This is a genomic window from Streptomyces sp. NPDC014894, assembly GCF_043080985.1.
Lineage (GTDB): Bacteria > Actinomycetota > Actinomycetes > Streptomycetales > Streptomycetaceae > Streptomyces.
In genome coordinates this window covers 115,344-173,014 of record NZ_JBIBWD010000007.1, presented here as the reverse complement: position 1 = coordinate 173,014, position 57,671 = coordinate 115,344, and the positions used below count along the sequence as shown (strand labels likewise).

Annotated in this window: 42 protein-coding genes and 3 tRNA genes (2 of these 45 cut by a window edge); 14 read left to right on the top strand and 31 right to left on the bottom strand. The window is 72.3% G+C overall.

Annotated elements, in window-relative coordinates; all coding sequences use genetic code 11:
* Both ACF089_RS18585 and ACF089_RS18580 read left to right on the top strand, forming a co-directional pair.
* Positions 1-939 carry the 3' portion of a 2Fe-2S iron-sulfur cluster-binding protein gene (locus ACF089_RS18585; RefSeq protein WP_392027608.1) on the top strand. It extends 117 nt beyond the left edge of the window, so 939 of the gene's 1,056 nt are visible here — the last part of the coding sequence; the start codon falls outside the window, past its left edge; the stop codon is at positions 937-939.
* Between the two features lie 232 nt (positions 940-1,171).
* Positions 1,172-2,329 (top strand): acyl-CoA dehydrogenase family protein, encoded by a 1,158-nt coding sequence (locus ACF089_RS18580; RefSeq protein WP_392027605.1) that lies wholly within the window; start codon positions 1,172-1,174, stop codon positions 2,327-2,329.
* A 237-nt stretch (positions 2,330-2,566) separates the two neighbouring features.
* On the opposite strand, the gene ACF089_RS18575 is transcribed toward ACF089_RS18580, so the two are convergent.
* The 6 genes from ACF089_RS18575 to ACF089_RS18550 all read right to left on the bottom strand — a co-directional run bounded on the left by ACF089_RS18575 (position 2,567) and on the right by ACF089_RS18550 (position 8,603).
* The gene (locus ACF089_RS18575; protein WP_392027602.1) at positions 2,567-2,911 is read right to left on the bottom strand and encodes a rhodanese-like domain-containing protein; all 345 of its coding nucleotides are present in this window, start codon (positions 2,909-2,911) and stop codon (positions 2,567-2,569) included.
* A gap of 136 nt (positions 2,912-3,047) precedes the next feature.
* A complete protein-coding gene (locus ACF089_RS18570; RefSeq protein WP_392027599.1) occupies positions 3,048-3,881 on the bottom strand; it encodes a J domain-containing protein in 834 nt (277 codons plus the stop codon).
* A gap of 34 nt (positions 3,882-3,915) precedes the next feature.
* On the bottom strand, positions 3,916-5,391 hold the full coding sequence (locus ACF089_RS18565) for a DUF2252 domain-containing protein (protein WP_392027597.1): 1,476 nt from the start codon (positions 5,389-5,391) through the stop codon (positions 3,916-3,918).
* Between the two features lie 292 nt (positions 5,392-5,683).
* On the bottom strand, positions 5,684-6,349 hold the full coding sequence (locus tag ACF089_RS18560) for a response regulator (protein ID WP_392027594.1): 666 nt from the start codon (positions 6,347-6,349) through the stop codon (positions 5,684-5,686).
* A gap of 163 nt (positions 6,350-6,512) precedes the next feature.
* Positions 6,513-8,276, bottom strand: coding sequence for a sensor histidine kinase (locus ACF089_RS18555; protein ID WP_392027591.1), 1,764 nt, complete (start codon positions 8,274-8,276; stop codon positions 6,513-6,515).
* Positions 8,277-8,519: 243 nt separating this feature from the next.
* Positions 8,520-8,603: transfer RNA gene (locus ACF089_RS18550), tRNA-Leu, on the bottom strand.
* A 353-nt stretch (positions 8,604-8,956) separates the two neighbouring features.
* Here ACF089_RS18550 and ACF089_RS18545 point away from each other — a divergent pair.
* The 6 genes from ACF089_RS18545 to pknB all read left to right on the top strand — a co-directional run bounded on the left by ACF089_RS18545 (position 8,957) and on the right by pknB (position 17,085).
* Positions 8,957-9,823, top strand: coding sequence for an FhaA domain-containing protein (locus ACF089_RS18545; RefSeq protein WP_392027588.1), 867 nt, complete (start codon positions 8,957-8,959; stop codon positions 9,821-9,823).
* A 10-nt stretch (positions 9,824-9,833) separates the two neighbouring features.
* Entirely contained in the window at positions 9,834-10,346 is a 513-nt protein-coding gene (locus tag ACF089_RS18540) for an FHA domain-containing protein (RefSeq protein WP_392027585.1), read from the top strand.
* A 136-nt stretch (positions 10,347-10,482) separates the two neighbouring features.
* The gene (locus ACF089_RS18535) at positions 10,483-11,976 is read left to right on the top strand and encodes a PP2C family protein-serine/threonine phosphatase (protein ID WP_392027582.1); all 1,494 of its coding nucleotides are present in this window, start codon (positions 10,483-10,485) and stop codon (positions 11,974-11,976) included.
* 25 nt (positions 11,977-12,001) lie between these two features.
* Complete coding sequence (locus tag ACF089_RS18530) at positions 12,002-13,411, top strand: FtsW/RodA/SpoVE family cell cycle protein (RefSeq protein ID WP_392027580.1); 1,410 nt, start codon at positions 12,002-12,004, stop codon at positions 13,409-13,411.
* Positions 13,408-14,874, top strand: coding sequence for a peptidoglycan D,D-transpeptidase FtsI family protein (locus ACF089_RS18525; protein ID WP_392027578.1), 1,467 nt, complete (start codon positions 13,408-13,410; stop codon positions 14,872-14,874). Before ACF089_RS18530 ends, ACF089_RS18525 begins: the two co-directional genes overlap by 4 nt.
* A gap of 168 nt (positions 14,875-15,042) precedes the next feature.
* Entirely contained in the window at positions 15,043-17,085 is a 2,043-nt protein-coding gene (gene pknB, locus ACF089_RS18520) for a Stk1 family PASTA domain-containing Ser/Thr kinase (protein ID WP_392027575.1), read from the top strand.
* A 311-nt stretch (positions 17,086-17,396) separates the two neighbouring features.
* Here the strand turns inward: pknB and ACF089_RS18515 are convergent, their stop codons facing one another.
* The 6 genes from ACF089_RS18515 to ACF089_RS18490 all read right to left on the bottom strand — a co-directional run bounded on the left by ACF089_RS18515 (position 17,397) and on the right by ACF089_RS18490 (position 21,925).
* The gene (locus tag ACF089_RS18515; protein WP_392027572.1) at positions 17,397-18,089 is read right to left on the bottom strand and encodes a class E sortase; all 693 of its coding nucleotides are present in this window, start codon (positions 18,087-18,089) and stop codon (positions 17,397-17,399) included.
* Positions 18,090-18,162: 73 nt separating this feature from the next.
* Positions 18,163-19,395: a class E sortase gene (locus ACF089_RS18510; protein ID WP_392027569.1), complete on the bottom strand. Its 1,233-nt coding sequence runs from the start codon at positions 19,393-19,395 to the stop codon at positions 18,163-18,165.
* Complete coding sequence (locus ACF089_RS18505) at positions 19,392-20,042, bottom strand: aminodeoxychorismate/anthranilate synthase component II (protein ID WP_392027566.1); 651 nt, start codon at positions 20,040-20,042, stop codon at positions 19,392-19,394. Before ACF089_RS18505 ends, ACF089_RS18510 begins: the two co-directional genes overlap by 4 nt.
* On the bottom strand, positions 20,039-20,242 hold the full coding sequence (locus tag ACF089_RS18500; RefSeq protein ID WP_392027563.1) for a hypothetical protein: 204 nt from the start codon (positions 20,240-20,242) through the stop codon (positions 20,039-20,041). The genes ACF089_RS18505 and ACF089_RS18500 overlap by 4 nt, the downstream gene beginning before the upstream one ends.
* An 81-nt stretch (positions 20,243-20,323) precedes the next feature.
* Positions 20,324-21,133 carry a class E sortase gene (locus ACF089_RS18495; RefSeq protein WP_392027561.1) on the bottom strand — a complete coding sequence of 270 codons (810 nt, stop codon included), beginning with the start codon at positions 21,131-21,133 and terminating at the stop codon, positions 20,324-20,326.
* 24 nt (positions 21,134-21,157) lie between these two features.
* Positions 21,158-21,925: a DUF881 domain-containing protein gene (locus ACF089_RS18490; protein WP_392027558.1), complete on the bottom strand. Its 768-nt coding sequence runs from the start codon at positions 21,923-21,925 to the stop codon at positions 21,158-21,160.
* Positions 21,926-22,067: 142 nt separating this feature from the next.
* Here ACF089_RS18490 and crgA point away from each other — a divergent pair, with 142 nt between their 5' ends.
* Complete coding sequence (gene crgA, locus ACF089_RS18485; protein WP_392027556.1) at positions 22,068-22,325, top strand: cell division protein CrgA; 258 nt, start codon at positions 22,068-22,070, stop codon at positions 22,323-22,325.
* 339 nt (positions 22,326-22,664) lie between these two features.
* On the opposite strand, the gene ACF089_RS18480 is transcribed toward crgA, so the two are convergent.
* Entirely contained in the window at positions 22,665-23,570 is a 906-nt protein-coding gene (locus ACF089_RS18480) for a rhomboid family intramembrane serine protease (RefSeq protein WP_392027554.1), read from the bottom strand.
* A 159-nt stretch (positions 23,571-23,729) separates the two neighbouring features.
* The gene (locus ACF089_RS18475) at positions 23,730-24,263 is read right to left on the bottom strand and encodes a peptidylprolyl isomerase (protein WP_392027552.1); all 534 of its coding nucleotides are present in this window, start codon (positions 24,261-24,263) and stop codon (positions 23,730-23,732) included.
* Between the two features lie 280 nt (positions 24,264-24,543).
* On the opposite strand from ACF089_RS18475, the gene ACF089_RS18470 reads away from it, so the two are divergent.
* Positions 24,544-25,236, top strand: a complete 693-nt coding sequence (locus ACF089_RS18470; protein ID WP_392027549.1) for a DUF5324 family protein — start codon at positions 24,544-24,546, stop codon at positions 25,234-25,236.
* A gap of 95 nt (positions 25,237-25,331) precedes the next feature.
* Here ACF089_RS18470 and ACF089_RS18465 read toward each other — a convergent pair whose 3' ends face one another.
* From ACF089_RS18465 to ACF089_RS18435, 7 genes are all read right to left on the bottom strand, one after another.
* The gene (locus ACF089_RS18465; protein ID WP_392027546.1) at positions 25,332-25,964 is read right to left on the bottom strand and encodes a DUF6344 domain-containing protein; all 633 of its coding nucleotides are present in this window, start codon (positions 25,962-25,964) and stop codon (positions 25,332-25,334) included.
* A gap of 780 nt (positions 25,965-26,744) precedes the next feature.
* Positions 26,745-30,098, bottom strand: coding sequence for a DUF499 domain-containing protein (locus tag ACF089_RS18460; protein WP_392027543.1), 3,354 nt, complete (start codon positions 30,096-30,098; stop codon positions 26,745-26,747).
* Positions 30,099-30,214: 116 nt separating this feature from the next.
* The gene (locus ACF089_RS18455; RefSeq protein WP_392027540.1) at positions 30,215-33,064 is read right to left on the bottom strand and encodes a DUF1156 domain-containing protein; all 2,850 of its coding nucleotides are present in this window, start codon (positions 33,062-33,064) and stop codon (positions 30,215-30,217) included.
* Positions 33,061-36,537: a helicase-related protein gene (locus tag ACF089_RS18450; RefSeq protein WP_392027538.1), complete on the bottom strand. Its 3,477-nt coding sequence runs from the start codon at positions 36,535-36,537 to the stop codon at positions 33,061-33,063. Before ACF089_RS18450 ends, ACF089_RS18455 begins: the two co-directional genes overlap by 4 nt.
* A gap of 360 nt (positions 36,538-36,897) precedes the next feature.
* Complete coding sequence (locus tag ACF089_RS18445; RefSeq protein ID WP_392027535.1) at positions 36,898-37,983, bottom strand: CU044_5270 family protein; 1,086 nt, start codon at positions 37,981-37,983, stop codon at positions 36,898-36,900.
* Positions 37,980-38,666, bottom strand: coding sequence for an RNA polymerase sigma factor (locus tag ACF089_RS18440; RefSeq protein WP_392027532.1), 687 nt, complete (start codon positions 38,664-38,666; stop codon positions 37,980-37,982). Before ACF089_RS18440 ends, ACF089_RS18445 begins: the two co-directional genes overlap by 4 nt.
* Before the next feature lie 53 nt (positions 38,667-38,719).
* Positions 38,720-39,586, bottom strand: coding sequence for an alpha/beta hydrolase (locus ACF089_RS18435; protein WP_392027529.1), 867 nt, complete (start codon positions 39,584-39,586; stop codon positions 38,720-38,722).
* Between the two features lie 396 nt (positions 39,587-39,982).
* Between ACF089_RS18435 and ACF089_RS18430 the strand changes: the two genes are divergently transcribed.
* On the top strand, positions 39,983-40,516 hold the full coding sequence (locus tag ACF089_RS18430) for a GNAT family N-acetyltransferase (RefSeq protein WP_392027526.1): 534 nt from the start codon (positions 39,983-39,985) through the stop codon (positions 40,514-40,516).
* A 78-nt stretch (positions 40,517-40,594) separates the two neighbouring features.
* On the opposite strand, the gene ACF089_RS18425 is transcribed toward ACF089_RS18430, so the two are convergent.
* Positions 40,595-42,193 (bottom strand): MFS transporter, encoded by a 1,599-nt coding sequence (locus tag ACF089_RS18425; protein ID WP_392027523.1) that lies wholly within the window; start codon positions 42,191-42,193, stop codon positions 40,595-40,597.
* Positions 42,194-42,656: 463 nt separating this feature from the next.
* Between ACF089_RS18425 and ACF089_RS18420 the strand changes: the two genes are divergently transcribed.
* Positions 42,657-45,962 (top strand): BTAD domain-containing putative transcriptional regulator, encoded by a 3,306-nt coding sequence (locus ACF089_RS18420; RefSeq protein ID WP_392027520.1) that lies wholly within the window; start codon positions 42,657-42,659, stop codon positions 45,960-45,962.
* Between the two features lie 122 nt (positions 45,963-46,084).
* Here the strand turns inward: ACF089_RS18420 and ACF089_RS18415 are convergent.
* Positions 46,085-46,157, bottom strand: a tRNA-Ala gene (locus tag ACF089_RS18415).
* Positions 46,158-46,336: 179 nt separating this feature from the next.
* Between ACF089_RS18415 and ACF089_RS18410 the strand changes: the two genes are divergently transcribed.
* Both ACF089_RS18410 and ACF089_RS18405 read left to right on the top strand, forming a co-directional pair.
* Entirely contained in the window at positions 46,337-46,885 is a 549-nt protein-coding gene (locus ACF089_RS18410; RefSeq protein WP_392027517.1) for a helix-turn-helix domain-containing protein, read from the top strand.
* Between the two features lie 63 nt (positions 46,886-46,948).
* Entirely contained in the window at positions 46,949-48,544 is a 1,596-nt protein-coding gene (locus ACF089_RS18405; RefSeq protein WP_392027514.1) for a serine/threonine-protein kinase, read from the top strand.
* Between the two features lie 152 nt (positions 48,545-48,696).
* Here ACF089_RS18405 and ACF089_RS18400 read toward each other — a convergent pair whose 3' ends face one another.
* From ACF089_RS18400 to gnd, 8 genes are all read right to left on the bottom strand, one after another.
* On the bottom strand, positions 48,697-48,831 hold the full coding sequence (locus ACF089_RS18400) for a DLW-39 family protein (protein ID WP_003958712.1): 135 nt from the start codon (positions 48,829-48,831) through the stop codon (positions 48,697-48,699).
* Positions 48,832-49,014: 183 nt separating this feature from the next.
* Positions 49,015-49,088: transfer RNA gene (locus ACF089_RS18395), tRNA-Ile, on the bottom strand.
* An 81-nt stretch (positions 49,089-49,169) separates the two neighbouring features.
* A complete protein-coding gene (locus tag ACF089_RS18390; RefSeq protein ID WP_392027510.1) occupies positions 49,170-49,817 on the bottom strand; it encodes a DUF3566 domain-containing protein in 648 nt (215 codons plus the stop codon).
* A 4-nt stretch (positions 49,818-49,821) separates the two neighbouring features.
* Positions 49,822-52,431 (bottom strand): DNA gyrase subunit A, encoded by a 2,610-nt coding sequence (gene gyrA, locus ACF089_RS18385; RefSeq protein ID WP_392027507.1) that lies wholly within the window; start codon positions 52,429-52,431, stop codon positions 49,822-49,824.
* A 41-nt stretch (positions 52,432-52,472) separates the two neighbouring features.
* Positions 52,473-54,536 carry a DNA topoisomerase (ATP-hydrolyzing) subunit B gene (gene gyrB, locus ACF089_RS18380; protein WP_392027504.1) on the bottom strand — a complete coding sequence of 688 codons (2,064 nt, stop codon included), beginning with the start codon at positions 54,534-54,536 and terminating at the stop codon, positions 52,473-52,475.
* A gap of 371 nt (positions 54,537-54,907) precedes the next feature.
* Positions 54,908-55,561, bottom strand: a complete 654-nt coding sequence (locus ACF089_RS18375) for a DUF721 domain-containing protein (protein ID WP_392027501.1) — start codon at positions 55,559-55,561, stop codon at positions 54,908-54,910.
* A gap of 22 nt (positions 55,562-55,583) precedes the next feature.
* Positions 55,584-56,831, bottom strand: a complete 1,248-nt coding sequence (recF, locus tag ACF089_RS18370) for a DNA replication/repair protein RecF (RefSeq protein ID WP_392027497.1) — start codon at positions 56,829-56,831, stop codon at positions 55,584-55,586.
* Between the two features lie 32 nt (positions 56,832-56,863).
* On the bottom strand, positions 56,864-57,671 hold the 3' portion of the coding sequence (gene gnd / locus ACF089_RS18365) for a phosphogluconate dehydrogenase (NAD(+)-dependent, decarboxylating) (RefSeq protein ID WP_392027494.1). It continues 71 nt past the right edge of the window; the window shows 808 of its 879 coding nt (coding positions 72-879); its start codon lies beyond the right edge, outside the window; its stop codon occupies positions 56,864-56,866.

Below are 57,671 nucleotides of genomic sequence, written 5' to 3'. Positions count from 1 at the left end.
CTGACCCTGCGCCGCACGGTGCTGGGCGAGGAGATCCGCCGCACCTACTCGATCTGCTCCCCGCCCGCGCCGCCCGGCGCGGATCCCGTGCTCCGGGTCGGCGTCCGGCTGGTCGACGGCGGCGCGTTCTCGACCTGGGCCCTCAAGGAGCTGGCGGTCGGCGACACCGTCGAGGCGATGGCCCCGATGGGCCGCTTCCGGCTGGATCCGCGCCCCGGGCTCTTCGCCGCGATCGTCGGCGGCAGCGGGATCACCCCGGTGCTGTCGATGGCGGCCACGGCGCTGGCGCGGGAGCCGAAGGCCCGGTTCTGTCTGGTCCGGAGCGACCGGACGGCCGCGTCCACCATGTTCCTGGACGAGGTCGCCGATCTGAAGGACCGCTTTCCGGACCGCTTCCAGCTGGTCACCGCGCTCTCCCGGGAGGAGCGGCAGTCGGGCCTGGTGTCCGGACGGCTGGACAGGGAGCGGCTGACCGCACTGCTGCCGAGACTGCTCCCGGTGACGGAGGTCGACGGCTGGTTCCTGTGTGGACCCTTCGGGCTGGTGACCGGCGCGGACCGGGCGCTGCGCGGGCTCGGCGTCGACCGGAGCCGGATCCACCAGGAGATCTTCCATGTGGACGACGGTTCCGCGCCCCCGCCCCCACCGGTGGCGGCCCCGGCCCATGCCGCGCTGACCGCGACCCTCGGCGGCCGCTCCGGCACCTGGCCCGTACGGGAGGGCGATTCCCTGCTGGAGACGGTGCTGCGCAGCCGCTCCGACGCTCCCTACGCCTGCAAGGGCGGGGTCTGCGGCACCTGCAGGGCGTTCCTTGTCTCGGGCGAGGTGCGGATGGACCGCAATTACGCGCTGGAGCCCGAGGAGACCGAGGCGGGCTATGTGCTGGCCTGTCAGTCGCACCCGGCCACCTCGGAGGTGGAGCTGGACTTCGACCGCTGAGCCGCCGGGCGGCCGGGCGGCCGTCGACGCCGTCCTGTCCCGTCCCGCTCCCGTCCCGCTCCCGTCCCGCTCCCGTCCCGCCCCGTCCGCACGGTGTTCTTTTTCCAGAACCTGTTCTATCTTGACGACCCGTCAGATACACGTCCGGGAGCGCAGTCCGGTCGCGGGGCGGACCGGGTCGGATCGTGGCGGACCGGGTCGGACACACCCGCGGGCCAGGGGAGGACAGGAAGTGGACTTCACCTTCACCGAGGAGCAGCGGGCGGCCGTCGACGCCGCCCGGTCGATCTTCGCGGGCGTCGCGCCCGACGGGGTGCCGAGCCCCGCGCTCACCCCGGGAGCGGTGGCCGAGGACTTCGACCGGCCGCTGTGGGCCCGGCTCGCCAAGGCCGATCTGCTGAGCCTGGTGCTGTCGCCGGAGCACGGCGGCGCGGGGCTGGACGCCGTCGCGCTCTGTCTGGTGCTGCGCGAGTCGGCCGCAGTGCTGGCCCGGGTGCCGCTGCTGGAGACCTGTGCCGTCGCCATGGCCGTGGAGCGCCACGGCGCAGAGGAGCTGTCGGCCGGGCTGCTCCCCCGGGTCGGCAGCGGCGAGCTGGTGATCACCGTGGGGGCCAATGGCCGCACCGGCCACGAGGCCGCCGAACTCGCCGTCACGGCGCGCCCGGACGCGCGGACGGACGGCTGGGTGCTGGACGGCGTGCAGACGGGGGTGGCCTGGGCCCGGTCGGCGGATCTGATCGCGGTGCCCGCGCACCGCGGGCCGGGCCGCGCGGTCCTCGCCCTGGTCCCCGGCGACCGCGCCGGCGTCTCCTTCGCCGACCAGGTCTCCACCAGCGGAGAGCGGTATGCGGAGGTCCGTCTCGACTCCGTGCGGATCGCCCGGCACGAACTCGTCGACGACGAGGGCGCCTGGGAGTGGCTGCGGCTGCTGCTCACCACCGGGACCTGCGCGCGGGCGCTGGGTCTGGGCGAGCGGGTCCTCGCGATGACGAGCGAGTACACCGGCGAACGGAAGCAGTTCGGCTTCCCGGTGGCGACGTTCCAGGCGGTCGCCGTGCAGACCGCCGACCGCTATATCGATCTCCGGGCCATGGCGGCGACCTTGTGGCAGGCGGCCTGGCGGCTGACCCCGGGCCGGGGGGAGGCCGGGGCGGACGGAGCGCTGCCGGCCGCCGCCGATGTGGCGGTGGCGAAGATCTGGGCCTCCGACGGGGTGCGCCGGGTGGTGCAGACCGCCCAGCATCTGCACGGCGGTCTCGGCGCGGACACCGACTATCCGCTCCACCGCTACCACGCCTGGGCCAAACAGCTGGAGCTGTCGCTCGGCCCGGCCGCCGCGCACGAGGAGGCCCTCGGCGATCTGCTGGCGGCCCACCCGCCCGGCGAGTAGCCCACGGAGCCGGTACGGACGGCGAGGGCCCGGGCCGCCCCGGATCCCCGGCCCACGGCCCCGGACGCCAGGCCCCGGGGCCACTCCTGAGGGCCGGCCCGGGCCCTGCGCCGCACCCTCGGACCTCCGGCCCAGGGCTCCCGGGTCCTGGCCTCCCGGGCTCCCGGGCTCCCGGACCTCAGAGCCTGAGGACCCGAGGACCTGAAGGCCACCGGCCCCCGGCCCCCGGCCGAAGTCTCAGGCGACGAAGGCCGGGCTGCCGTCGTCGGTGACCATGGGGCGCTGCGCGGCCTCCCAGGCCAGCATCCCGCCCTCGATGTTCACCGCGTCGATCCCCTGCTGCACCAGATACTGAGTGACCTGGGCGGACCGACCGCCCACCCGGCACATCACATGGGCCCGGCGGCCGTCCGCGACCGCCTCGGTCACCTCGCCGAAGCGGGCGACGAAGTCGCTCATGGGGACATGGAGCGCGCCCTCGACGTGCCCGGCCGCCCACTCGTCGTTCTCCCGCACGTCCAGCACCAGTCCGTCGGACGGCACCGCCGCGGCGTCCACCGAGGGCAGCGGGGCGAAGTTCATGGGTCATGCCTTCCTGTGGGGGAACGCGCCGCGCGGATCCGCGCGGCGGTCTCGTCGGGCGGGGCCACCGGTCCCGGCGGCCCCCGGCTCCGCCGCGGCCGGCCCGGCGGGATACGCCGGGACAGCCCCGGAAAACCTACTCCACCAGTCCGGCGAGTTCCTTCTCCCGTTCGGAGACCTGGGCGAGCAGCTGCTCGGCGATCTCCTCCAGCAGCCGGTCCGGATCGTCCGGGGCCAGCCGCATCATCGCGCCGATCGCGCTCTCCTCCAGCTCGCCGGCGACCGCGGTCAGCATCTCCTTGCGCCGGGAGAGCCACTCCAGCCGGGCGTACAGCTCCTCGGCCTCGCCGAACCGGGGCGCGGCGGGCGCGGGCCCCGCGGCCCACTCCTCGGCCAGCTCCCGCAGCGCGTCGGCCTCGCCGAGGGCGTAGGCGGCGTTCACCCGGGTGATGAACTCCTCCCGCCGCTCCCGCTCCACGTCGTCCTGCGCCAGATCCGGGTGCGCCTTACGGACCAGCTCGCGGTAGAGCTTGCGGGCCTCCTCGCTCGGCCGCACCCGCTGCGGCGCCCGCACCGGGCGGCCGCTCAGCATCGCGGCGGCCTCGGCGGGCAGCCCCTCGGAGTCCATCCAGCCGTGGAACAGCTCGTCGACGCCCGGCATCGGCATCACGGCCGCCCGCGCCTCCCGGGCCTTGCGCAGATCCTCCGGGTCGCCGCTGCGGGCGGCGCGGGCCTCGGCGATACGCGCGTCCAGCTCGTCCAGCCGCGCGTACATCGGGCCGAGCTTCTGGTGATGCAGCCGGGAGAAGTTCTCGACCTCCACCCGGAACGTCTCCAGCGCGATCTCGAACTCGATCAGCGCCTGCTCGGCCGCGCGCACCGCCCGCTCCAGCCGGGCCTCCGGCCGCTCCGCCGCGTCCTGCTCATCGTCGTTGGGGGGCGTCGCTCCGCCGGGCGCATCCTGGGTCACCCGCCCAGCCTACGGGCGCGGCCGGACCCCGCCGTCACACCCCCGGCTCGGCGGCCGTACGACCGGCCTTGACCGCCCGCACCAGATCCGCGTGGTCGGCCTCCGTACGGTCGGCGTAGACCGCCGCGAAACGGGCCAGCGCCTCGTCCAGCTCCTCGCTCTTGCCGCAGTAGCCCGCGATCACCCGCGGGTCGGCGCTGTGCGCGTGGGCGCGGGCCAGCAGGGCGCCCGTCATCCGGCCGTAGTCGTCCAGCTCGTCGGCGGTGAGCGCCGCCGGGTCCACGCTTCCCTTGCGGTTCCGGAACTGCCGCACCTGGAACGGCCGACCCTCGACCGTCGTCCAGCCCAGCAGAATGTCGCTGACCACCTGCATCCGCTTCTGGCCCAGCACCACCCGGCGACCCTCGTGGTCCACCTCGGGGGCGGGGAAGCCGGACGCCTCCAGATGCGGCAGCAGCGCCGAGGCCCGCGCCTCCTTCACCTGGAGCACCAGCGGATCGCCCCGGTGGTCGAGCAGCAGCACCACATAGGAGCGGGTGCCGACGCTGCCGGTGCCGACCACCCGGAACGCCACATCGTGGATCTCGTAGCGGGCCAGCAGCGGCAGCCGGTCCTCCGACACCGTGCCCAGATACTCCCCCAGCGCCGCGGCGACGGCCGCCGCCTCCCGGTCGGGCACCCGGCGCAGCACCGGGGGCGCGTCCACGAAGCGCCGGGACTCGCCCACGGCGTCGGAACAGATCTCGGTCGCCCTGGCGGCGAAGCGCGCGCTGGTGTTGTTGCGGGCCTTCTCCGAGACCCGTCCCAGGGTGCCGAGGAGATCCCGCGCGTCGGTGTGGGAGACCAGCTCCTCGTCCGCGATGGCGTTCCACGCGTCCAGGGCGGGCATTTTCGCCAGCAGCCGCATGGTGCGCCGGTACGCGCCCATCGCGTCGAAGGCGGCGGACCGGCAGACGTCCTCGTCCGCGCCCGACGCCCGGCCCGCCAGCACCAGGGAGACCGCGAGGCGCTTGACGTCCCACTCCCAGGGCCCGACGACGGTCTCGTCGAAGTCGTTCAGATCCATCACCAGCCGGCCCCGGGCGTCGCCGTAGAGACCGAAATTGGCGGCGTGGGCGTCTCCGCAGATCTGGGCGCGGACACCGGTGACGGGGGTGCCCACCAGGTCGTGGGCCATCAGCCCGGCCGAGCCGCGCAGAAACGCGAACGGCGAGGCGGTCATCCTGCCCACCCGGATCGGGGTCAGCTCGGGCACCCGGCCCCGGCTGGACTCCTCGACGGCCTCGACCGCGCCCGGCCGTCCCTCGGACAGCACCAGGCAGTCGTGCGAGGCCCTGGGTATCCGGTTCCGCAGCGCCTTGCCCTCCTGCTTCGGCGTCGCCCCGGCGTCGGCGCCGCGCCGGTGCGCGAAGCCCGGCACCACCGGAATACGGCCGCTCGCGCCGACCGTGCCACGACCGGTCTCCCCGGGCGCCGTCCACTCGATCCGCACCGTCTGGACCTCGCTCATGATGTGCGGCCCTCCCCGTTCTCGTACCCGTTCACCGTCAGTGGCTCCAGACCGTACCCGCGCGCGCCTTTCCCGGCAGCAGGGGCGGACGGCCTCCGGGGACGTTTCACGTGAAACAGCCGCCACGGCCCCAGGCCCGACAGACCGCGACACAGCCCGGACGCGACAGCCCGGACGCGGCCCGGGCCCGACGCCACAGCCCGACCCGACCCGACCCAGACCCCGACCCGAGCCCGACGCCACGGCCCAGGCCCCCACGGCCGGCCCAGGAGCGACGGCCGGCCGCCCGGCGTCAGCCCCCCAGTCCCGCGTCCCGGGCCAACAGCGCGGCCTGCACCCGGTTCTCGCACTCCAGCTTCGCCAGGATCCGGCTGACATAGGTCTTCACGGTGGCCTCGCTCATATGGAGCCGGCGGCCCGCCTCCGCGTTGGACAGCCCCTCGCCCAGCAGCGCGAGCACATCCCGCTCCCGGGCGCTGAGCTGGGAGACCAGGGTCCGCGCCCGCTCGTTGCGGGCCACGGACCGCCCGGAGGCCAGCTGGTCCACCACATGCCGGGTCGCGCCGGGCGAGAGATACGCGTCACCCGCCGCGGCGGCCCGGACGGCGCCGATCAGCTCGGCGGGCGCGGTGTCCTTCAGCAGGAACCCGGCCCCGCCGGACTCCAGCGCCCGCAGCACGTTCTCCCGCTCGCCGAAGGTCGTCAGGATGACGACCCGGGTCGAGGGAACCGTCCGGCGCAGCTCCGCCATCGCCGTGAGCCCGTCCATCACGGGCATCTGGATGTCCAGCAGCACCACATCGGCCCCGTGCGCCCGGACCAGCTCGATCGCCTCGCGCCCGTTCGACGCCTCGGCGACCACCTCGATCTGCCGGTCCGAGGTGAGGATCAGCCGGATCCCGGCCCTGATCAACGGCTCGTCGTCGGCGATGACGACGCGAATCGGCGCCCCGGTCATATCCACCCCACCCACCCGTGTCCGCCGCCCGGCTGTCCGGTCCGCGGTCTGTCCGGGCCGCCCCGAACCCGGCCGGCCGTGCCCCAAGACTGCACCACCGGCCCCCTGGTCACTCGGCCGCCCCTTCTCCCCCCGATCCGACCGGGGGCGGGCGGGCCCGGGGCTACCGCGTGACGTCGTACGCCTTCTTCTCGACCAGCAGTCCGTCCCGGAAGCAGAACCGGAACACGGGCTCGGATTCGTAGTCCTCCGACATCTCGGACGACATCAGCACCAGGCACTGGGAGCCGTGCGGCCTCTTCGGGCCCTTCCCGCTGAGGCCGGTCGTCGCGACCGTGTCCCCGGTCGGCAGCCGGTCGCGCACCGAGTCCTCACTCTCCCCCACCTCGACCTGGTCGTACTCGGCCCGGTCGATCATGCCCTCGTCCATGGAGTCGACCAGGAACACCAATCCGCCGATCGTCGCCGCCGCCATCACCGCCACCGCGACCGCCGCGATCACACAGCCCAGACCCGCGCTGCCGAACCTCCGCCGCACGGGCTCCGTGCCCGGCGCGCCCGGGGGCGGCCACCCCGTGGCCCCCCAGTTCATGACCGGCACACCGTCCGCGTAGACGCCGTCCGACCGAGGCTGCGGCGGATACGGCTGCGGCGGCGGGAAGTCCTCCTCGGCGGCGAGCGGGGCCGCCTCCACCACCCCGTACGGCAGGACGCCCGCCACCCGGAAGCCCCCGCCCTCGAAGGCTCCGGCGTGCACCATCCCGCCCACCAGCCGGGCCCGCTCCCGCAGCCCGGTCAGCCCCTGACCGCCGCTGACCACCTCGCCGCCCGGCGCGGCCGCGGGCCCGCTGACGATCTCGACGACGAGGGAGTCCGGCTCATAGCGCAGCTCCACCTCGATCGGAGCGCCGGGAGCGTGCTTGAAGGCGTTGGTCAACGCCTCCTGCACGATCCGGTACGCGGCGTGATCGGCGGCGGCGGCCAGTGGCCGCGTCTCGCCGCTGTGCCGCAGCTCCACCGTGCTGCCGGCGGCCCGGGCGGCCTCCACCAGCTCCCCGACTCCGGCGGCGCCGCGTGCCGCCCGACCCGTCTCGTCCACGGGGGCGGGCGTCTCCCGGACCCCGTCCCGCAGAATCCCGACGACCTCGCGCAGCTCGTGCATCGCGGTCACCGAGGCGTTCCGCAGCACCCCGACCGCCTCCCGCTGCCGGCCGGTCAGCTCGGGGTCGACCTCCAGGGCCCCGGTGTGCACGGCGATCAGCGCCAGCTGGTGACCGAGGCTGTCGTGCATGTCCTGGGCTATCCGCTGCCGTTCCACCAGCCGCGCCTGGTCCGCGATCATCTGGCGCTCCCAGAGCAGCTGGGCGTTGCGCTCGTGGAGGGCGTGCAGCAGGGTCTTGCGCTGGCCCCAGTGGCGGCTGGCCAGTCCGGGGACGACGGTCGTCGCCAGGAAGGCGAGCGTGAGCAGCAGCGCCAGCTCCACGGCCTTCTCCAGCTCGGGGCGCTCGGTCAGCGCCACCAGAGCCATGAAGGCGAGGTACGCGCCGGTGAACGCCGCCAGCGCCCGCAGGGCCCCCACGATCCGGCGGCCGGCGGACCAGCCGACCACGATCTGCACCAGGACGAGTCCGACGACCTCCACGGAGAGCGCGGCGGTGACGATCAGCACCGGCGCGGGAAGCCTGCGCCGCAGCAGCGAGAGCGCCCCGGCGCCGAGGGCGGCGGAGACGACCCAGGGGCCGCTCTTGCCCAGCAGCTGCTCGATCCCGGCCGCCAGCAGCGCCAGGACCAGCGCGAGCACCAGCTCCACGCCCGTTCCGCGCCGGGGCGTCACGGGCGCGCCCCGACGCGGCGACCGGTGCTCCGGCGCACCCAGCCAGGCCCAGCCCGCGCGCAGTCCGGCGAGGATCCTCGAAGAGACGTTCACATCGGCACCCTAGGCAGCCGTCCCGGCCGCCCACCGCCCTCTTTCGTCCCCCGCGCCCACGACGAAGGTCGCGACCCGCACCGGAGCGGGAAGGCCGGAGGCGGGAGCCGGAGCCCGGCGACCCGGAGCACCCCGGCCCTGGCCCCCTGGCCCCGGCGGCTCCCAGGAACGCCGGAGAAAAATCCGTACCCCGGGAACGCGCAAGCCCCGTAGGTCGTTGGACCTACGGGGCTTGCGATCTTGTGCGCGAGGGGGGAGTTGAACCCCCACGCCCTTTCGGGCACTGGAACCTGAATCCAGCGCGTCTGCCTATTCCGCCACCCGCGCATTGGGTGTTGTCGTTCGGTTTACCCGCCGGTCCGGCGTGTCTCCCTGGCGACATGCAGAAGATTAGCACGCTGCACAGGGTGGAATCACATCCGATTGTTTGCCGGACCCGGCGGGCGAACAGACGCAGGAGCAGGGAGGGCGCACCGGCGCGGACACGGGACACCGGACGGCCCGCCCCCGCTCCTGCTCGGCTCCCCCCGGGTGCGGGACACTGTCATGGGGCCGCCTCTACGATCCGTGTGAGAGGTGACACTCATCGACGGGGCAGACAAGGGGAACCAGCCGATTTCCCGACGCGTGGATACGATCAGTAAGCAGTATCAGGACGGCAGCAACGGAGGAGGTGCCCGATGGGAGTCCTGAAGCGTTTTGAGCAGCGTCTCGAAGGCCTGGTCAACGGCACCTTCGCCAAGGTGTTCAAGTCCGAGGTCCAGCCCGTCGAGATCGCCGGCGCCCTCCAGCGCGAGTGCGACAACAACGCGACGATCTGGAACCGCGAGCGGACCGTCGTCCCCAATGACTTCATCGTGGAGCTGAGCGCGCCCGACTTCGAGCGTCTGAGCCCCTACTCCGGCCAGCTCGGCGACGAGCTGGCCGGACTGGTGCGCGAATACGCCAAGCAGCAGCGCTACACCTTCATGGGGCCCATCAAGGTCCATCTGGAGAAGGCCGACGACCTCGACACCGGGCTGTACCGGGTGCGCAGCCGCACCCTCGCGTCGAGTACGTCACAGACGCCCGGTCCCGGCGCCCCGGGCCCCGAGGCGGGCGCGCGCACCGACTCCCCGGCCTCCGGAGCGCGCGGAGGGTACGGCTATCCGCCGCCCGCCGCCGCGCCCCCGATGCCGCCCGGCCCGCCGCCGGGCGGACGCCCCGGCCTCTCCGCCGTACCGGACCGCGGTCCGGCGACCGGCCCCGGCCCGCTGCCGGGCGCCCAGGTGCGGCGCTGGATCGAGATCAACGGCACCCGCCATCAGATCTCCCGCCCGACGCTGGTGCTGGGCCGCAGCACCGACGCCGACGTGCGGATCGACGACCCCGGCGTATCGCGCCGGCACTGTGAGATCCGGACCGGAACGCCCTCGACGATCCAGGATCTCGGGTCCACCAACGGCATCGTGGTGGACGGGCAGCACACCACCCGCGCTACGCTCCGCGACGGCTCGCGGATCGTCGTGGGCAGCACCACCATCGTTTACCGGCAAGCCGAAGGGTGAAGCGGGGGCAATGTCAGAGCTGACCCTGACGGTCATGCGGCTGGGTTTCCTAGCCGTTCTGTGGCTGTTCGTCATCGTGGCCGTCCAGGTCATTCGCAGCGATCTGTTCGGTACGCGGGTCACGCAGCGCGGTTCACGCCGCAATGCGGACCAGCGTCCCCAGCAGGCTCGCCAAACCGCCGCGCCGCCACCGCAGCGGCAGCAGTCCGGGAGCCGCCAGCGGCGCGGGGCGCCCACCAAGCTGGTGGTGTCCGAGGGCACCCTCACCGGCACCACCGTGGCGCTCCAGGGCCAGACCATCACCCTGGGCCGCGCGCACGACTCCACCATCGTGCTGGACGACGACTACGCGTCCAGCAGGCATGCCAGGATCTATCCCGACCGTGACGGCCAGTGGATCGTCGAGGATCTCGGGTCCACCAACGGCACCTATCTCGACCGGTCCCGGCTCACCACGCCGACGCCGATTCCGCTGGGCGCGCCGATCCGCATCGGCAAGACCGTCATCGAGCTGCGGAAGTAGTAAGACATATGACAGCGCGCGAGCGGAGCGAGCGAGCCGCAGCGGTCCCGACAGCGGACCGGGACCGGCTCCCGACCGGAGGGTGGGCAGTGTGGCTCGAGACCGGCTGTACCCCGAGCCGACGGGAGAGGTGCGCATGAGTCTTTCCCTGCGCTTCGCCGCCGGATCGCACAAGGGCATGATCCGCGAGGGCAACGAGGACTCCGGCTACGCCGGCCCCCGGCTGCTCGCCATCGCCGACGGCATGGGCGGTCAGGCGGCGGGCGAGGTCGCCTCCTCGGAGGTCATCTCCACGCTCGTCCAGCTCGACGACGACGTCCCCGGTTCGGACATCCTCACCTCGCTCGGCACCGCCGTGCAGCAGGCCAACGACCAGCTCCGGCTGATGGTCGAGGAGGACCCGCAGCTGGAGGGCATGGGCACCACGCTCACCGCCCTGCTCTGGACCGGCCGGCGCCTCGGCCTGGTCCATGTCGGCGACTCCCGCGCCTATCTGCTGCGGGACGGCGTCCTCACCCAGATCACCCAGGACCACACCTGGGTGCAGCGGCTGGTGGACGAGGGCCGGATCACCGAGGAAGAGGCCACCACCCATCCGCAGCGCTCGCTGCTGATGCGCGCGCTGGGCAGCGGCGACCATGTCGAACCGGATCTCTCCATCCGCGAGGTCCGGGCCGGCGACCGCTATCTGATCTGCTCCGACGGCCTCTCCGGAGTGGTCTCCCACCAGACGATGGAGGAGACCCTCGCCAGCTATCAGGGCCCGCAGGAGACGATCCAGGATCTGATCCAGCTCGCCCTGCGCGGCGGCGGCCCCGACAACATCACCTGCATCGTCGCCGACGTGTTCGACACCGACGCCGGCGACACCCTGGCCGAGCAGCTCAGCGACACCCCGGTCGTGGTGGGCGCGGTCGCCGAGAACCAGCTCCAGCTGAACGACGGCGGGGCCATGCAGACCCCGGCCGGCCGCGCGGCCGGCCTGGGCCGTCCCGTACCGCCGCAGCAGGGCGGCTTCGGCCCGCCCGGCAGCGGCGACGGCTACGAGGGCATGCCCGCCGAGGGCGGCTTCGACCAGTACGGCGACGACGACTTCACCAAGCCCCGCGCCGGACGCGCCTGGCTGAAGAGATCGTTCTACATCGTGCTCGCCCTCGCGGTCGTCGGCGGCGGTCTGTACGGCGGCTACCGCTGGACGCAGACCCAGTACTACGTCGGCACCAAGGACGGGCACGTCGCCCTCTACCAGGGCATCAGCCAGGACCTGGCCTGGATCTCGCTCTCAAAGGTCGAGAAGGACCACCCCGAGATCGAACTCAAGTACCTCCCGCCCTACCAGCGCAAGCAGGTGGAGGCGACGATCACCCAGAAGACGCTCGGCAAGGCGCGGACGAAGGTCGGCGAACTGGCCGCCCAGGCGTCCGCGTGCAAGAAGGAGGAGCAGCGCCGCGACGCCGCCGACCGCGCGAGCGCTCCGCCGCCCGGTGAGGGCGAGGCCGGGGGAACCGCCGGCGCGCCCGCCGCATCGAACGACAAGAAGAAGCCGACCGCTGCCTCTCCCTCTCCTACTCCGGGCCCCACTCTCTCGGAGGACGAGCAGAAGCTGGCCTCGAACTGCGGTAAGCAGTAATCAGCCGTAGGGGGCCTCTCCACACATGAGCGTTGTCACCAACACCACCACGATCGGCGCGATCGAAGCACCGAGCCGCCGCAACACCGAGCTGATGATGCTCGCCTTCGCGGTCGCCGTTCCGGTCTTCGCGTACATCAATGTGGGGCTCGCCCTCGACGGCAAGCTGCCCACCGGAGTCCTCGGGTACGGACTGGGGCTCGGGCTCCTGGCCGCGGTGGCGCATCTCGTGGTGCGGAAGTTCGCCAAGTACGCCGACCCGCTGCTGCTGCCGCTCGCGGTGCTGCTCAACGGGCTCGGGCTGGTCCTGATCTGGCGGCTGGACCAGTCGCAGCGGCTGATCAAGCGCGCCGAGTTCCGCTGGGGATCCTTCTCCCCCGACGCGCCCAAGCAGATGCTCTACTCGGCGATCGGCATCGCGCTCTTCGTCGCCGTGCTGCTGCTGCTCAAGGACCACCGGATCCTCCAGCGCTACACCTACATCTCGATGGCGGTGGCGCTGGTCCTGCTGGTCCTGCCGATGTTCTTCCCCGCCCGCAACGGCGCGAAGATCTGGATCAGCCTCGGCCCGATCAACCTGCAGCCGGGCGAGTTCGCGAAAATCATCATCGCGATCTTCTTCTCCGGCTATCTCATGGTGAAACGGGACGCGCTGGCGCTCGCCAGCCGCCGGGTGATGGGGCTGTATCTGCCGCGCGGACGCGACCTCGGCCCGATCCTGGTGGTCTGGGCGATGTCGATCCTGATCCTGGTCTTCGAGACCGACCTCGGCACCTCGCTGCTCTTCTTCGGCCTCTTCGTGATCATGCTGTACGTGGCCACCGAGCGCACCAGCTGGATCATCTTCGGTCTGCTGATGTCGGCCGCCGGCGCGGTCGGGGTCGCCACCTTCGAACCGCACGTCCAGCAGCGGGTGCAGTTCTGGCTGAACCCCTTCGACGACGAGACCTGGGCGCAGAGCGACCAGATCGGCCAGGCGCTGATGTCCTTCGGCGCGGGCGGCACCCTGGGCACCGGACTCGGCCAGGGCAACTCCGACCTGATCGGCTTCGCCGCCAACTCCGACTTCATCCTCTCCACCGTCGGCGAGGAGTTCGGGCTCGCCGGGACGATGGCGTTCCTGATGATCTACGGCCTGATCGTGGAGCGCGGCGTACGGACCGCGCTCGCGGCCCGCGACCCGTTCGGCAAGCTGCTCGCGGTCGGCCTCTCGGGCGCCTTCGCGATCCAGGTCTTCGTGGTCGCCGGCGGTGTGATGGGCCTCATCCCGCTGACCGGCATGACGATGCCGTTCGTCGCGGCCGGCGGTTCGTCGGTGATCGCCAACTGGGCGCTGATCGCCATTCTGATCCGTATCAGCGACACCGCGCGGCGGCCCGCGCCCGCCCCCGCCCCGTCCCCCGACGCCGAGATGACCCAGGTGGTCCGACCGTGAACAAGCCCCTGCGCCGGATCGCGATCTTCTGTGGACTGCTCGTCCTCGCCCTGCTGGTGCGCACCAACTGGCTCCAGTACGTCGAGGCGGACGAGCTGAACGAGAACGACCGGAATCGCCGGATCCAGATCGATCGCTACGCCAGCGAGCGCGGCAACATCATCGTGGACGGCAAGCGCATCACCGGCTCGGTCAAGACCGACGACACCGACTTCGTCTTCAAGCGGACCTATGTCGACGGGCCCATGTGGGCCCCGGTGACCGGGTACGCCTCCCAGGCGTTCGACGCCAATCAGCTGGAGAAGCTCCAGGACGGCATCCTCTCGGGCAACTCCGACCAGCTCTTCTTCGACCGCACGATGGCGATGTTCACCGGCGACAAGAAGAAGGGCGGCAATGTCGTCACCACGCTGAACGGCGCCGCCCAGAAGGCCGCCTGGAAGGGGCTGGGCGACAAGAAGGGCGCGGTCGCGGCCATCGAGCCGAAGACCGGCAAGATCCTGGCGCTCGCCTCGACCCCGTCGTACGACCCCGCCTCGTTCTCGGGGTACGCGGCCTCGGACGAGAAGGCGTGGAACGCGCTGGGCAAGGACAAGGACAAGCCGATGCTCAACCGGGCATTGCGCGAGATCTACCCGCCCGGCTCCACCTTCAAGGTGCTCACCGCCGCCGCCGCCCTGGAGCACGGCGCGGTGAAGAACATCGACGAGCCGACCGACACGCCCGAGCCGTACATCCTCCCGAACACCCGCACCCCGATGAAGAACCTGGTCACCGGGTGCAAGAACGTGAGCCTGAAGAAGGCGCTGGAGATCTCCTGCAACTCCGTCTTCGCCAAGCTCGCCGATGACGTCGGCCGGGAGAAGATGCTGGAGACGGCCGAGAAGTTCGGGTTCAACGACCCGGAGCTGTACACCCCGGTCCGGGTCTCCGAGTCGGTCTACGACAAGGAGATGGAGCGCTCGGAGAACTCGCTCTCCGCGATCGGCCAGTTCAACACCGCCACCACGCCGCTCCAGATGGCCATGGTCACCGCGGGCATCGCCAACGACGGCAAGCTGATGAAGCCGTACATGGTCGATCAGCTGGAGTCGCCGGACCTCGACGTGATCGAGAAGACCGAGCCCGAGGAGCTGAACCGTCCGATCTCCCCGGAGACCGCGCAGCTCGTCCAGCAGATGATGGAGAACGTGGTCGAGAGCGGCAGCGGCAAGCGCGCCCAGATCGGCGGCGGAGTCAAGGTCGGCGGCAAGACCGGTACCGCCCAGCACGGCGCGAACAACAGCAAGCGGCCGTACGCCTGGTTCATCTCGTACGCCAAGACGAGCGAGGGATCGCCGGTCGCGGTCGCGGTCATCGTCGAGGACTCCGGCGCCACCGCGCGGGACGACATCACCGGCGGCGGACTGGCCGCCCCGGTCGCCAAGGACGTGATGAAGGCGGTGCTGGACAGCAAGGAGTGACTCGGATCACCCCCGGCCTCCATACCCGCACATTGCGATACCGGTCGGGTATCAGCTGGCGGTCGCGGGCTGATCGGGCGGTGAGCGGCCGGTAGCGTAGTCGCGAACAGCGCACCGCCAAACCACGCTCAGGTGCGGTGGGGACTGACGGAGAGGGCTGGAACAGCTATGGAAGAGCCGCGTCGCCTCGGCGGCCGGTACGAACTGGGCTCGGTGCTCGGCCGTGGTGGCATGGCGGAGGTCTACCTCGCCCACGACACCCGGCTCGGCCGCACCGTCGCCGTGAAGACGCTGCGGGCCGATCTCGCCCGTGATCCGTCCTTCCAGGCCCGGTTCCGCCGTGAGGCCCAGTCGGCCGCCTCGCTCAACCATCCCGCGATCGTCGCGGTGTACGACACCGGCGAGGACTACGTCGACGGCGTCTCCATCCCGTACATCGTGATGGAGTACGTCGACGGCTCCACGCTGAGAGAGCTGCTGCACTCCGGCCGGAAGCTGCTCCCCGAGCGCACGCTGGAGATGACGATCGGCATCCTCCAGGCGCTGGAGTACTCGCACCGCAACAACATCGTCCACCGGGACATCAAGCCGGCCAACGTCATGCTGACGCGGACCGGTCAGGTCAAGGTGATGGACTTCGGCATCGCGCGCGCCATGGGCGACGCCGGGATGACGATGACCCAGACCTCCGCGGTCATCGGCACCGCCCAGTACCTCTCCCCCGAGCAGGCCAAGGGCGAGCAGGTCGACGCGCGCTCCGACCTGTACTCCACCGGCTGTCTGCTCTACGAACTCCTCACCGTGCGGCCGCCGTTCATCGGCGACTCGCCGGTGGCGGTGGCGTATCAGCATGTCCGCGAGGAGCCGCAGTCCCCGTCGAACTTCGACGCCGAGATCACCCCCGAGATGGACGCCATCGTCCTCAAGGCGCTGGTCAAGGACCCGGACTACCGCTATCAGTCGGCGGACGAGATGCGCGCCGACATCGAGGCCTGCCTCGACGGGCAGCCGGTCGCGGCGACGGCGGCGATGGGCTCCGTCGGCTACGGCTATCCGCCGGAGGAACAGCCCACCACCGCGCTCCGACAGTCGGACCCCGCGGCCGCCCAGACCTCGATGCTCCCGCCGATGAATCCGGACGACGGGAGCTTCGGCGGTTATGACGACGGGCGGGGCCGGCGGGGCCGGGGGCGGAAGTCCAGCACCTCCACGATCCTGCTGGTGGTCGCGGGCATCCTGGTCCTGATCGGCGCGGTCCTCATCGGCCGGTCCGTCTTCGGCGACAAGGCCGAGGCCGGCGGGATGGCGGTGCCGGAGATCGTCGGCCTGACCGTCGAGGAGGCCGAGGAGCACGCCACCAACGCGTCCATCAAGCTCCAGGAGTCGGGCACGGAGCGCTGCGACCAGCCCAAGGGGAAGATCTGCAGCCAGTCGCCCAGCGACGGGACGATCAATGAGGGCGAGACCCTCACCTATGTCCTCTCCGAGGGCGCCCCGCAGGTCGAGGTCCCGGACGTCACGGAGAAGTCCAAGGACAGCGCCCAGGAGGCGCTGAAGCTCAAGGGCTTCGAGGTGGGGATCAAGGAGGTCGAGTCCTCCGAGGCCGACCCCGGGACCGTGATGAGCCAGGATCCGGCGCAGAACAGCATGGCCGACAAGGGCACCAAGGTCACCATCACGGTGGCGACGCAGTCGCTCCGGCTCGTGCCCTCGGTGGTCGGGAACCAGCTGGCGATCGCGCAGAACCAGCTCCAGGCCAACGGCTTCCAGGTGAACACCGAGTACGTGGACTCCGAGAAGCCCAAGGACGAGGTCGTCAGCCAGACTCCCGAGGGGGAGACCAAGGCGGCCAAGAGCAGCACGGTGACGCTCAAGGTCTCCAAGGGTCCGGCGCAGACCATCCAGGTGCCGAATGTGACGGGCTCGACGCTCGGCGAGGCCAAGGCCCTGCTGACGCAGGCCGGTCTCCAGATCGGCAAGATCGACGGTACGGACGAGGACACCGCCCGGGTCATGAGCCAGACCCCGACGGCCGGCTCGCAGGCCACCGCGAATCAGCAGGTCAATGTGACGACCGTCGACTTCGGCGAGGGCAACGGGAGCAACGGCGAGAACCCCGGCGGAGGCAACGGCGGCGGCGACACCGGTGGAAACGAGGGTGAGGGCGACGGCGAGGAGAACGGCGGCTTCATCGGCGGCATAGGCGGCTGACGCCCCCGCCGAACCCGCTTCGGCCCTCTCGCCGCCCGGCGCCTCCGCACCGGAGACCGCGGACCGGCATCGAGCCCCGGCGCCCGACAGGGAGCCGGGGCTTCGGCGTGGAAGGAGGGCTCAGCCGCGGGCGGTACGACGGCGAGCGAAACGGCGGCGGGCGCTACGGGCACGAGCGGTACGGCGGTGAACGGTACGGGCGCGGGCGGTACGGCGGTGAACGGTACGGGCACGAGCGGTACGACGGCGAGCGGTACGGCGGTGAACGGTACGGGCGCGGGCGGTACGGCGATCGTGACCGCAGGAGAGGCTCAGCGCAGCTCGGCCGGCTCGGTGCGGTCCTTGTCGACCTTGACCTCGCGCACCAGCTCGCCCCAGACGATGTAGCGGTAGTTCGAGGTGAAGACGGGGGTGCAGGTCGTCAGCGTGATGTAGCGGCCCGCCTTGGTCCTCCCCGACTCCTTCGGGACCGCGTTGATCACATCCACGTTGTACTTGGAGGTCTCCGGCAGCGTCTTGTAGACCTTGTAGACGTACCAGGTGTCCCGGGTCTCGAAGACGATCGGATCGCCGTCCTCGATCTTGTGGATGTTGTGGAACTTGGCCCCGTGGCCGTCGCGGTGGGCGGCCAGGGTGAAGTTGCCCTTGTCGTCCCAGGGGAGCGCGGACTCGACCGGATCGGTGTAGTAGCCCGCGATGCCGTCGTTGAGCTTCTTGGGGTCGGTGCCCTTCTTCACCAGCACCTCGCCGTTCTTCATGGCGGGCACATGGAGGAAGCCGATGCCGTCCCGGGTGTCGAGCGCGCCGGGGCCGCCCGCGCCGCCGCGGCCGTCCTTCCAGCCGTCGCGCACCTGGTCGCTCTGGCGGGCGGACTCGCGGTCCGCGAGGACATTCGTCCACCAGAGCGAGTAGGCGACGAAGAGGCCCAGCACCACGCCGACGGTGATCAGCAGTTCACCGAAGACACTGATGACGCCGGCGACCCGGCTGCGCGTACGTGACACTGCTTCTCTTCCCGTCTGGACTCGGGGACCGCCGATGCCCGGCCCCCGCGTGACCCGCCGGACGCCTGCCGCCCTAGCCTACGAGCGCGTCCGGTTTGCCCTTGCTGCGCGGCCGTTCCTCGACCATCTTGCCCCAGACGATCATCCGGTACGTCCTGGTGAATTCGGGCGTACAGGTGGTGAGGGTGATGTACCGGCCGGGCGCGGTGAAACCGGAGCCGGCCGGGACGGCGCTGATCGTCTGGACGTTGGACGGCGGGGTCTGCTGGAGGATGCTCGCCATCGTGTACGTGTAGTACGTGTCCTGGGTCTCGACCACGATCGGGTCGCCCGGTTCGAGGCGGTTGATGTAGCGGAAGGGCTCGCCGTGCGTATTGCGGTGGCCCGCGACCGCGAAGTTGCCCGTCGGGTCGGAGGGGAGCGCGGTCTTGAGCCCTCCCTGGTTGTAGTGACCGACCATGCCCCGGTCGAGGACCTTCTCGTTGTCGACGCCGGCGGCGACGGGGACGACCACGTCCAGCTTGGGGATGTGCATGATGGCGAACCCCTGGCCCGGGGCGAACGCGTCCGGCTCGCGGCCCTTCGCCCAGGCTTCCTGGATCTTGCTCGTCTCCCTGTCGACCTCCTGCCCGGCGCGGATGTTGGTCCACCAGAGCTGGTAGGTGACGAAGAGGAGCATCAGCACGCCGAAGGTGATGAACAGCTCGCCCATGGCGCGGCTGGCGATCACGGCCGGGCTGTCCTTGGCCGCCCTGGCCGCGCGGCGGGCCTCGACCCGGGTCAGCGGCCTCCCGGGGCCGCCGGGGGGCGGTGGCCCGCCCACGCCCCCGCCGGGGCGCACCACGGGGCTCTGAGCGGCCTCGGGGGGCATGGGTCTTCTGCGCCCCCGGCCGCCCTTGGCCGCTCTTCGCCGCTCGGCCCGCCCGGGCCCGGCGGGCACCGGCGGCAGCTGAGCCGTCGGCATGGGCCCGGGGGGCGCCTGCGGAGGCTGTACGGGCGGCATCGGCCCGGGGGGCACCAGGGGCAGCACCTCGGTGGCGTCCGGCCCCGCGGGGATCCGGGGAAGCACCTCGGTCGCGTCCGGCCCCGCGGGCACCCTCGGCAGCACCTCCGTCGCGTCCGGGCCCGCGGGCGCCGGGGGGATCCGCCCGGCCGGCCGGGCGCCGTACGGCGAGCGGTACGGGCCGCGGGCGGGCGCGGGGGGCTCGCCGGCGGGCCGCTGGGGGCCCCGGGCGCGCGGCCCGGGCGGTGTGTCTCCGTGACCGGCCGTGGGGTCGTACGCGTCCCCGGCGCGACCGGTGGTCACACCAGAGCCTTGGCCACAGCCTTGCCCACCACTGGCGCGAGGCCCGCCGATCGCTGCACCGCGCCGCGGTCGCCGCACTGCTCCAGCCAGTTGGCCAGCATCAGATGTCCGTGTTCGGTGAGGACGGACTCGGGGTGGAACTGGACGCCCTCGACGGGCAGATCACGGTGGCGCAGCCCCATGATGATGCCGTCGGCCGTCCACGCGGTGACCTCCAGCTCGGCCGGGAGGTCGGCCGGCTCGGCGGCGAGCGAGTGATAGCGCGTCGCGGTGAAGGGGGAGGGCAGCCGGGAGAAGACGCCCTTGCCCTCGTGGCTGACCGCGGAGGTCTTTCCGTGCAGCAGCTCGGGGGCCCGGTCCACCACCCCGCCGTACGCCACCGCCATCGACTGCATCCCGAGACAGACGCCGAAGACGGGGACGCCGGTGGCGGCGCAGTGCCGCACCATGTCGACGCAGACGCCCGCCTGCTCCGGGGCCCCGGGTCCGGGGGAGAGCAGCACGCCGTCGAAGCCGTCCTGGGCGTGGGCGAGGGCGACCTCGTCGTTTCTCACCACCTCGCACTCGGCGCCGAGCTGGTAGAGGTACTGGACGAGGTTGAAGACAAAGCTGTCGTAGTTGTCGACGACCAGAATGCGTGCGCTCATCGGGCGGTTCCCTCTTCCCCACCGGCGCCGCTCCCGGCGCTCGCTCCGTCGACCGTCACATCACCGAACGGAAGAAGTGGCTCCGCCCAGGGAAAGACGTACTGGAACAGCACATAGACGACCGCGAGGACGAGGACGAGCGAGATGACCGCCCGCACCCACGCGTTGCCCGGCAGATGCCGCCAGATCCAGCCGTACATGTGCCGTCCCTTTCCGTTCGGTACGGCTCCAGACTAAAGGGCGGGGCGGTCGCGCGGGGCGGCTGTGGAAAGCTCGCGGGCTCAGTCGCCGGCCATGGGCCGGGCGGTCTCCAGCCGGGCCCAGACGATCAGACGGTGGCTGCTGCCCCACTCGGGCTCGCAGGTCGTGAGCGTGAGGTACCGCCCCGGGCCGCGGAAGCCGGACTTCTCCGGTACGGGATCGATGACGCCGACATCGGTCGGGACGGTCCGCAGCGGCCGTTTTTCCACTCGATAGATGAACCGGGTCGTGCCGTCGGTCAGCTCGATCGCGTCCCCCCGGCGGAGGGCGGGGAAGTCCTTGAAGGGATCGCCGTGGGTCCGGCGGTGCCCGGCGACCGCGAAATTGCCCGGCGCGCCGAGGGCCGCGGTGTCCCTGTAGTGGCCGAGGCCCCGGCCGAGGGTGTCCGCCCGGGTGCCTTCGAGGACCGGCCAGTCCCAGTCGCGGCCGAAGCGGGGGATCCGCATGACGGCGAAGGGCTCTCCGTCCCGGTACGTCCGTTTCGCGGCCGGGTCCGGGGCCTTCGCCGGGGGCCGGGAGGGACGCGCGGACGGTTGGGGCGAGGGCCGCGCGGAATCGGCCGGGACGTCCCGCTCCGCGGCGGGGGCGGGGGCCGCCGGAGGAGTCGGTTCCACCGGGCCGTGCGGAGCGGCGGGGGCCGGCGGCGCGGGGGCGGCGGACCCGGCCCGCTCCTGGGACCACTGGGCCCGGAGCCGGTCGATCTCGCCCTCGGCGGCGTTCGCCGCCGTCACCCCGGTCCAGAACACCGCGTACACGACGAAGAGCACGATCACCGTGCCGGCCGTGACGCACAGCTCGCTGAGGGCTCTGACGACCAGCCGCAGCGACAACCGAACCGCCCCCGTCCCCAGGCGCTACTCCGCGGGCTCCGCGTAATGGAGGTCCACTGTGCCGGAGTAGCCGGGAAGAGTCACCGCCTCGCGCTCGTCGACTTTCCAGCCGAGCCCGTACGCCTTCACATACAGCTGGTAGTTCTGGAGCGCCGCGGAGGAGTCCAGGGCCTTCTCCAGCCGTCCCCGGTCGCCGACCGCGGTGATCTTGTACGGGGGCGAGTAGACGCGGCCCTGGAGGATCAGGGTGTTGCCGACGCAGCGCACGGCGCTGGTGGAGATCAGCCGCTGGTCCATGACCTGGATGCCCTCGGCTCCGCCCTTCCACAGCGCGTTGACGACCGCCTGCAGATCCTGCTGGTGGATGACCAGGTCATTGGCCTGGGGCTCGGGGTATCCGGGGGCGGCCTGCGCGTTCGGCGGGGCGTCGTCGAGGGTGACGGTCAGCGCGCGGCCCGACACCTCGCGGGTCCCGGCGGCGGACTCCAGCGCGCCGAACCGCTCGTCCTCCGCCCGGGTGGATCCGTCGTCGCGGTGGGCGAGGGTGTCGACCTCCTCCCGGAGCGCGGCCGTGGACTCGTCGAGATGGCCGTTCCTGGCGCTGCGCTGCTGAATGAGGTCGGAGAGCTTCAGCAGGGAGTCGTCGCTGCGGAGATCGGTGCCCCGGGCGGTGTTGAAACTGGTGACGAAGATCAGCCCGGCGAGGGCGAAGACGGCGGCCGTCAGCAGCCGGCCCGTCCGCCTTCTGAGGATCCGAACCGGGCCTGGCCTGGAGTTGGCGGAATTACTCAACGTACCCTTATCTCCTCAGGCGCCTCGGAAGCACTACGCTAACGGACGCCCGGGGGAGGCGGTGGTCCCCGTCGCTTCCCGCCCCGGACGCCAGCCACAGTTCCCTGCGCGGTCACGCAGCGCATCGACAGGAGAGTCCCTCGTGCCGAAGTCACGTATCCGCAAGAAGGCCGATTTCACGCCGCCGCCCGCCGCCAGGCAGCCGACCGCCATCAAGCTGACGAACCGCAGCTGGGTCGCCCCGGTGATGCTCGCGCTGTTCCTGATCGGGCTGGCCTGGATCGTCCTCTTCTATGTGACCGAGGGCAAGATGCCGCTCGAGTCCATCGGTGACTGGAACATCGTCGTCGGCTTCGGCTTCATCGCCGCCGGCTTCGGCGTCTCCACCCAGTGGAAGTAGCTTCACACCGAAGCTCGGCGCGTCAAGCCTTGCCCTGAGTTATCCACAGCGTTGTCCACAGTGGGGAAAAGGTCAGACGATCTGTGGATAACCTTCAAGATGTTGACGCCGGTGTGACTGCGTCGGCCATCCCGGTGATGGCCCTGTGCCCCTTGCCGCCGCTGGGAAAAACCCAGTTCAGCGACAAGGGGCACACATGTTCCGCACAGCATGCGCAGGATTCGCCACCCACTGTGGACAACCATGGGGAAAGTCCCCGCAAAGTCCCTGCTCACGGGCTTCCGACGGCCGGGCACGGGCCTCTGGGCACAGGCGGGCCTCCGGGCGCACGGCCTCGGATCAGCCGAGGGCCGCGGTCCTCGCCACCACCGTGATCACGATCGCCAGCAGTACGGCTCCGGAGACCCCGAGCTGGACCAGCGTGCGGCGCTCGCGCGGGGCGTACACCATGCCGAGGGTGATGAGCGTGCCCGCCACCAGCCCGCCGATGTGGCCCTCCCAGGAGATGTCCGGCCGGGTGAAGGTCAGCAGCAGGCTGATCGCGAGAATCAGCGCGACCGGCCGCATGTCCAGATTCGAGCGCCGGGCCAGCACGGCGAAGGCGCCCATCAGACCGAAGATCGCGCCCGACGCGCCGAGCGACGGCTGATTCGGCGCGGCGATCAGATAGGCGAGCGCGCTGCCGCCGAGCCCCGAGATCAGATAGAGCGCGAGATAGCGGCCGCGGCCGAGCGCCGGCTCCACCATCCGGCCCAGGAACCAGAGGCCGAGGAGGTTGAAGAGGATGTGCGGCACCTCCTGATGGAGGAAGACCGCGGTGAGCAGCCGGTACCACTGGCCGTCGGCGACGCCGACGATCTCGCCGAGCTGGGGGCTGATGGCCAGCCCGATCAGCTCCGTCTCTGCCACGAACCGGCCGCCGAGCACGAGCACCAGGGCGAACACCGCCGCGTTGAGCCCGATGAGGATCTTGGTGACCAGGAAGGGATCCTCGGCGACGGAACCGCCCGCTATGGTGCGCGGCCGGTTGGCGGCCGGGCTGTGGCCGGTGCCGGACCCGTCCTTCACACACTCCGGGCACTGGAAGCCCACCGAGGCGCTGACCATGCACTCCGGGCAGATCGGACGCTCGCAGCGGGTGCAGCTGATGCCCGTCTCGCGGCCCGGATGCCGATAGCAGCTGGGCAGCCCGGCGGCGCCCTGCGGCCCTTGCGGCTCCTGTGGACTGCCTGGCGCCTGATCCATGAGATCCCTCAATCCTCGTGAAGCAACACACCGCCCCGTCCATCAGACGGATGGACGGGGCGAAATCGTTCCCTGAGCGTTCCCCGGGAGGCCGGGGCCGAAGCCGGAGGGCCGGTCCGCGCGTCGGCCGGTCCGTACCGCCGGGGCCCGGGCCCCGGGTCAGCTCTCGCGGGACTCGATCACCACGGACTCGATCACGACGTCCTCGACCGGGCGGTCGGTGCGCGGATTGGTCCGCGTCCCCACGATCTCGTCCACGACCTTGGTGCTCGACGGGGCGAGCACCTCGCCGAAGATGGTGTGCTTGCCGGTCAGCCAGGCGGTCGGCGAGACGGTGATGAAGAACTGGGAGCCGTTGGTCCCCGGGCCGGCGTTGGCCATGGCCAGCAGATACGGCTTGGTGAAGGCCAGCTCGGGGTGGAACTCGTCCGCGAACTGATAGCCCGGGCCGCCGGTGCCGTTGCCCAGCGGGTCACCGCCCTGGATCATGAAGCCGCTGATCACCCGGTGGAAGACCGTGCCGTCGTACAGCTTCTCCGTGGAGGACTCGCCCGTCGCGGGGTTGACCCACTCCCGCTCGCCCTGGGCCAGCTCGACGAAGTTCCTGACCGTCTTGGGGGCGTGGTTCGGCAGCAGCCGGATCTCGATGTCGCCGCGGTTGGTCTTCAGGGTGGCGTAAAGCTGCTCGGCCACGGTACTGCCTTCCGTAAACACTTCTCGGGCTCTGCGAACCGTCCGATCCTCGCACGGAGGCCCGGGCACACGGAAAAGCCTCCGCGGTCGTGCCCGCGAAGGCGCGCGAAAGGCCGAACAGTGGCATCGTCGTGCACAGCCTCCGGTATGACCCGGATGCCCGTCCCGCATGCCGGAGCAGCGGTCGGCAGGCATGATGTGCCAGCAGACGGAAAGGCGAAAAGTACCGCACTGGGGATTTCCCCAGACCAGAAGAACGCCACCGAGGAGGAGGATCCCCGTGACCCGCATGGACAGCGTGCGCGCCGCGACCGATTCGGCGAAGGAAAGCGTGCTGCACGCCGCGGAAGTGGTGGCGCCTTACGCCGGTACGGCCCGGAACCAGGCCGCTCATTACGCGCACGAGGCGCGTGTGCACATCGCTCCGAAAGTCTCCCGAGCCGCTCATCGGGCCAGTGGTCAGGCCCGTGTTCAGTACGCCGCCCATGTGGCGCCGCATGTGCCGCCCCAAGTGGACGACGCCGCGCACCGGGCCGCGATCCAGGCCCGTAAAGCCGCTCGTCAGGCGGCCGACTACACCAAGCCGCGCGTCGAGCACGTGGTCGCGGCAGCTCAGCCCGTACGGGAGGAGGCCGCGTCTCGGTCCGCCGCCGCGCTGGCCGCGCTACGCGGACAGGTGACGCCGAAGGAGATCGCCAAGCTGGTGCGCAAGCACGAGCGGCGTTCGAAGGCCGCCCGGTTCGGCAAGGGGCTGGTGATCGTCGGCGTGGTGGCCGGCGGAGCCTTCGCCGTCTGGAAGTGGTGGGACAAGCAGGCCAACCCCGACTGGCTGGTGGAGCCGCCCGCCGCGACCGAGCTGTCCGACCGCGATCGGCTGTCGTCCGTCGACGGCAGTCCGGAGGCGCTGGACCCCGAGGTGCGGGCGAAGCAGGCCGAGGCGGAGGCCGCTGACGACCGGGACGAGCGCCGCTGACCTCGGCGTACGAGGACGAGTACGGGTACGAGTGCGCGTACGGGTACTCGTACGGGCCGTGGAGGGCCGGGAGAGGTGAAACCGATCCCGGCGCTTCATGCCGCGGTGGTCAGCAGTGAGCGGTCGGCGGCCGCGCCGAAGTCCTTCGCCCCGCGCGCCCCGATCGACACGACCCCGGAGTCCAGCGACACCGGGTCGAGGACCGGGAGCTTGCGCACGGACGGCGACGCGTTGTGGGCCTCCGCCCGGATGCGCTGCTTGATGGTGGGCGGCAGTGAGCGGGTACGGGAGCCGGGGCTCCATCGGGTGCTCTGGGCGGGGACCGCCGGGGCCGCGGTGCGGGCGCGGGCGCGGGACGCGCGCCGTTCGGCCCTCTCCGTACGTTCGGAGCGGGCCCGCCGGTGCTTGCGGTCCGGGCCGGCCGCTGTACGTCGCCGGCGGTCCCGCTGATCCGGAAGGCCCGGGAGACCCGGCCGCGCCGATCGTTCCGTACGCACCGGTCCGTCCCGGTGCTCCACTCCTCCGTCCGGCAGATCCGGACGCGCCGTCACGCCCTCCTGCCGGGCGATCGCCTCCGCGGCCGGCGCGGCGGCGGTGGCGGCGGTGGTGGTCCGCCGGGCGACGGCGGTGGCGGCGCGGGTCAGTCCCATCGAGGTGAGCAGGGCGACAAGGGCGGTGATGAAGGCGGTCCAGATGCTGGTGGTCGCGTGGGCTTCGGGTGTGGTCATGGCTCCTCGCTTTCGGTTGTTTCGAGTGGGGCGATCTACATACCTTTCTCATGATGTGTATGCATCTCGAGTTGCGAAGGACCGACGCAGGGGGTAGCCAGTTCTTCTGATGAACACCACCCGTTTGGGGGTCTTGGGGGTGCGGGGGGAGGGGGTTCTGTGCGGGGGCCCTCAATCGCCGGGCGGGCTGGATTTGACCGCGTGGTCCGGTGCGGGTGCCCCGGGGCGCGGGGGCGTCCTCAAACGCCGGACGGGCTGGGATTGACCGCCTGGTCCCGTGGGGTGCCCCGGGGCGCGGGGCCGTCCTCAAACGCCGGACGGGCTGAGATGGGCCGGGCGTCCTCAAGCGGCGGGCGGGCTGGGATTGACCGCGCGGTCCCGTGCAGGTGCCCCGGGGCGCGGGGGTGCCCTCAAACGCCGGGCGGGCTGGATTTGACCGCCTGGTCCCGTGGGGTGCCCCGGGGCGCGGGGGCGTCCTCAAACGCCGGACGGGCTGGAAATGACCGCGCGGTCCCGTGCAGGTGCCCCAGGTCGGGGCCGTCCTCAAACGCCGGACGGGCTGGGATGGGCCGGGCGTCCTCAAGCGGCGGGCGGGATGGGATTGACCGCGCGGTCCCGTGCAGGTGCCCCGGGGCGCGGGGGCGTCCTCAAGCGGCGGGCGGGCTGGGATGGGCCGGGCGTCCTCAAGCGGCGGGCGGGCTGGGATGGGCCGGGCGTTCTCGAACGCGGGATGGGCTGGTGTCCTCTGGTGGTGGGCGGGTGGGGGGGGTGGGGCTGGGGCTAGTCGGCTTCGAATTCGGCGGTGAGGTGGAGGGTGTTGGCGTTCTCGGTGAGGGTGCGGATTTTGTCGGGGGGGAAGCCGGTGGGGTGGGTGGCGTGGATTTCGACGGTGACTTCGATGTCGGCGTCGGCGGCGTCGAGGGGCTGGAGGATCTCGAAGACGTACTTGGCGGCGTTCTTGCTGTACTGCTCGGGGGTGAGCCGGGCGGTCGCGTAGAAGCGGGTCGGGGGACGGGCGGCGGGGGGCTGCGGGGCCGGGGCCGCGGGGGGCAGCGGGGACGGGGCCGAGAGGCTCGGTTCCGCGGGCGGGGCGGCGGTCGCGGCGGTCGCGGCGGCCTCTTCGGCGGATCGGCGGCGCTGGGCGAGCGCCAGATCGAGCCGGACCAGCAGCGTCCCGTCGGTGAGCTGACCGAAGCGCGCGTCGGCGCCGGGCAGGACGAGCCCCTGATAGCGGCCGCTCGCCGCGTCGTGGCCGACGGCCAGGGCGAAGCCCTCGTTCTCCCAGGTCAGCATGGAGAGCACATCCTCGACCCCCTGGTCGAGCACCGTCCGGTTCACCAGCCGGTTCATGTACGGATAGGCCGTGTGCAGCTCCCAGAGCCGCCCCAGCGAGATATGGCCGTCCTCCTCGAAGACCCGGGACAGCGGCCCGGTCAGCTTCTGGTGGAGGACCGCGGGCGCCTGCTGAAGATAGAGCATGCCCTCCCGCTTCAGCCGTTCGGCGGTGCGCACGGCGATGTCCTCGGCCCGGCCGCCGTCCACCCGCAGGCTCTCCCAGACGATCGGGTCGCCGGGGTGCTGCTCGGGGACGAGCGCCCAGCGATAGGCGTCGCCGACGCGCAGCTCGACCTTCTCGTTCGCCTGGTCGCGGCGGGTCTGCGCCTGGCGGCGCCGGCTCTCGGTGAGATCCAGCTCCAGATGGCGGTCGAGCACCTTCTTCCAGCCGAGGTACTCGCGGACCGCCTCCATGAGGTCGCCCATGTCCTTCTTGTCCGCCGCCAGGAAGACCAGCGTGTTCTGGTGCCGGCGCTTCCCGTGCCCGTGCGAGGAGAGCGTCTCGGCGGCGAAGTCCAGCGCCGGGGTGTCCCAGACGTCCTTGCCCGCCCGATGGGTGTGCCGGGGGTGCAGCAGCACCAGCCGGGCCTGGTCGGTGTCGGGCACGTCCTTGGTCTGCCGCGGGCCCACATGGACGGCCCCGAAGTCGCCGCGCCGCTTCGGCACGGCCTCCAGCCTCCGTACGATCTCCGCCCAGACGTCCTCGTCCCGGCCGATCAGCCGGTCGGCCTCGTCCTTGGCGGTACGGGTGATGTTGGCGTGGGTGTCGAACCAGTGCCGTTCGGCGTCGCCGTACAGATAGGTGGAGCGGTCGGCGAGCGTGTTCAGCGCGGTGCGGAAGTTGCCGAGGGCGTCGCCCGGTACGGCCATGCCGAGCCGGATGTACGGCTCGGCCAGGCCCTTCTTCGCCGCTCTGACGGTCGGCGCGGAGCCCATGAAGACGGTTCGGGCGATCCGGCGGCTCATCGCCCGCTGGCCGAGGACGGTCTTCTCGTTGTCGACGGCGACCGGGGTGGAGTCGGGGCCGTCGACATCGGCGTCGATGATCGGCTTCCAGCGGTCCTCCAGATAGTGGGTCAGCTCCCCCGCCACCCGCTGATCGTCCAGCGGAATGTCCCCCGGCATGATCATCGGGCTCTGGTTGCCGTCCCGCCACAGCGCGTGGATCACCGCGCTCATCAGCCGCAGCACACCCCGGGTGCGCTGGAAGCGGTCGAGCGTCGACCAGTCCTCGTAGAGCCGGCTGAACAGCTCCGGATGGATCGGATAGGTCGACTTGATCCGCCGCTCGTACTCGGTGCCGTCCGCGCCGGCCGGGAAGTCCCGCTTGTAGGTGGCGTAGAACTGGCTGAAGAGCCGGGCCGCCTTGTTCACCTCGGCCTGGACCTCGCCGGTCGGGGCCTCGAACAGCCGCCGCCGGACGATCTCGAACGACTCGTCCGAGCTGGCCGGACGCCAGGAGTCCGCCTTGCGGTGGATGACGCTCTGGAGCCGCGCGAGGGCCAGCTGCCCCGCCTCGCCGCCGATCTCGTCGGCGTCCGCCCGGTCCTCGCGGCCGTCCTCCGAGGCGGGGATGGAGAGCACCAGCTGCGCGCCGGAGACCGCCTCCACCGCCTCGGTGAGGGACTGCGCGAAGGAGAAGTGCGTCTCGAAGGTGCCCGCCGGCAGACTGTCGTCGCTGACCAGCTGGCGGGCGTAGACCACCCATTCGTCGATGAGGATCAGACAGGGCGCGTAAGCGGCGAGCAGATCCTGGAGCAGCTCGGACCCCGGGCTGGTGCGGCTGCGGTCGGCGGCCGCGATGACGTCGTACCCGCGCCGGCCGCCGAGCTGCCAGGCCAGCTCCCCCCACAGGGTGTTGACGGTGGTGCCGTCGGCCTTCGTCTCCGGCTGGCCGGGCGCGAGCGCCGTCCCCACCAGCACCGCGCGGCGCACGCCTTCGTCGGGCAGCCCGGCCGGGGCCGCCTCGATCAGCTCCTGCATCTCCTGCGGCAGCCGCTGACGCTGGAGCCCCGGCGCGTAGAGGTGGTAGAGCGCCAGCATGGAGTGGGTCTTGCCGCCGCCGAAGTTGGTCTGGAGATTGACCGTGGGGGCCGCGTTGCCGTCGCCCGCGACCCGCCGGAGCGAGGTGGCGAGGAGATCGCGCAGCCCCTCGGTGAGATAGGTGCGCTGGAAGAACTCCTCGGGCTCGGTGTACTCGGGCGCGCCCTCGCCCTTGGCCACCTGGGCGAGGTTGGCGGCGAACTCGGAGGCGTTGAAGTCGCCCCGGGCGACGTCCTGGTGGGGGACGAGAACCTCGCGCCAGGGGCGCAGCCCGTCGGCGGCGACGCTCGGCATGGCGGCGGCCCGCCGGGTCCGCCGCCGGGTCTCGGCCTCGATCACGGACCGCTGGAGGTCGAGCCGGGAGGTGCGGACCTGCTCGGCCAGCTCGGCGGCGGCCCCGACGGCGGTGAACAGGCGTTCGGCGGTGTCCAGGGCGCGTACGGTGTCGTCGGCGCTGAAGGCGGCGTTGTGCGCCCAGCGGTTGCGGACGTCGGCGACCTCTCCCGCGTAACCGCGGGTCGCGCCCGGGAGGGCGTGGCGGAAGTACGAGCCCCAGTAGCGCTGGAGGATGTTCAGCAGGAACTGCGGATCGCGGCGGGAGACGAGGCCGCGGCCCTTGTCGCGCTCCTCGGCGACGGCGTCGTCGAACCAGCCGGCTCCCTGGCGGCGGGTCAGCTCCCGGTCCACGAGCGGGAGCAGCCCGTCGGGCAGCAGTTCGATCATGCGGCCGACGCGGTCGCGGTTGCTCTGTGCCATGTCTGAACGGTCCTGCCTTCTGTCTTCCGTGGGTGTCGGGGTGTCCGGGGTGCCGGGGACGCCGCCCGGCCGGGCCGCCCGGCCGAGCGGTTCCGGCCGGCCGGTCGCTCAGCCGGTCAGAAGAGCTGTTCCGAGGTGACGCGCGCGCTCCCCCGCCGGTCCGCGTCCCGGGCCGCCGTCCGCAGGTCGGGCCAGGTGCTGACGAGATTGTTGAACCAGCGCTGGCTCTCCGTCCAGCCCCGGCCCTCACAGATGTTGTGCAGCAGATAGGCGAGGCCCTTCACGGTGTCCTCGTCGATCTCCGGCCGGACGCGCATCCGGGCGAGCAGCTCGCCCGCCGCGTCGATGCCCGCGCCCGGCCCCTTGCCCTCGATCAGCCGGGACAGCCGCATGGCCGCTTCCCACACGGTGAGCCGGTCGTCCCCGTCCGGGTCGTACGCCTCCGCCAGTCCGTCGGGCCTGATCAGGGCGGCCAGCCCGGCCGCCGAGGCGACCACGCCCGCGTGCACCAGCCCGGGTACGGAGGTGTTGTAGCGGTGGGCGACCCGCTCGGCCTTGCCGAAGTCGGCGGTCTCCCACTGGTGGTCCTCGAACCACTTGATGCACCAGCGGGTGTCCGCGTCGAAGTCCTCCTCGTACTCGGAGAGGATCTCGTCCAGCGCCTTGGTGATCAGCGAGAGCGCGGTGCGCACCCGCATGGGGGAGCCGTCGGGCTCGGTGACCCGGGTGTAGCGGGAGAAGATCTCCATACCGGGGCCGATGGCGGCCTGTCCCAGGTCGACGGCGGGGATGGAGCTCTGCTGGAGCGGTCTGACCCGGTCGGGAAGCTCCCGGCGCAGGGCCTGGAGGAAGCCCCGGCGGTCCAGGACGCCCGCGCCCTCGGGGCGGGGCCGGCAGACCATCGCCACATAGGACGCGAGCGCGTTGGCCCCCTGGCCGACCTGCCGGGTGCTGTTGGTGGCGTGCAGCGGCCAGGTGCCGACGACGCTCACCCCGGCGGCGAGCATCGCCTCGAGCAGGGCGTCCCAGGCGGACGAGGTCAGCTCGCCGTCCTTGGTCTCCTCCTGGCGGTGGGCGTAGATGACGACGATCGGCAGATCCGGGCGGGAGGCCGTCTTGAGGGAGGAGAAGACCTCGGTGAAACCCTCGATGAAGTAGGCGCGCGCCTTCTCCGCACCGCCGTGGCGGTACGGGTTGGCGATCAGCTCCTCCGTCTTGGGGGTGGCCATGGTGGCGAAGAGGTCGGGGTGGACGGCGCGGGCCGCCCGGCGCAGCCAGACGTAGAAGTAGTCGCTGAGGTCGGCGTAGTTGATCTGCGCGAAGTAGGGCGGGTCGGTGGCGATCAGCGCGCTGGCCGGCGGTACGAGCGAGCCGGCGTCGCGCGCGTCGGCCTGGACCGCGACGCCGGGGACGCCGGTCGCGGGCAGCGCGGACATTCCGCTGAGCACGCTGCTGATCTGGGAGCGCCAGCCGCCGACGGACTCGCCGAACGGATTGGCCTCGGCGAAGTCCCAGAGCATGGGCAGCGCCTGGCGTCCGAAGGCGGGCTCGGCCTTCGAGGGGCCGGTGCGGATCCGCCATCTGACCTGGGAGGAGTTGGACATGGCCAGTTTGCCGATGCAGACCGCGAGGACGGTGGCGATCGCGGCCGCCTGATCGGCGTCGCCGCCGTCGGCCTCGACCCACCCCGGCACCCGGGCGACGGTGTCGGCGAAGGCCCCGAGGGTGTGGAGCTGGCGGGGGGTGTAGATGTCGGCCTGGCGGCGGAGCCCGTAGAGCGGGGTCTTGAAGTCCCGGGTGTTGCCGGGGAAGTCGAGTTCGGGGATCTCGTCGGGGAGGTCGAGCGCAGCGGCGGCCGAGTGCGCCGGTTCGGGGACGAAGCGCCGTCCGGTCGCGTCGTCCACGGCGATCGCGAGCATCTTCAGGCCCATCCGGCCGTCGACGCCCGCCTTGCGGATGTACTTCTCGTCGACCTCGGTGGCGCAGGCCGGGCAGGAGAACTTGCCGCCGCGGCCGGCGCGCTTGGTGGCGTCCGCGATCGTCCCCGTCGTACCGGTGCGGATCTCGAAGCGGACCTCGCCGTCCTCGACGTGGGGTTTCAGCCAGGCTTCCCGCCCGGTCTGCTTGCTGAGCCAGGGGGAGCCGTAGAGCGGGACGGAGAGCCGACAGGCCGGGTTGGCGCAGGGGACGGTGCGCGCCCAGAGCCAGGCGACGACCGCGCCCTCGGCCACCGGCTCGTAGAGGTCGCCGACCTGCTCGCGGACGGCGGCCTCGACGCGTTCGGCGTAGTGGCGGACATCGGTCGTCAGCCCGGCGAGGGGATCGACGGAGGTGCCGGCGAGGGTGCCGTGTTCGCCGCTGACCGGGGGCTTTCCGTGTACGGCGGGGACGAGCGCGGTCTCCAGCCGGGTGACCAGGGCGGGTACGGGGTTGAGGTCGGCGGCGACGGTGGGCAGGCCGAGCCGCTGGGCCTCGACCAGGGTGGAGCCGCCGCCGCAGAACGGGTCGAGGACGGTGGGCAGCGGCCGGCCCTGTGCCCGCTCCTGCTCGGCGAGGACCTCGCGGGCCCGCCTGAGGGCCTCGGGCGCGGGGGCGGTGCCGTTCTCGGGGACCAGTTCCTCGATGATCCTCAGCAGCCGGGCGCGGCCGGGCTCGTCGCCGGGGTCGTCGACGACGGAGGCGAAGAGGAGGGCGCGCCAGGCCGGGGTGGGCATCGGCGCGAACCATTTGTGGATGTTCTTGATGGTGCCGACCTTGCGGTCCTTGTCGGCCTTGCCGGCCCGGCTGATGGCCTCGGTCGGCAGGGCGACCTCGATCAGCTTCCTCCTGCGCTCCGGACCGTCCGCCGCGGCGGCGCCCGCCGTGCCCGCGCCCGCGCTCGTGGCCGTACTCGTAGCCGTGCCCGCGCCCGCGCTCGTGCCCGTGGCCGTACTCGTAGCCGTGCCCGTGTTCGTATCCGTGCTCACAGGGGAGCCCCTCCCTTGGTCCAGGCGTCCGGCCACGACAGCAGGAGCCCCTCGGCTTTCAGATCCCCGAACTCGGTGTCGGCGAAGGCGTCGCTGAGATAGCGGACCTCGTCGTGCTCCGGCCCCTCGGGGTGGACGGACACCAGCGCGAGACGGTGGCGGTCGCCGCGGTTCTTGGCGACCAGGATCTCGTTGCGGCTGACGTAGAACTGCTCCGCGCCCGCCCGGCGGCCCTTCACCTCGATATGGACGAGTCCGCCGTCCGGGGTCAGGGAGCGCAGGTCGTACCCCGGGTTGTTGTGGGCCGTTTCCTCGGGGATCCGGCCCAGCGACCGTTCGGCGCGCAGCACGGCGGCGACGGCCCGGCGGTCGGTCTCGTACCCGTCGGCGGCGTGGACGTCCGGGGTGCGGCCGGGGCCCGCGGTGAGCAGGCCGATGGGCACGATCAGGGCGTGGCCCGCGACGACGGGCGGCCGCGGCCGCAGGGCGGCGTCCTTGTCCAGCCGCGCCAGGCGCTGTTCGCGGCGCAGCTCCAGCTCCTCGGCCCAGGCGCGGGCGCGCTCGGGGCGGTGGCGGACCCGTCTGCCCTCGGCGAGGTCCTGTTCGAGCCGGCCGGCCTGGGCGTGCCAGTAGCCGATCTCCTGGCGGAGCCGCTGTTCGACCTGGGTACGGGTGCGGTTCACCAGCGGCAGGACGCGTTCGCGGGCCGCCGCCAGCCGAACGGGCACGGCCTCCCGGACGGCCCAGTCCAGGGCTCGCGCGGCCGGTCCCCCGCTCAGCCACTCCGCGTCGAGCAGGGGCCGCGCGGCCTCGGCCTCGCGCGGGGTCGGCGGGCGGTGGTCGAGATAGGGGGCGGGCCCGGCGTCGCGGGCGGCGCCGTCGGGCAGCAGCTCGATGAAGGCGAAGCCCCGGTCGACGGCGTGTCCGTGGCCGTCGACGATGTCCTGTTCCAGGGCGACCAGCAGCCGGGGGGTGTCGCCGGTGTCGGCGGCGTCCACCAGGATCGCGCCCTCGGCGAGCGCGCCGCCGTGCAGCCGTACGGTCTCGTCGAGCACGGCGTCGAAGAGGGGGTGGCCGGGGGCGACGAGCGCGGCCGGGGGACGGCCGGGGACGGTGAGCCGGTCGCGGTCGAAGCAGACCCGTTCGTACGCGCGCTGCGGGAGGCGCTCGGGGAGGTCGCCGGGGGCGCGCAGGGCGGCCGGCACATGGGTGATCTCGAAGCGGCCGGCCTCCCGGGGCCGGAGGCGGCCGCCGAGCCGGGCGAAGGCGTCGCGGAAGAAGGCCTGGACGTAGTGCGGGTGCAGGCGGCGGGCCTGTGCCTCTTCCATACGCAGCCGCACCTTGTGGACGTCCTCGATCTCCATGACCTGGGCGTCGAGGGCGAGTCCCTTGATCAGTTCGACGGCGCGCTCGCCGACCCTGGCGTCGATGACCTGGTCGAGCTGGGATCGGACGGCGGGCTGATCGCCGTAGCGAATCGCCTTGACCAGCAGTTCTCGCAGCGGCTCGCCCTCGAAAATCTCGCCGAGGACATTGTAGACCTTGCCCTGATATGCCGTGCTCTGTTGTTCGATTTTGCTCAGCAGCCGCTGGAAGACCTGGCCCTCGCGGGTGTTGTCCGCGACCAGGTTCCACAGATGGCAGACCTCGGTCTGGCCGATCCGGTGGATCCGGCCGAACCGCTGCTCGATCCGGTTGGGGTTCCACGGCAGGTCGTAGTTGACCATGAGGTGGGCGCGCTGGAGGTTGAGGCCCTCGCCGGCCGCGTCGGTGGCGATGAGGACGAGGACCTCGGGGTCCTCGGTGAAGGCGTCCCGGATGTCGCGGCGCTTGCGGCGCGGGGTGCCGCCGTGGATGGCGACGACGGCCTCGGGCCGTCCGATCAGCGCGCGGACCCGGCGGGAGAGGTACTCCAGGGTGTCGCGGTGCTCGGTGAAGACGATCAGCTTGCGGGGCCGCCCCTCGGCGTCCCGCAGCCGCTCGCGGTCCTGGAGCAGGGCGGACAGCTCCAGCCATTTGCGGTCCTCGCCGAGCGCGAGCACCCGTCGCGCGAGACTCTCCAGCGCCCGCAGGGCGGCGATCTCCTGGTCCAGCTCCGCGGCGGTCAGCGCGGCGGAGGCGGAGTCGACGACCTGATCCTCCAGGGTCTCCAGCTCCTCCCCGGAGAGTTCGTCGGGATCCGTGTCCAGGAGGTCGGCCACGGCGGCGGGCTCGGGCCGGGGGGCGAACCGCGCGGCGGACGACTCCGTACGGCGGGTCTCCAGCCGGGTCCGGCGGCGCTCCAGGGAGCGGGCGATCGCCTCGGGGCTGGAGGCGAGCCGGCGCTGGAGCACGGTGAGGGCGAAGCCGACCTGATTGCCCCGGCGGCCGTCGAGCCGCTCGGCGCGGTTCATCTCGTCGCGTACGTAGTCGGTGACCCGCTCGTACAGCTCCCGCTCGGCCGGGGAGAGCAGGTAGGGCACGGTGGAGGCGCGGCGTTCGGGGAAGAGCCGCTTTCCGTCGAAGGTGAGCAGATCCTCCTTGACCATGCGGCGCATCAGCCCGGAGGCGTCGTGCCGGTGGACTCCGGCCCGGTACTTCCCGGCGAAGCGGTCGCCGTCGAGCAGCGCCAGGAAGAGCTGGAAGTCCTCCTCCTTGCCGGCGTGCGGGGTGGCGGTCAGCAGCAGGAAGTGGCGCGCGGTACGGCCGAGCAGCCGGCCCAGCTCGTAGCGGCGGGTGGTCTTCAGCTCGGCGCCGAAGTACCCGGCGCTCATCCGGTGGGCCTCGTCCACGATCACCAGGTCCCAGGAGACGGCCGCCAGCCGCTCCTGGATCTCGTCGGACCGGGCGAGGGCGTCCATCCGGGCGATCAGCCTGGGGTGCCGGGCGAAGACCGAGCCGTCGGGGGCGGAGTCGGTCAGCTCCTTGGTGAGCAGGGTGAAGTCCAGGCCGAACTTCTCCCGCAGCTCCTCCTGCCACTGGTCGACGAGGCCGCCCGGGGCGACGATCAGACAGCGCTCCAGATCGCCGCGGAGGGCGAGTTCCTTGATGTACAGACCGGCCATGATCGTCTTGCCCGCGCCGGGGTCGTCGGCGAGCAGGAAGCGCAGCGGGGTGCGCGGCAGCAGCTCGTTGTAGACGGCCTGGATCTGGTGCGGCAGCGGGTCCAGGGCGCTGGTGGAGACCGCGAGCATGGCGTCGCCCCGGGCCGCCGTCCGGATCCGCAGGGCCTCGGCGGCCAGCCGGAAGAGCGCGGGGTCGGCGCCGAACGCGCTCCGCGCGGAGGTCTGCGCGCCGGGCGCGAGCGCGCTCTCCTGGTCCCGGTAGAGCAGCGTCTCCTCGACGGATCCGCCGGGGCGGCGATAGGTGACCCGCGCGGCGTCGGGCCCGAACATCCGCAGCGCGACGATCTCGACGTCGTCGGCGGGGACGATGCCGGATATCGCCCGGCCGGGGGTGAGGTCCTCAAGACGCAGCGGGCCGGGCCCGGACATGGTGAGCCTCCTGGCGGCGGGTCCGTGATCGGCTGATCAGCTGATCGAAGAGGCTCCATGATGCCGCGCGGCGCGGGGGCGGGGGGAGGGGGATCGCGTACGCGGTTCTCCTGGGCGTGCGCGTGCGCGGGGCCCTGCGCGTACGCGTGCGCGTCGGCCTGCGCGGCGGCCCTCCGCGTACTCCTGCGCGTCGGGTGCCCTGCGCGTACGCGTCGCGGAGGGGCGGGGCGGGGGTACGCGGAGGGCCCCGGCCGGCCGGGCCGCGGTGGGGCGGCTCGGCCGGGCGGGGCCGGGGTGCCCCGGCCCGGGCGGGGGGCCGGGGCCGGGGTGTCATGGCCAGGGCCGGGCCCCGGCCGGCGGTCAGTGCTTCGCGGCGCCCGGGCGGTCCCCCTTGCCGTCCACGACGGAGCGCTCCAGCGCGGCGGTGCTCGCGGTGACGGTGCCCGCCTTGACCCCGTACGCGTCCTTCAGCTGAACGGTGCGCTCGCCGAGGTGGGCGTAGGTCTTCCGGTCGAAGATCCACTCGGTGCGGCTGACGCCCTCGCGGTCGGTCAGGGCGACCGCGACGCCCTCACGCCCGGCCGCGTCCTCGGCGCTCTCCACCAGGACGACCCCCGGGATCTTGGCCGCGGTCCGGTACAGCGCGGCCGAGACCTTCGGCGACGCGAGCTGTCCGCGCAGCAGGTCGCCGATGGTGACGAACGCCTGCTGGTGCGGCCCGTTTCCCGCGCCCTTCGTCTCCTCGTAGATCTTCTTCAGCAGCACGTCCGGGTCGGTGGGGAGGGCCTTGAGGTAGTCGTACGAAGGGGCGTTCAGCGACGGCCGGTACGGGGCGTTCAGCTCCTCGGAGCCGCCCCCGCCTTCGTTCTCGTCGTAGTCGAGGGAGGCCCCCTCGGTGACGCCCTCCTCCACGTACCACCCCTTCTGGCCGTCGGGGGACTTCCAGTCCTCCCGGGTGTGCGGCGGCGACACCCAGGACTTGGAGCCCTTCGGGCCGACCTCGGTACGGAGGAACGAGACCGTGCTCTTGACGTAGACGTACTGGTCCTCGTCCGGCTCCTGGACCGGCTGCCGCTCGGCGGCGGCGGAGATCCGGGACAGGGTGGAGGCCACGTTCTGGGTGCTGCCGAGGTCGACGGCGCCGTGGTCGACGGCCCCGCCGCCCCTGACCTCGCCCGCGCCGGGGCCGCTCCCGGCGCCCAGCACGCCGGTCAGCAGCACCCCGGCCAGGGCCATCGCGGTCAGCGGGACGCCGACGTAGAGCGCGCGCCGCACCGGCCGCGCCTTCGGGGCGCCGGCCTTCGGCTGGATCTCGTTCATCAGATGCTCCTCGAGCAGTCGTCGGCGGTCGTGCGGCAGATCCGGGTCGCCGGGCGCGGGCAGCAGCCGGGACAGTTCCGCACGGTCGAGCGGTTCCTGCGTCCGCCGCCAGGGGGTGCGGTTCATCGGTTCTTCTCCTGATTCGACCGGGCCGCATCCGTGCGGCCACCCTGTACTTGTCCGCGGGGCGCTCCGAGTTCCACCGGTTCCTCCAGATATTTCCCGGCGGGCGGGACCCGGGCCGGGGGCTCCTCCCCGGGAGAGCGGCGAAGCTCCTCCGCGGCGAGGGCGCGCAGCCGGGTGCGGGCCCTGGAGAGCCGGGAGCGGATCGTGCCGACGGGCACGCCGAGCGCCTCGGCGGCCTCCGCGTAGCCGAGGCCGGACCAGACGCAGAGGGTGAAGACCTCCCGGTCGCCTCGGCGCAGCCGCTTCAGCGCCCGCTGGGCGGCGGCGAGCTGGGCGGCGTCGGTGAGGCGTCCGACGAGTTCGTCGGCGAAGTCCGGCACGGTGTGGCGGGCCGGCAGCCGGGTGAGGGCCGTGCGGTGCCGGCGGGCCGCGCGGGTGGTGTTGCGGAGTACGTTGACGGCGATCCCCATCAGCCAGGGCCGCGGGCTGTCCCCCTCGTCCCGCAGCTTGCGGCGCAGCCGCCAGGCCTCCAGGAAGGTCAGCGACACGATGTCCTCGGCGACCGCCCAGTCGCCGGTGGTCCGCACCGCGTGCCGGTAGACCAAGGGGGAGTGGGCGGCGAACAGCTCCCTGAACGCGGCCGGGTCGCCCTCACGTATCCGGGCATGCATCGAATAGTCCACGTGAGCAGTTGTCCGCACGGCGGGGGAGGTTCCCGTGACTCAGGTCATACGGCTCAAACGGCCCCCACGGCCGGGGCCTCGGACCCCGGCACCGCGGCGGCGCGGGGCTGGAGGCACTCCTCCAGGAAGCCGAGGGCCCGCAGATGGTAGGCCCGGGCCGCCCACCCCAGGCTGATGTTGTGGCCCGCCCCCGGCTGACGGTCCACCAGGACCCGGGGCGCGGCGAGCAGCCCGGTGAGTTCGGCGACCGCCTCCGGATCGTGCCGCCACCAGGCCTCGTGCTCGGCGAAGGTGATCCGGACCGGGACCCGGACCCCGGCGGCCACCGCCGGGAAGCTCTCCTCCCAGCCCGCCGCCTCCGCCGGCTCCCGCACCGGCGTCTCGGCCACCAGGGAGGCGGCCAGGGTGAAGGTGTCCGGCGGATACAGGCCCAGCGGGCCCCAGTTCTGCCGGATGCCGCCCGGGCCGCCCGGGCGGCCCGGGCCGCCGGACGCGGGGCGGCCGGTGGGCGGCGGGACGGCGTAGCGGTGGCCGCAGCCGGAGACGTCCAGCCCGATGAGCGCGTCGTGGAGTCCGTGCGCGGCGGCGGTGAGCGCCACCTTGCCGCCGTAGGAGTGCGCCAGGACGAACAGGCCGGCGCCGAGCGGGCGTACGGCGCCGAAGTCCCGCAGCGCCGCCCGCAGCGTGGCGGCCTGCTCGGCGAGGGTCTGGCCCTCGGGCAGCTGCGGCGCGGACGCTCCGTAGCCGGGGCGGTCCACGGCGAGCACCGTGTAGCCCAGCTGCGCGCCGAGGGCGAGCAGCGAGAGCGTGGGGTGCGCCTGCCCGTCGAAGTAACCGGAGTTCATGCCCCCGCCGTGCACGGCGAGAACGGTGGCGCGCGGGGGCCCGGCCGGCTCGGCGAGCAGCGCGGAGAGCGTCACCCCGTCCGCGTCCAGCGAGACGCGGGAGACGCCTGGGGAGTGCGGTGGACGGGACAGGACTCCTCCTCGGTGGAGCTCGCCATCTGCTGCCGTCGTTCACCCTACGGCGGCCCGCCCGCCCGACGGCGCGCTTGAGCCCCGCGTGGCCCTCTCGTCGGGGGCCGCGGGGGAGCACGACAGCGGCGTACGCCGTCCGGTCGGGGGCCCGGGCGAGCGCCGCGCCCGGCAGGGGCGTACGCCGCCCGGTCCGGGGCCCCCGGCGAGCGCCGCGCCCGGCAGGGGCGGGCCTATGCGGCCCGCCCGCGGAGGGCGTCCTCCCCCGCCCCCGGCGCGTTCGCCGCCCCGCCCTCCGGGCCGATTACCGCTCGGCCCGCGCCCTTCGGCAGGATGGGGCGTATGACCGAGATCCGCACGCCCCGCCTCCTCCTTCGCCGCTGGCACGACGACGACCTCGTACCCATGGCGGAGATCAACGCGGACCCGGAGGTCATGCGGTGGATCGACGACGGGTCGGTGCTCGATCTGGAGGCCACCGCCGAGGCGATCGAGCGCTGGGAGGAGGAGTGGGATGAAGAGGGCTTCGGCCTCTTCGCCGTCGAGCTGCTGGCCTCGGGCGAGCTGATCGGCCTCACCGGGCTGTCCGTCCCCGAGTTCCTCCCCGAGGTCCTGCCCGCCGTGGAGATCTCCTGGCGGCTCGGCCGCTCGTACTGGGGCCAGGGCTACGCCTCCGAAGCCGCCCACGCGACTCTGGAGTTCGCCCTCCAGGACCGAGGTCTCGACCGGGTCATCGCCATCAGCCGTCCGGCCGACGACGCCTCCGAGAACGTCCTGCGCAAACTCGGCATGACCCAGGAGCGCGAGACCGAGGACCCGCGCCACGGCTTCACCCTCACCGTGCACGCGATCGACCTCACCGAGTTCGAGGCGTGACCGAGCCGGGGCCCGACCGAGCCGGGGCCCGGCAGGCGGGCCCGACCGGGGCCCCCGGGCCCCCGGCCCGCCGCCCGTCTAGCGGTCCCCGGCCGGCTGGAGCGAGCCCTCGGCATCCGTCCGGCCGGGCTCGCCGGGCTCGCCGTCGGCCGCGCCGCCCCCGCCGCCCCTGCGCAGCGCGGTCGTCGCGAGGACGGCGGTGACGGCGGCGAGCGCGGCGCAGACGGCGGCGACGGTGTTCAGCCCGGCGGTGTACGCCTCCCCGGCGGCCCCCAGCACCTGTTCGCCGAGGGCGGCGGGGAGCCCGCCGGCCTCCGCGACGGCGCCCTCGACCCCGCCGCGCACGGTGTCCGCGACATCCTCCGGCACCCCGGCCGGCACCGAGACAGCGCTCTGGTAGACCGCGCCGCCGAGGCTGCCGAGCGCCGCGACCCCGAAGGCGACGCCGAACTCCCCGCTGGTCTCCGAGAGCGAGGCGGCCGAGCCGCCCTTCTCCGGCGGGGCGGAGCCGACCACGAGATGGGTGCCGAGCGCCCCGATCGGACCGGTGCCGAGGAAGGCGATCACAAAGCCGGTGACGAGCAGCGGCAGCCCGCCGGCCGGTTCGACGAAGACGAGCAGCAGATAGCCGGCGGTGGTGACGCCGAGCCCGCAGCCGATGACCACGCTCATGGGCAGCCGCTTGGTCAGCGTCGGGGCCAGCGTCGCGGCGACGATGGAGACGATCGCCGACGGCACCATCCACAGACCGGCCTCGGCCGGCGAGAGGCCCTCCACCATCTGGAGGTAGCCGGAGATGAAGAGATAGCTGCCGCCCATGGTGACCATGGCGAACATCAGCACGAGCAGCGAGGCGGTGAAGGCGCCGCGCCGGAAGAGGCCGAGGTCCATCAGCGGGTGCTCCAGCCTGCCCTGGCGGCGGACGAACAGCGTGCCGAAGCCCAGACCGGCCACGATCGCGATCACCGGGACCGGCGCCCAGCCCTCGCGGGTGATCTCCTTGAGTCCGTAGATGACCGGCAGGATCGCGGCGAGCGAGAGCGCCGCACTGACCAGGTCGATCCGGCCGGCGTCCCGGTCGCGGTACTCGGGCAGCACGAAGGGCGCCGAGACCAGCAGGATCAGCATGACCGGCACGCCGAGCAGAAAGACCGAGCCCCACCACCAGTACTCCAGCATCACCCCGCCGATCACCGGCCCGAGCGCGGTGCCGCCCATGAAACAACTGGCCCAGACGGCGATGGCCCGGCCGCGCTGATGCCCGTCCTGGAACATATTGCTGATCAGGGCCAGCGTGGACGGCATCAGAGTGGCCGCGGCGATGCCGAGCAGGGCGCGGGTGACGATCAGCGCCTCGGCGCTGGTGGAGAAGGCGGCCGCCAGCGAGGTGACTCCGACGGCGAACGCGCCGGTCATCAGCAGTCTGCGCCGGCCGATCCGGTCGCCGAGGGTGCCCATCGTCACCAGGAACCCGGCCATCATGAACCCGTAGACGTCCATGATCCACAGGGTCTGGGCGCCGGTCGGGTTCAGCGACTCCGCGAGATGCGGCAGGGCCAGGAACAGCACGCTCTGGTCGAGCGCGAGCAGCAGGGTGGGCAGCGCCAGCACGGCGAGCCCGGCCCATTCCCGGGCTCCGGCCTTGGGGGGCGCGCTCTCGGGGACGGTCGATGACATGGTCTTCCTTCCATGGTCCGGCGGTCGTGTGGGGGAGCGCGCCGGGCGGGCTGTCCCACGGGCGGGGCCGGAGGCGTGCGGACGAAGGGGTACGAGGAGGTACGAGGGGGGCGGGCCGGAGCGGTGGTCCCCCGGCTCCGGGCCCGGCGGCCCCCGCGGACCACCACCGTGCGCCCCGGCGCTCCCGGCCCGCTCTCGATCCGCTCTCGGTCGCTTCCGGGACCGCCGCCGGAACCTCCCCCCGGGCCACCACCCGGGCCGGACCGGGGCCGGGCCCCCCGGACCGCCACCCGGGCCGGACCGGACCGCCGCCGACCGGCCCGGCCCCGGCCCCGGGCCGCCCGGCGACTCCCCGGCGCCGCCACCCGCGAACTCCCCCGTGCTCCCACCCCTCCCGTTCCGTCCCTGCACCCCTCCCGTTCCGTCCCTGTCGCCCCCTCCCCGCGTGGGTTAGCGTGATCACATGCGTTTCGGGGTGCTCGGTCCGCTGGGCGTGTGGACGGCGGACGGGCGGCCGGTCAAGGTCCCGGAACGGAAGGTCCGCGCCCTGCTCGCCTGTCTGCTGGCGCACCGGGGCCGCCCGGTCTCCGCCGACCGGCTGATCGACGAACTGTGGGGCGACCGGCCCCCGGGCAGACCCGCCGCCGTGCTCCAGAACAAGGTCTGGCAGCTGCGCCGCGCCCTGGAGAGCGCCGAGCCGGGCGGCCGGGAGCTGGTCGTATCGGTCTCCCTCGGCACTCCGGGATACGAACTGCGGGCCGGCCCCGACGCGGTGGACGCGGACCGCTTCCAGGCCTCGGCGGACCGCGCCCGGACCGCCGGCGATCCCAGGGAGCGGGCGGCGCTGCTCTCCGACGCGCTGGCGATGTGGCGGGGGCCCGCCTTCGCCGACTTCGCGGACGAGGAGTTCGTCCGCACCGCCGCCGCCGCGCTGGAGGAGCGGCGCCTCACCGCCCTGGAGGACCAGGCCGAGGCCCGGCTGCGGCTGGGGGAACACGCCCTGGTCGCGGACGAGCTGGGCGATCTGGTCGCCCGGCACCCGCTGCGCGAACGGCTGCGCACCGCGCAGATCCGGGCGCTGTATCTCGCGGGCCGCCAGAGCGCGGCCCTGAGCAGCTACGCCGAACTGCGGGAGCACCTCGCCGACCAGCTGGGACTCGATCCGGGCCCCGAACTGGCCGCCCTGCACCGGTCGATCCTCACCCAGGACCCGTCGCTCACCGCCGTGCCCTCGCCCGCGACCACGGCGGCCCGGCCGCCGTCGAACGTGCCGGGCGCGCTCACCGAGCTGATCGGCCGGGACGAGGCGGTCGCCGAGCTGGGCGCGGCGCTCGCCGCCCACCGGCTGGTGACGCTGACCGGACCGGGCGGGGTCGGCAAGACCCGGCTGGCCCTCGCGGTCGCCGCCCGGGCGGCCCCGGCCTTCCCCGGCGGGGTCCGGCTGGCCGAGTTCGCCGCGCTCGCCCCCTCACGCGCCCGGCGGAACGCCGACGCGCGCGACCCGGGCGTACGCGACCCCGGCACGGACGACCCGGGCGTACGCGACCCCGGAACACAGGACACCGGGGTACGGGAGCTGCTCGCCGCGCTGCTCGGCGTACGGGACGACATCTCCCCGCCGCCCGCCGCCGACACCGGTCCGCCGTCGCTCGCCGAACGGGTGGCGCAGGCGCTGGGCGACCGGCCGACGCTGCTGGTCCTCGACAACTGCGAGCATGTGGTGGAGGCCGTGGCGCGCCTGGTGGAACGGCTGCTCGCCGCGGCCCCCGGGCTGCGGGTGCTGGCGACCAGCCAGATCCCGCTGGGCGTCGCCGGCGAGCGCATCAGCGACGTACCGCCGCTGGAGGGGCCGCGCGCGGTGGAGCTGTTCGCGGCCCGGGCGTCCGCCGCCGCGCCCCGTTTCGTCCTCGACGAGACCAACGCCGAGGCGGTGGCGGCGATCTGCCGCCGGCTGGACGGCATCCCGCTGGCGGTGGAGATGGCCGCGACCCGGGTGCGGGTGCTGGGCGTGACGGAGCTGGCGGCCCGGCTGGACGACCGCTTCCGGCTGCTGGCCTCCGGGGTGCGCGGCGCGCCGGCCCGTCAGCGGACCCTGCGGGCGGTGATCGACTGGAGCTGGGAGCTGCTCGGCGAACGGGAGCGCACGGTGCTGCGACGGCTCGCGGTGCACGCCGACGGCTGCGCGCTCGCCGCCGCCGAGGAGATCTGCCCCGCGGGCGAAGTGGACCGTACGGAGGTGCTCGATCTGCTCGCGCGGCTGGTGGAGGCCTCCTTCGTGGTCGTCGCCGACACGGCGGACGGACCCCGCTACCGGCTGCTGGAGTCGGTCACCGCGTACTGCGTCGAACGGCTGCGGGAGAACGGCGAGCTGACCGCGCTCCAGCTGCTCCACCGGGACTACTGCACCAGGCTCGCCGAGCGGGCCGAACCTCATCTACGGGGCCACGACCAGCGGCGATGGCTGCGCAGGCTGGACGCGGAGAGCGCGAATCTGCGCACCGCGCTGGAGAGCGCCGTACGGGCGGGGGACGCGGAGCGCGCGCTGCGGCTGGTCAACGCGCTGAGCTGGTACTGGCATCTGCGGGGCCGCAACAGGGAGGCCGAGCGCTCCCTCGCCCGGGCCCTCGCGATACCCGCCCCGGACCCGGCGGACCCGGCCGCGCACGCCGCCGCCGTCGCCGCGGCCACGGCCGGACTCGGCGGGACACGCCTCGCGCTCGGCGGCAGCGCGGACCCGCTGTCGGTGTACCGGACGGCGCTGCTGCCGTACGAGAAGGTCGACGACCCGGCCGGACGGGCGCGGGCGGAGTGGTTCCTCGGCTCCAATCTGTACGGCATCGGCGATCTGGCCCCGAGCGAGGAGCTGGTGGCCGGGGCGCTGACCGCCTTCCGCGCGCTGGACGACCGGTGGGGCACGGCGGCCGCGCTCTCCAGCCAGGCCTTCCAGGCGAAGCTGCGGAGCGACTTCGGGGCGCTGCGCCGGCACGGCGAACAGAGCCTGGAGATCTTCCGCGAACTGGGCGACGGCTGGGGCAGTCTGCGGGCGATGGTGCCGCTCCAGACGCTGGCCGAGGTGGTCGGCGACTATCCGCGCGCGGGGCGGCTGCTGCGGGACGGGCTGCGGATGGCGGAGGACCTGGAGCTGTGGCCCGAGGTGTCGTTCCAGCTCGCCGGTCTGGGCCGGATCGCCCTGCTGACCGGGGAGCCGGACCGGGCCCGCGAGTACCACGAGCGGGCCCGGCGGCTCGCCGTCGAGCAGTCCGACACGTTCGGTGAGCAGTTCGCCGAGATCGGCCTCGGCATGGGAGCCCGCCGGACGGGCGACCTGGACGCCGCCGAGTCCCATATGGCCCATGTCCTGGCACTCCACCGCAAGATGGGTTACGAACCGGGCGCCCCGGCGCTGATCCTCACCGAGCTGGGCTTCGTCGCCGAGGCCCGCGGGGACGCGGCGGGAGCGCTGGAACTCCAGCTGTCCGCCTGGGCCGCCGTCCGCGCCACCGGCAACCCCCGGGCGGTCGCCCTCGCCCTGGAGGGCCTGGCCGGCGCCCGCCGCCTGACCGGCCACCCGACCCACGCCGCCCGCCTCCTGGGAACGGCCGCCGCCGCCCGCGCCTCCGTCGGAACGCCCCTGCCCGCCGGCGAACGCGGCGATGTGGACCGCATCTCCGCCCTCACCCGCCAGGAACTGGGCGAAGCCTCCTACCTCACCCACTTCCACCACGGCACCACCCTCACCCCCACCACCTCCGCCACACCCCCGCCCTGACCCGACCCCCCTTCCGCCGGGCACCCCCTCCACGGCGTCCGCCCCGGGGGGCCAGATGGAGACCCGTACGCAAAAAACCCGCTCCGACCTGCGCATACGCAGACCGGAGCGGGTTTTGCACGTGGAGCCTAGGGGAGTCGAACCCCTGACATCTGCCATGCAAAGACAGCGCTCTACCAACTGAGCTAAGGCCCCGAACGATCGGCACGGCCGACCACACCATGTGTTCGCCCTGTGCCGCAGACCAGAGTACCGGGTGACCCGGGGGATCCTGCAAAACGATGGGGGCTCCCGGTGGGCGACCACTCTCCGTAAGATGCTCGTCGTGGTTCGCAGCAGCGAAGCCCGCTTGGGGAAGCGATGGGGAGACGCGCATGGACGCCGCTCAGCAAGAGACGACCGCCAGAGCCCGAGAGCTACAGCGCAGCTGGTACGGGGAGCCGCTGGGCGCGCTCTTCCGGCGGCTGATAGACGACCTCGGCCTGAACCAGGCACGTCTCGCCGCCGTTCTCGGTCTGTCGGCGCCGATGCTCTCCCAGCTGATGAGCGGCCAGCGCGCGAAGATCGGCAATCCTGCCGTGGTCCAACGCGTGCAGGCTCTCCAGGAGTTGGCGGGGCAGGTCTCCGACGGAAGCGTGAGCGCGGCCGAGGCGACCGAGCGCATGGAGGAGATCAAGAAGTCCCAGGGAGGGTCCGTACTGACCGCGAACAGCCAGACCACCAACAGCTCGGGCGCGCCCGCGGTGCGCCGGGTGGTGCGGGAGATCCAGTCGCTGCTGCGCTCGGTGGCCGCCGCCGGGGACATCATCGACGCGGCGGACTCGCTCGCCCCCACCCAGCCGGAGCTGGCAGAGTTCCTCCGCGTGTACGGAGCCGGCCGGACCGCGGACGCCGTCGCGCACTACGAGTCCCACCAGAGCTGACCACCGAGGCCGGACCGGAGCGGAGCACGGCCTCACGAGGGAACGGGGAGCGGACGCAAGCCCATGGGTGAGGTCTTCGCCGGTCGGTACGAGCTGGTCGACCCGATCGGGCGCGGAGGGGTGGGGGCCGTCTGGCGGGCCTGGGACCACCGGCGGCGTCGCTATGTGGCCGCGAAGGTGCTCCAGCAGAGCGACGCGCACACCCTGCTCCGCTTCGTCCGCGAGCAGGCCCTGCGGATCGACCACCCCCATGTCCTCGCCCCGGCGAGCTGGGCGGCGGACGACGACAAGGTGCTGTTCACCATGGACCTGGTGGGCGGCGGCTCGCTCGCCCATGTGATCGGCGACTACGGACCGCTGCCGCCCCGCTATGTCTGCACCCTGCTCGACCAGCTGCTCTCGGGTCTCGCCGCGGTGCACGCGGAGGGCGTCGTCCACCGGGACATCAAACCGGCGAACGTGCTGCTGGAGGCCACCGGGACCGGACGGCCGCATCTGCGGCTCTCCGACTTCGGGATCTCCATGCGCAAGGGGGAGCCGCGGCTCACCGAGACCGACTATGTCGTGGGCACGCCCGGATACTTCGCCCCGGAGCAGATGGAGGGCGCCGAGCCGGACTTCACCGCCGATCTCTTCGCGATCGGGCTGGTGGCGCTCTATCTGCTGGAGGGCCAGAAGCCCGACTCCCGGGCCCTGGTGGAGTACTTCACCAGCCATGGCACCCCGGGAGCCCCGCAGGGCATCCCGGAGCCGCTGTGGCAGGTCCTGGCCGGTCTGCTCCAGCCGGATCCCGAATGCCGTTTCCGTACGGCCACGGGGGCGCGCAAGGCCCTCGCGACGGCCGTGGAGATGCTCCCGGACGCCGGACCCGACGACGAGCCGGTGGAGATCTTCGACCAACTGGGCCCGCTGCCGCCGGGATTCGGACCCGAGGGACCGACCCGCCCCGCACCCGGCGTTCCGGTGTCCGGCACCGCCGCGGGAGCCGCCCCGTCGGCGCAAGGAGCCACCCTGCCGGCCGCGGGAGCCGCCCCGTCGGCACCAGGAGCCGCACCGCCGGCCTCAGGGCCCGTACTCCCGGCCGCCGGGGCCGCGATACCCGCCGCACCCGCCTCGGCGGAAGGCCCCGTACCGGACGGCGATCCCTCGGCGACGGGCCCGCACACCCCGGTCGCCCCCGCCAACCCCGTCGGTGCGCACACCCCGGGCCCGCACACCCCACCCGGTGTCCAGCCGCCGCCTCCGCCCCCGAACGCCTTCACCCGCCCGCACACGACGCCGGGCGGCTTCCCCGTACCCCCTCCGCCGCAGCAGCCGCCCACGCCGCCGCCGCATCCGGCCCAGCCGACCGCTCCCCCGCCGCCGCCCTCGGCCCAGGAGCCCACACCGCCGACGGCGCCCCTGCCGGCGAACCCCGCGGCCCACGCCTTCGGCCACGCGCCCGGGGAGCCGCCGCCGGCCGCGCCCGCCGTTCTCGCGGCTCCGGCCGTTCCCGCGGCCGCGGCCGCCTACCGACAGCCGCCCGCCGCTCCGGCTCCGGCTCCCGCCCCGCGCCCGCCCCGCAGACGGCGCGGGCCGACGCCGAAGGTCGCGGTCTCCATGCTGGTCCTGGCGGCGATCTGCTTCACCGTGGGCATCTGGGCGCTCTCCCAGGCCTGAGCGGCGGCCTCCCACACCTGAGCGACCGCCTCCACTTCACTTTCGCAACCACTTCGTTCGCGAAAGCCAACACCCCCGGCTGAACCGCCCCGGACAGCACGAAGCCCCGGCCCGCTCAGGGCGGCCGGGGCCTCGTTCAAGACTGCTGCGTCTCACACACCCGAACCTGCGGGCACGGAGTCGGTCGCCTCCGTCCACAGATCCTGCTCGGCGCGATCCGCCTGGATCTGGCGGTACACGAGGAGCCCGCCGATGGCGGCCAGTGCGACCAGGAGAAGCTTCTTCACCGCGCGACCTCGTCTTTCCTTGACGTATGAGGACTTCTGCCGCTCGACTATACACACCGACCGATACCGATCGGTGACCTGCGTCCCCCCGCGCTCCGGGCCCCATCGAGGCCCCCGCGGGCACGGCGCCCACAAACGAATCGGCCCGTACGGAGAAACTCCGTACGGGCCGATTCACTGCTGTGGGGCTAACAGGATTTGAACCTGTGGCCTCATCCTTATCAGGGATGCGCTCTAACCAACTGAGCTATAGCCCCGCCGCGCTCTGCGCTGACCTCTGAAGATTAGCGCACGTCCGGCGCAGCTCCCAAATCCGTTCCCCTCCGGAGGGGGAAGAGCTACTCGTCCTCCGCCAGCGTCAGCTCGACGCCGCCCACGAAACCGGCGGAGAGGTTGTAGATGAACGCTCCCAGGGTGGCGAGCGCGGTGGCCAGCACCACATCGATCACGGCGACGACCGAGGTGAAGATCAGCACCCGCGGCAGCGACAGGAACGACTGGAGGTCAAAGCCATTGCTCTCGGTGGAGCCGGTGGCCTCGCTGATCGTGCCGCCGACCGTGGAGAAGACGCCCATGGCGTCCATGACCATCCAGAGCACCGCGGCGGCGATCACCGTGCAGATGCCCAGCGCGATCGAGAGCAGGAAGCTGACCTTCATCACCGACCACGGATCGGCCTTGGCCACCCGCAGCCGCGCCTTGCGGGTGCGCGGCGTCGTCCGCGCGCCGGTGCGGGGCAGCCGCATGCCCGACTCGGTCCCGTCGTCGCCCTGGGGCGTCTGATAGGCCTGCGGCGGACGGTAGGGCTGACCGGAGGGCTGCTTACGGGCCGTCTGGTCGCCGCCGAACATCTCGTACGGGGGGTTGGACCCCCGGGTCTCCGTCACCGTATCCCCCTGGGAGTCCGCGGCAGGGCCACGGGCACCGCTCGATTTGGCAGTTCCAGCCGCTCCAGCGGCCGAACCGGCGCCCGTGGCTCCACTCACGCTCTTACTCCTCGTGCTCCCCGGCCGAGGGCTCCGTGCCCTCGACTGCCGCTTCGGCCGCACCGATGCCGGCCTCGTCGGTCCCTGCGGCCTCGTCGGTCCCGTCGACCTCTTCGGCCTCACGCCCTGCCTCGGCATTGCGAGCGATGCCGACGACGGCATCGCGCTTGCCCAGGTTGATCAGTTGAACGCCCATGGTGTCACGGCCGGTCTCCCTGACTTCATTGACTCGCGTACGAATCACACCGCCGCCGAGGGTGATGGCGAGAATTTCGTCCGTCTCCTCGACCACCAGAGCCCCGACGAGCGATCCGCGGTCCTCCACGATCTTGGCGGCCTTGATACCGAGGCCCCCACGACCCTGGACGCGATACTCGTCCACTCCGGTTCGCTTCGCGTACCCGCCGTCGGTAGCAGTGAACACGAACGTACCCGGCCGCACGACATTCATCGACAGGAGCTCGTCCCCTTCGCGGAAACTCATCCCCTTGACGCCGGAGGTCGCACGCCCCATCGGACGCAGCGCGTCGTCCGTTGCGGTGAATCGGATCGACTGGGCCTTCTTGCTGATGAGCAGCAGATCGTCCTCGGCCGACACCAGCTCCGCGCCGATCAGCTCGTCGTCGCGGCCGTCCTCGGTCTCCCGGAGGTTGATCGCGATGACGCCGCCCGACCGGGGCGAGTCGTAGTCCTTCAGGGAGGTCTTCTTGACCAGGCCGCCCTTGGTGGCCAGCACCAGATAGGGCGCCGCGTCGTAGTCGCGGATCGCGAGGATCTCCGCGATCTGCTCGTCGGGCTGGAAGGCCAGAAGATTGGCCACATGCTGACCGCGCGCGTCCCGGCCGGCGTCGGGCAGCTCGTACGCCTTGGCGCGGTAGACCCGCCCCTTGTTCGTGAAGAAGAGCAGCCAGTGGTGGGTGGTGGAGACGAAGAAGTGGTCGACGATGTCGTCTTCCCGGAGCTTGGTGCCCCGGACGCCCTTGCCGCCGCGCTTCTGCGAGCGGTAGTCGTCCGTCTTCGTCCGCTTCACATAGCCGCCGCGCGAGATGGTGACGACGATGTCCTCCTCGGCGATCAGGTCCTCGATGGACATGTCACCGTCGAAGGGCACCAGCATGGAGCGCCGGTCGTCGCCGAACTTGTCGACGATCACCGCCAGCTCCTCGCTGACGATCCGCCGCTGCTTCTCCGGGGAGGCGAGGATCGCGTTGTACTCGTTGATCTTCGCCTGCAGCTCGTCGTGCTCCGCGACGATCTTCTGGCGCTCCAGGGCGGCCAGCCGGCGCAGCTGCATCTCCAGGATGGCGTTGGCCTGGATCTCGTCGATCGCCAGCAGCTCCATCAGGCCGCCGCGCGCGATCTCGACGGTGTCGCTGCGCCGGATGAGCGCGATGACGTCGTCGATGGCGTCGAGGGCCTTGAGCAGACCGCGCAGGATGTGCGCCCGCTCCTCCGCCTTGCGCAGCCGGAACTTGGTGCGCCGGACGATGACCTCGATCTGGTGGTGCACCCAGTGGCGGATGAAGGCGTCCAGCGAGAGGGTGCGCGGCACCCCGTCGACCAGGGCCAGCATGTTCGCGCCGAAGTTCGTCTGGAGGTCGGTGTGCTTGTAGAGGTTGTTCAGCACGACCTTGGCGACCGCGTCCCGCTTGAGGACGATGACCAGCCGCTGGCCGGTACGGGAGGAGGTCTCGTCGCGGACGTCGGCGATCCCGCCGATCTTGCCGTCCTTCACCAGGTCGGCGATCTTCTGCGCGAGATTGTCCGGGTTGACCTGGTACGGAAGCTCCGTGACCACCAGGCACTGGCGGTTCTGGATCTCCTCGACCTCGACGATCGCACGCATGGTGATCGAGCCGCGGCCGGTGCGGTACGCCTCTTCGATGCCCTTGCGGCCGACGACGAGCGCGCCGGTCGGGAAGTCGGGGCCCTTGATCCGCTCGATCAGCGCGTCGAGCAGCTCCTCGTGGCTGGCCTCGGGGTGCTCCAGCGCCCACTGGGCGCCGGCCGCGACCTCGCGCAGATTGTGCGGCGGGATATTGGTCGCCATGCCGACCGCGATACCGGCCGAGCCGTTGACCAGCAGGTTCGGGAAGCGCGCCGGGAGGACGGTCGGCTCCTGATTCCGGCCGTCGTAGTTGTCCTGGAAGTCGACGGTCTCCTCGTCGATGTCCCGGAGCATCTCCATGGACAGCGGCGCCATCTTGCACTCGGTGTAGCGCATGGCGGCGGCCGGGTCGTTGCCCGGGGAGCCGAAGTTTCCGTTGGAGTCCACCAGCGGCATCCGCATCGACCACGGCTGGGCCAGCCGGACCAGGGCGTCGTAGATCGAGGTGTCGCCGTGCGGGTGGTAGGTGCCCATGACGTCGCCGACGACGCGGGCGCACTTGTAGAAGCCCTTCTCGGGCCGGTAGCCGCCGTCGTACATCGCGTACAGCACCCGGCGGTGGACGGGCTTGAGACCGTCCCGTACGTCGGGCAGCGCACGTGAGACGATGACGGACATCGCGTAGTCGAGATACGAGCGCTGCATCTCGGTCTCGAGCCCGACGGGCTCGATCCGCTGCGTGGGCTCTTCTTCGGTGGTGGCGGGAGTGGGTGTCTCGTCGGCCATTGCTGGTCTTCGGTCCTTTCGTGCGGTCAGCTGAGACCGACTCAGATGTCGAGGAAGCGGACGTCCTTGGCGTTGCGCTGGATGAAGGAGCGCCGGGCCTCGACGTCCTCACCCATCAGCACCGAGAAGAGATCGTCCGCCTGTGCGGCGTCGTCCAGGGTGACCTGGCCGAGGACGCGGTGCTCCTGGTCCATCGTGGTGACCCGCAGCTCCTCGGCGTTCATCTCGCCGAGACCCTTGAAGCGCTGGATCGAGTCCTCGCGGATCCGCTTGCCCTGCTGCTTGCCCAGCTCGACCAGGGCGTCGCGCTCCCGGTCGGAGTAGGCGTACTCGAAGTCGTCGCGACCCCACTTGATCTTGTACAGCGGCGGGCGGGACAGGAACACGTGTCCGGCCTCGACCAGCGGCCGCATGAAGCGGAAGAGGAAGGTCAGCAGGAGGGTGTTGATGTGCTGGCCGTCGACGTCGGCGTCCGCCATCAGGATGATCTTGTGATAGCGGAGCTTCTCGATGTCGAAGTCCTCGTGGACCCCGGTGCCGAAGGCCGAGATCAGCGCCTGGACCTCGGTGTTCTGGAGGATCTTGTCGATCCGGGCCTTCTCGACGTTCAGGATCTTGCCGCGGATGGGCAGGATGGCCTGGTACATCGGATTCCGGCCGGACTTCGCCGAGCCGCCGGCGGAGTCGCCCTCGACGATGAAGATCTCGCACTTCGAGGGGTCGTTCGACTGGCAGTCGCTGAGCTTGCCGGGCAGGGAGGCGGACTCCAGCAGGCCCTTGCGGCGGGTCAGATCGCGGGCCTTGCGCGCGGCGACCCGCGCGGTCTGGGCCTGGATCGACTTGCGGATGATGTCCGCGGCCTCGTTGGGATTGCGGTCGAACCAGTCGGTCAGGTGCTCGTGCACGACCTTCTGGACGAAGGTCTTCGCCTCGGTGTTGCCCAGCTTGGTCTTGGTCTGGCCCTCGAACTGGGGCTCGCCCAGCTTGACCGAGATGATCGCCGTCAGACCCTCGCGGATGTCCTCGCCCGAGAGGTTGTCGTCCTTCTCGCGCAGCAGCTTCTTCTCGCGGCCGTACCGGTTGACCAGGCCCGTGAGCGCGGCCCGGAAGCCCTCTTCGTGCGTGCCGCCCTCATGCGTGTGGATCGTGTTCGCGAAGGAGTAGACGCCCTCGGTGTACTGCGAGTTCCACTGCATGGCGATCTCGACCGAGAGCAGACGCTCCCGGTCCTCCGCCTCGATGTCGATCACCGTGGGGTGGATCAGCTCGCCCTTGCGCGAGTTCAGGTACTTCACGAAGTCGACGATGCCGCCCTCGTAGTGGTACGTGACCGTGCGGACCTGCTCCTGCTCCGCCTCCTCGGCGGTGTCCGCGCCCACGGTGGCCTTGGCCGACTCGCGCTCGTCGGTCAGCTTCAGCGTCAGGCCCTTGTTGAGGAAGGCCATCTCCTGGAACCGGCGCGCCAGCGTCTCGAAGGAGTACTCGGTCGTCTCGAAGATGTCGCCGTCGGCCCAGAAGGTGACCGTGGTGCCGCTCTCCTCGGTCTCCTCGTTCCGCGCCAGGGGCGCGGTGGGGACGCCGAGCTTGTAGTCCTGGGTCCAGCGGTAGCCGTCCCGCTTGACCTCGACGGCGACCTTGGCGGAGAGCGCGTTGACGACGGAGACGCCGACGCCGTGCAGACCGCCGGAGACGGCGTAGCCGCCGCCGCCGAACTTGCCGCCGGCGTGCAGGACGGTCAGGACGACCTCGACGGCCGGCTTGTTCTCCGACGGGACGATGCCCACGGGGATGCCGCGGCCGTTGTCGACGACCCGCACACCGCCGTCGGCGAGGATCGTCACGTCGATGGTGTCCGCGTGCCCGGCCATCGCCTCGTCGACGGAGTTGTCGACGACTTCCTGGACCAAGTGATGAAGCCCACGCTCACCGGTCGAGCCGATGTACATGCCGGGGCGCTTGCGGACCGCGTCCAGCCCCTCCAGGACGGTGATCGCGCTGGCGTCGTACGAGGCGGTGACCTCGCCGGATCCGCCGACCGGGGTGGACGGGTTGTTCTCGTTGGGGTTGCCGGAATCGGCCACGAAGCGCCCTTTCTGGCACAGCACAAGCCGTTCTCCGGGCAGGCGGGAGCGGCTGCGTCGTTCGACATGTTCCGCGAGGTGGCGGGATTGTCCACCAGTCTACCGGTACCGCCGACGGTCATGGGGGTTTGCAGGTAGCTGAGTCCTCATGTGCCGCCCTGGAAACCGTCGGTCCGACTCCCCATATTCGGGAAGGGGCTCCAGGGGGCTCACACCGGCATTGAGCGCTTCAGCCTGTCAAGGGTCGGACACGGTGAGGGAGGCGACGCGGAAAAGGCCCCGGGCGATGCCCGGGGCCAATCGGAATGAGACATTCCGGAGGGTCGAAAAGTGGTCGAAAGCGAAGGAAACGGGCCTGAGGCGTGGTCGGCGGACCCGATACGGGCCGGGCCGGCTCAGCCGTAGGTATCCCCGGGGCCCACGCTGCCCGGCGCCCGCAGCGGCCCGTAGTTCCGCCGGGGCCCGCCCGGGCCCAGCACCTTGAGCAGCCGTACGGTGCCGTGGCCGAGATCCTCGTTCAGCCGGGCGACCAGCCGGGGCGCCAGCAGACGCAGCTGGGTCGCCCACGCCGTCGAGTCGCACTGCACGGTGAGCACGCGCTCCTCGGGGTCCTCGTCGTACTTCAGGGGCACGCAGTGGTTCGCCAGGTCCTCGCCCACGATCTGCGGCCAGCGGCCCATCACCCCGCCCACGGCGGCCGGGGTCTCCCAGCCGCGCTCGGTGATCAGCCGGTTGATCGCGGCCCCCAGCGCCAGCGGATCACGGCCGTCCGCGCGCGCTCCCGAGCGCAGTCCGCCGCCCCTGCGGGCCTGGCGCTTCTCCTGGGCGGCCGCGCCGCGGGCCCGGGCCTGCTCCTTGGCCGCGCGCAGCGCGACCCGCGCGAGATCCACGCCGGAGGGCTCGGGGACGGCGGGTACGGCAGGTACGGCGGGGGCGCCGGGCAGTCCGGATGATCCGAGGGGCCCGGGCGCGCCGAGCGGACCCGATGCACCGAGGTGCGCGGGACCTGTGGGGCCGATGTTGCCGAGGGGGCCGATGGGCTCGTTCATACCCGCTTCTCCGTGCCGATGTTCATACCCGCGCCACCTCTCCGCCGGACACGGAGTACCGCGCCCCGGCCAGCACGCCCGGGACATCGTCGTCCACGGCCGCGGTCACCAGCACCTGCTCGCCCGGAGCGACCAGTTCCGCCAGCCGTTCCCGCCGCCGGGCGTCCAGCTCGGCGAAGACGTCGTCCAGGACGAGCACGGGCTCGGCGCCCTCGGACCGGAGCAGCTCGTACGAGGCCAGCCGCAGCGCCAGCGCGTACGACCAGGACTCGCCGTGACTGGCGTACCCCTTCGCGGGCAGCCGTCCCAGCTTCAGCACCAGCTCGTCGCGGTGCGGGCCGACCAGGGTCACCCCGCGCTCGATCTCCTGCTTGCGGGAGCCGCCGAGCGCGGCCATCAGGCGGGCGTACAGCTCCTCGCGGCCGGGTCCGAGGCCGCTCGCCGGGAGCGCGTCCGACGGGAGGCCGCCCGCTCCGGGGGCACCGACCGGTCCGGCCGCCAGGCCGCCCGCCGGCTCGCCCGCCGCTTCGCCCGGCGCGGCCGCACCGGCCGCCGCGTCGGCGGAGGAACGGTACTCCAGCACGATCGGTCCGCCGCCGGGCGCGAGCGACTCGTACGCCTTGTCGGCGAGCGGCTGGAGCGCCGAGATCAGTTCCAGCCGCCGGGCCAGCAGCTCCGCGCCGGTCCGGGCCAGATGCTGGTCCCACACATCGAGCGTGGAGAGATCGGCGCCGGTCTTCGACGCGCCGTGCCGCCGGGCCATCGCCGCGGACTTCAGCAGGGTGTTGCGCTGCTTGAGCACCCGGTCGTAGTCGGAGCGCACCCCGGCCATCCGCGGGGAGCGGGCGGTGACCAGCTCGTCCAGAAAGCGCCGGCGGTCCCCCGGGTCGCCCTTCACCAGGGCGAGATCCTCCGGCGCGAAGAGCACCGTACGGACGATCCCGAGCACATCGCGCGGTCTGACCTGCGACGATCTATTGATACGGGCGCGATTGGCCTTCCCCGGGTTCAGCTCCAGCTCGACCAGCTGGGAGCGCTCGCCCTGGGTGACGGCCGCACGGATCACGGCCCGCTGGGCGCCGACCCGGACCAGCGGCGCGTCCGAGGAGACCCGGTGGCTGGCGAGGGTGGCCAGATAGCCGACCGCCTCGACCAGATTGGTCTTGCCCTGTCCGTTCGGCCCCACGAAGGAGGTGACGCCCGGATCGAGAGGGACCTCGACCCGGGCGTACGAGCGGAAGTCGGCCAACGACAGATGCGTGACATGCATGGATATGGGCCGACCTCCCCCGGCTCAGGGACTTAGCTCTTGTTCTCCACCGCGTGGCCGCCGAACTGGTTGCGCAGCGCGGCGATCATCTTCATCTGCGGGGAGTCGTCCTGGCGGGACGCGAACCGGGCGAACAGCGACGCGGTGATCGCGGGCAGCGGCACGGCGTTGTCGATGGCGGCCTCCACCGTCCAGCGGCCCTCGCCGCTGTCCTGGGCGAACCCGCGCAGCTTGTCCAGGTGCTCGTCCTCGTCCAGCGCGTTGACCGCGAGGTCCAGCAGCCAGGAACGGATGACCGTGCCCTCCTGCCAGGAGCGGAAGACCTCGCGCACGTCGGTGACCGAGTCGACCTTCTCCAGCAGCTCCCAGCCCTCGGCGTAGGCCTGCATCATGGCGTACTCGATGCCGTTGTGGACCATCTTGGCGAAGTGGCCCGCGCCGACCTTGCCGGCGTGGACCGAGCCGAACTCGCCCGGGGGCTTCAGGGCGTCGAAGATCGGCTGCACCGCGGCGACGTGGTCGGCGTGGCCGCCGTACATCAGCGCGTAGCCGTTCTCCAGGCCCCAGACGCCGCCGGAGACTCCGCAGTCCACGAAGCCGATGCCCTTGATGCCCAGCTCGACGGCGTGGCGCTCGTCATCGGTCCAGCGCGAGTTTCCGCCGTCCACGACGATGTCGCCGGGGGAGAGCAGCTCGGCCAGCTCATCGATGGTGGACTGGGTCGCGGCGCCCGCCGGGACCATGACCCACACCACACGCGGGCCCTTCAGACCGTCCACAAGCTCCTGCAGGCTGTGGACGTCGGCGAGGTCCGGGTCGCGGTCGTAGCCGATGACGGTG

Excerpts from the sequence above, each read along its gene's own strand:
- ACF089_RS18575 (WP_392027602.1), bottom strand. The coding sequence starts at position 2,911 with ATGAACTTCGCCCCGCTGCCCTCGGTGGACGCCGCGGCGGTGCCGTCC.
- ACF089_RS18565 (WP_392027597.1), bottom strand. The coding sequence starts at position 5,391 with ATGAGCGAGGTCCAGACGGTGCGGATCGAGTGGACGGCGCCCGGGGAG.
- ACF089_RS18560 (WP_392027594.1), bottom strand. The coding sequence starts at position 6,349 with ATGACCGGGGCGCCGATTCGCGTCGTCATCGCCGACGACGAGCCGTTG.
- ACF089_RS18545 (WP_392027588.1), top strand. The coding sequence starts at position 8,957 with ATGGGAGTCCTGAAGCGTTTTGAGCAGCGTCTCGAAGGCCTGGTCAAC.
- ACF089_RS18540 (WP_392027585.1), top strand. The coding sequence starts at position 9,834 with ATGTCAGAGCTGACCCTGACGGTCATGCGGCTGGGTTTCCTAGCCGTT.
- ACF089_RS18535 (WP_392027582.1), top strand. The coding sequence starts at position 10,483 with ATGAGTCTTTCCCTGCGCTTCGCCGCCGGATCGCACAAGGGCATGATC.
- ACF089_RS18530 (WP_392027580.1), top strand. The coding sequence starts at position 12,002 with ATGAGCGTTGTCACCAACACCACCACGATCGGCGCGATCGAAGCACCG.
- pknB (WP_392027575.1), top strand. The coding sequence starts at position 15,043 with ATGGAAGAGCCGCGTCGCCTCGGCGGCCGGTACGAACTGGGCTCGGTG.
- ACF089_RS18505 (WP_392027566.1), bottom strand. The coding sequence starts at position 20,042 with ATGAGCGCACGCATTCTGGTCGTCGACAACTACGACAGCTTTGTCTTC.
- ACF089_RS18500 (WP_392027563.1), bottom strand. The coding sequence starts at position 20,242 with ATGTACGGCTGGATCTGGCGGCATCTGCCGGGCAACGCGTGGGTGCGG.
- ACF089_RS18480 (WP_392027554.1), bottom strand. The coding sequence starts at position 23,570 with ATGGATCAGGCGCCAGGCAGTCCACAGGAGCCGCAAGGGCCGCAGGGC.
- ACF089_RS18465 (WP_392027546.1), bottom strand. The coding sequence starts at position 25,964 with ATGACCACACCCGAAGCCCACGCGACCACCAGCATCTGGACCGCCTTC.
- ACF089_RS18460 (WP_392027543.1), bottom strand. The coding sequence starts at position 30,098 with ATGGCACAGAGCAACCGCGACCGCGTCGGCCGCATGATCGAACTGCTG.
- ACF089_RS18450 (WP_392027538.1), bottom strand. The coding sequence starts at position 36,537 with ATGTCCGGGCCCGGCCCGCTGCGTCTTGAGGACCTCACCCCCGGCCGG.
- ACF089_RS18445 (WP_392027535.1), bottom strand. The coding sequence starts at position 37,983 with ATGAACCGCACCCCCTGGCGGCGGACGCAGGAACCGCTCGACCGTGCG.
- ACF089_RS18430 (WP_392027526.1), top strand. The coding sequence starts at position 39,983 with ATGACCGAGATCCGCACGCCCCGCCTCCTCCTTCGCCGCTGGCACGAC.
- ACF089_RS18425 (WP_392027523.1), bottom strand. The coding sequence starts at position 42,193 with ATGTCATCGACCGTCCCCGAGAGCGCGCCCCCCAAGGCCGGAGCCCGG.
- ACF089_RS18420 (WP_392027520.1), top strand. The coding sequence starts at position 42,657 with ATGCGTTTCGGGGTGCTCGGTCCGCTGGGCGTGTGGACGGCGGACGGG.
- ACF089_RS18410 (WP_392027517.1), top strand. The coding sequence starts at position 46,337 with ATGGACGCCGCTCAGCAAGAGACGACCGCCAGAGCCCGAGAGCTACAG.
- ACF089_RS18405 (WP_392027514.1), top strand. The coding sequence starts at position 46,949 with ATGGGTGAGGTCTTCGCCGGTCGGTACGAGCTGGTCGACCCGATCGGG.
- gyrA (WP_392027507.1), bottom strand. The coding sequence starts at position 52,431 with ATGGCCGACGAGACACCCACTCCCGCCACCACCGAAGAAGAGCCCACG.
- ACF089_RS18375 (WP_392027501.1), bottom strand. The coding sequence starts at position 55,561 with ATGAACGAGCCCATCGGCCCCCTCGGCAACATCGGCCCCACAGGTCCC.
- recF (WP_392027497.1), bottom strand. The coding sequence starts at position 56,831 with ATGCATGTCACGCATCTGTCGTTGGCCGACTTCCGCTCGTACGCCCGG.